General features: G+C 72.7%; 55 protein-coding genes (2 of these 55 only partly in view). 25 read left to right on the top strand and 30 right to left on the bottom strand.

Annotation, left to right across the window (positions count from 1 at the left end; translation table 11 throughout):
- Both tsaA and FH610_RS01260 read left to right on the top strand, forming a co-directional pair.
- Nucleotides 1-335: the 3' portion of a tRNA (N6-threonylcarbamoyladenosine(37)-N6)-methyltransferase TrmO gene (gene tsaA / locus FH610_RS01265; protein WP_139572277.1), read on the top strand. It extends 97 nt beyond the left edge of the window; 335 of the gene's 432 nt are visible here — the last part of the coding sequence; the start codon falls outside the window, past its left edge; it ends in the stop codon at nucleotides 333-335.
- Nucleotides 336-1281: 946 nt separating this feature from the next.
- Complete coding sequence (locus FH610_RS01260; RefSeq protein WP_139572276.1) at nucleotides 1282-2631, top strand: glycoside hydrolase family 30 protein; 1350 nt, start codon at nucleotides 1282-1284, stop codon at nucleotides 2629-2631.
- Between the two features lie 73 nt (nucleotides 2632-2704).
- Here FH610_RS01260 and FH610_RS01255 read toward each other — a convergent pair whose 3' ends face one another.
- A complete protein-coding gene (locus FH610_RS01255) occupies nucleotides 2705-3574 on the bottom strand; it encodes a universal stress protein (RefSeq protein WP_139572275.1) in 870 nt (289 codons plus the stop codon).
- Nucleotides 3575-3850: 276 nt separating this feature from the next.
- Between FH610_RS01255 and FH610_RS01250 the strand changes: the two genes are divergently transcribed.
- Complete coding sequence (locus tag FH610_RS01250; protein WP_139572274.1) at nucleotides 3851-4537, top strand: CBS domain-containing protein; 687 nt, start codon at nucleotides 3851-3853, stop codon at nucleotides 4535-4537.
- Nucleotides 4538-4718: 181 nt separating this feature from the next.
- Here the strand turns inward: FH610_RS01250 and arfA are convergent, their stop codons facing one another.
- Entirely contained in the window at nucleotides 4719-6227 is a 1509-nt protein-coding gene (arfA, locus tag FH610_RS01245; protein WP_139572273.1) for an arabinosylfuranosidase ArfA, read from the bottom strand.
- Between the two features lie 234 nt (nucleotides 6228-6461).
- On the opposite strand from arfA, the gene FH610_RS01240 reads away from it, so the two are divergent.
- A complete protein-coding gene (locus FH610_RS01240; protein ID WP_139572272.1) occupies nucleotides 6462-7259 on the top strand; it encodes a glycerophosphodiester phosphodiesterase in 798 nt (265 codons plus the stop codon).
- Nucleotides 7260-7325: 66 nt separating this feature from the next.
- Nucleotides 7326-8126 (top strand): hypothetical protein, encoded by an 801-nt coding sequence (locus FH610_RS01235; protein ID WP_205825446.1) that lies wholly within the window; start codon nucleotides 7326-7328, stop codon nucleotides 8124-8126.
- 15 nt (nucleotides 8127-8141) lie between these two features.
- On the opposite strand, the gene FH610_RS01230 is transcribed toward FH610_RS01235, so the two are convergent.
- The 3 genes from FH610_RS01230 to FH610_RS01220 all read right to left on the bottom strand — a co-directional run bounded on the left by FH610_RS01230 (nucleotide 8142) and on the right by FH610_RS01220 (nucleotide 12396).
- A complete protein-coding gene (locus tag FH610_RS01230; RefSeq protein WP_205825445.1) occupies nucleotides 8142-11033 on the bottom strand; it encodes a family 43 glycosylhydrolase in 2892 nt (963 codons plus the stop codon).
- 157 nt (nucleotides 11034-11190) lie between these two features.
- The gene (locus tag FH610_RS01225; protein WP_139572270.1) at nucleotides 11191-11820 is read right to left on the bottom strand and encodes an MBL fold metallo-hydrolase; all 630 of its coding nucleotides are present in this window, start codon (nucleotides 11818-11820) and stop codon (nucleotides 11191-11193) included.
- Nucleotides 11821-11889: 69 nt separating this feature from the next.
- Nucleotides 11890-12396 carry a CBS domain-containing protein gene (locus FH610_RS01220; protein WP_139572269.1) on the bottom strand — a complete coding sequence of 169 codons (507 nt, stop codon included), beginning with the start codon at nucleotides 12394-12396 and terminating at the stop codon, nucleotides 11890-11892.
- Between the two features lie 196 nt (nucleotides 12397-12592).
- On the opposite strand from FH610_RS01220, the gene FH610_RS01215 reads away from it, so the two are divergent.
- A complete protein-coding gene (locus tag FH610_RS01215) occupies nucleotides 12593-13153 on the top strand; it encodes a CBS domain-containing protein (RefSeq protein WP_161627877.1) in 561 nt (186 codons plus the stop codon).
- 1 nt (nucleotide 13154) lies between these two features.
- Here FH610_RS01215 and FH610_RS01210 read toward each other — a convergent pair whose 3' ends face one another.
- Together FH610_RS01210 and FH610_RS01205 are read right to left on the bottom strand one after the other, a co-directional pair.
- On the bottom strand, nucleotides 13155-14087 hold the full coding sequence (locus tag FH610_RS01210; protein ID WP_240808679.1) for a universal stress protein: 933 nt from the start codon (nucleotides 14085-14087) through the stop codon (nucleotides 13155-13157).
- Nucleotides 14088-14109: 22 nt separating this feature from the next.
- Complete coding sequence (locus FH610_RS01205) at nucleotides 14110-15792, bottom strand: GAF domain-containing sensor histidine kinase (RefSeq protein WP_139572267.1); 1683 nt, start codon at nucleotides 15790-15792, stop codon at nucleotides 14110-14112.
- A 176-nt stretch (nucleotides 15793-15968) separates the two neighbouring features.
- Here FH610_RS01205 and FH610_RS01200 point away from each other — a divergent pair, with 176 nt between their 5' ends.
- Nucleotides 15969-16460: an OsmC family protein gene (locus tag FH610_RS01200; protein WP_161627876.1), complete on the top strand. Its 492-nt coding sequence runs from the start codon at nucleotides 15969-15971 to the stop codon at nucleotides 16458-16460.
- Here the strand turns inward: FH610_RS01200 and FH610_RS01195 are convergent.
- The 6 genes from FH610_RS01195 to FH610_RS01170 form a co-directional block, all read right to left on the bottom strand.
- Nucleotides 16351-16818 (bottom strand): hydrogenase maturation protease, encoded by a 468-nt coding sequence (locus FH610_RS01195; RefSeq protein WP_139572265.1) that lies wholly within the window; start codon nucleotides 16816-16818, stop codon nucleotides 16351-16353. The two genes, FH610_RS01200 and FH610_RS01195, sit on opposite strands and share 110 nt — an antisense overlap.
- Nucleotides 16811-18112, bottom strand: a complete 1302-nt coding sequence (locus FH610_RS01190) for a Ni/Fe hydrogenase subunit alpha (RefSeq protein WP_139572264.1) — start codon at nucleotides 18110-18112, stop codon at nucleotides 16811-16813. The genes FH610_RS01195 and FH610_RS01190 overlap by 8 nt, the downstream gene beginning before the upstream one ends.
- Nucleotides 18109-18897 (bottom strand): NADH-quinone oxidoreductase subunit B family protein, encoded by a 789-nt coding sequence (locus FH610_RS01185; RefSeq protein WP_139572263.1) that lies wholly within the window; start codon nucleotides 18895-18897, stop codon nucleotides 18109-18111. Before FH610_RS01185 ends, FH610_RS01190 begins: the two co-directional genes overlap by 4 nt.
- A 14-nt stretch (nucleotides 18898-18911) precedes the next feature.
- Nucleotides 18912-19733: an FAD/NAD(P)-binding protein gene (locus tag FH610_RS01180; RefSeq protein WP_240808678.1), complete on the bottom strand. Its 822-nt coding sequence runs from the start codon at nucleotides 19731-19733 to the stop codon at nucleotides 18912-18914.
- Nucleotides 19730-20800 carry a 4Fe-4S dicluster domain-containing protein gene (locus FH610_RS01175; protein ID WP_139572262.1) on the bottom strand — a complete coding sequence of 357 codons (1071 nt, stop codon included), beginning with the start codon at nucleotides 20798-20800 and terminating at the stop codon, nucleotides 19730-19732. The genes FH610_RS01180 and FH610_RS01175 overlap by 4 nt, the downstream gene beginning before the upstream one ends.
- 103 nt (nucleotides 20801-20903) lie before the next feature.
- Complete coding sequence (locus tag FH610_RS01170) at nucleotides 20904-21707, bottom strand: SAM-dependent methyltransferase (RefSeq protein ID WP_161627875.1); 804 nt, start codon at nucleotides 21705-21707, stop codon at nucleotides 20904-20906.
- A gap of 163 nt (nucleotides 21708-21870) precedes the next feature.
- Here FH610_RS01170 and FH610_RS01165 point away from each other — a divergent pair, with 163 nt between their 5' ends.
- Nucleotides 21871-22299 (top strand): cellulose binding domain-containing protein, encoded by a 429-nt coding sequence (locus FH610_RS01165; protein WP_139572260.1) that lies wholly within the window; start codon nucleotides 21871-21873, stop codon nucleotides 22297-22299.
- A 24-nt stretch (nucleotides 22300-22323) separates the two neighbouring features.
- On the opposite strand, the gene FH610_RS01160 is transcribed toward FH610_RS01165, so the two are convergent.
- On the bottom strand, nucleotides 22324-23088 hold the full coding sequence (locus tag FH610_RS01160) for an IclR family transcriptional regulator (RefSeq protein ID WP_139572259.1): 765 nt from the start codon (nucleotides 23086-23088) through the stop codon (nucleotides 22324-22326).
- Between the two features lie 69 nt (nucleotides 23089-23157).
- On the opposite strand from FH610_RS01160, the gene pobA reads away from it, so the two are divergent.
- The 8 genes from pobA to FH610_RS01120 are packed head-to-tail and all read left to right on the top strand — an operon-like array spanning nucleotide 23158 to nucleotide 30103.
- Nucleotides 23158-24348 carry a 4-hydroxybenzoate 3-monooxygenase gene (pobA, locus tag FH610_RS01155; protein WP_139572258.1) on the top strand — a complete coding sequence of 397 codons (1191 nt, stop codon included), beginning with the start codon at nucleotides 23158-23160 and terminating at the stop codon, nucleotides 24346-24348.
- A complete protein-coding gene (gene pcaH / locus FH610_RS01150) occupies nucleotides 24345-25013 on the top strand; it encodes a protocatechuate 3,4-dioxygenase subunit beta (protein ID WP_310739233.1) in 669 nt (222 codons plus the stop codon). The genes pobA and pcaH overlap by 4 nt, the downstream gene beginning before the upstream one ends.
- Nucleotides 25010-25519 carry a peptidase associated/transthyretin-like domain-containing protein gene (locus FH610_RS01145; RefSeq protein ID WP_139572257.1) on the top strand — a complete coding sequence of 170 codons (510 nt, stop codon included), beginning with the start codon at nucleotides 25010-25012 and terminating at the stop codon, nucleotides 25517-25519. The genes pcaH and FH610_RS01145 overlap by 4 nt, the downstream gene beginning before the upstream one ends.
- Nucleotides 25509-26702 carry a 3-carboxy-cis,cis-muconate cycloisomerase gene (gene pcaB, locus FH610_RS01140; RefSeq protein ID WP_139572256.1) on the top strand — a complete coding sequence of 398 codons (1194 nt, stop codon included), beginning with the start codon at nucleotides 25509-25511 and terminating at the stop codon, nucleotides 26700-26702. Before FH610_RS01145 ends, pcaB begins: the two co-directional genes overlap by 11 nt.
- Complete coding sequence (gene pcaD, locus FH610_RS01135) at nucleotides 26699-27454, top strand: 3-oxoadipate enol-lactonase (protein ID WP_139572255.1); 756 nt, start codon at nucleotides 26699-26701, stop codon at nucleotides 27452-27454. Before pcaB ends, pcaD begins: the two co-directional genes overlap by 4 nt.
- Nucleotides 27451-27831 carry a 4-carboxymuconolactone decarboxylase gene (pcaC, locus tag FH610_RS45435; RefSeq protein ID WP_139572254.1) on the top strand — a complete coding sequence of 127 codons (381 nt, stop codon included), beginning with the start codon at nucleotides 27451-27453 and terminating at the stop codon, nucleotides 27829-27831. The genes pcaD and pcaC overlap by 4 nt, the downstream gene beginning before the upstream one ends.
- The gene (locus FH610_RS01125) at nucleotides 27828-28748 is read left to right on the top strand and encodes a carbohydrate kinase family protein (protein WP_139572253.1); all 921 of its coding nucleotides are present in this window, start codon (nucleotides 27828-27830) and stop codon (nucleotides 28746-28748) included. The genes pcaC and FH610_RS01125 overlap by 4 nt, the downstream gene beginning before the upstream one ends.
- Nucleotides 28745-30103: an MBL fold metallo-hydrolase gene (locus tag FH610_RS01120; protein WP_139572252.1), complete on the top strand. Its 1359-nt coding sequence runs from the start codon at nucleotides 28745-28747 to the stop codon at nucleotides 30101-30103. The genes FH610_RS01125 and FH610_RS01120 overlap by 4 nt, the downstream gene beginning before the upstream one ends.
- 1 nt (nucleotide 30104) lies before the next feature.
- Here FH610_RS01120 and FH610_RS01115 read toward each other — a convergent pair whose 3' ends face one another.
- Together FH610_RS01115 and polX are read right to left on the bottom strand one after the other, a co-directional pair.
- On the bottom strand, nucleotides 30105-31226 hold the full coding sequence (locus tag FH610_RS01115) for a class I tRNA ligase family protein (protein WP_139572251.1): 1122 nt from the start codon (nucleotides 31224-31226) through the stop codon (nucleotides 30105-30107).
- A gap of 10 nt (nucleotides 31227-31236) precedes the next feature.
- Nucleotides 31237-32955: a DNA polymerase/3'-5' exonuclease PolX gene (gene polX / locus FH610_RS01110; protein WP_139572250.1), complete on the bottom strand. Its 1719-nt coding sequence runs from the start codon at nucleotides 32953-32955 to the stop codon at nucleotides 31237-31239.
- Nucleotides 32956-33195: 240 nt separating this feature from the next.
- Between polX and FH610_RS01105 the strand changes: the two genes are divergently transcribed.
- Together FH610_RS01105 and FH610_RS01100 are read left to right on the top strand one after the other, a co-directional pair.
- On the top strand, nucleotides 33196-34392 hold the full coding sequence (locus tag FH610_RS01105) for a sensor histidine kinase (protein WP_205825443.1): 1197 nt from the start codon (nucleotides 33196-33198) through the stop codon (nucleotides 34390-34392).
- Nucleotides 34389-34994 carry a response regulator transcription factor gene (locus FH610_RS01100; protein WP_139572249.1) on the top strand — a complete coding sequence of 202 codons (606 nt, stop codon included), beginning with the start codon at nucleotides 34389-34391 and terminating at the stop codon, nucleotides 34992-34994. Before FH610_RS01105 ends, FH610_RS01100 begins: the two co-directional genes overlap by 4 nt.
- A gap of 12 nt (nucleotides 34995-35006) precedes the next feature.
- On the opposite strand, the gene FH610_RS01095 is transcribed toward FH610_RS01100, so the two are convergent.
- The 3 genes from FH610_RS01095 to FH610_RS01085 form a co-directional block, all read right to left on the bottom strand.
- Nucleotides 35007-36014, bottom strand: coding sequence for an acetamidase/formamidase family protein (locus tag FH610_RS01095; protein WP_139572248.1), 1008 nt, complete (start codon nucleotides 36012-36014; stop codon nucleotides 35007-35009).
- Nucleotides 36011-37411 carry an APC family permease gene (locus tag FH610_RS01090; RefSeq protein WP_139572247.1) on the bottom strand — a complete coding sequence of 467 codons (1401 nt, stop codon included), beginning with the start codon at nucleotides 37409-37411 and terminating at the stop codon, nucleotides 36011-36013. Before FH610_RS01090 ends, FH610_RS01095 begins: the two co-directional genes overlap by 4 nt.
- Before the next feature lie 80 nt (nucleotides 37412-37491).
- A complete protein-coding gene (locus tag FH610_RS01085; RefSeq protein WP_139572246.1) occupies nucleotides 37492-38598 on the bottom strand; it encodes a substrate-binding domain-containing protein in 1107 nt (368 codons plus the stop codon).
- On the opposite strand from FH610_RS01085, the gene FH610_RS01080 reads away from it, so the two are divergent.
- The 3 genes from FH610_RS01080 to FH610_RS01070 all read left to right on the top strand — a co-directional run bounded on the left by FH610_RS01080 (nucleotide 38599) and on the right by FH610_RS01070 (nucleotide 41223).
- Nucleotides 38599-39051, top strand: a complete 453-nt coding sequence (locus FH610_RS01080; protein ID WP_240808677.1) for a MarR family winged helix-turn-helix transcriptional regulator — start codon at nucleotides 38599-38601, stop codon at nucleotides 39049-39051. It abuts the gene before it with no gap.
- 87 nt (nucleotides 39052-39138) lie between these two features.
- The gene (locus FH610_RS01075; RefSeq protein ID WP_240808676.1) at nucleotides 39139-39945 is read left to right on the top strand and encodes a TetR/AcrR family transcriptional regulator; all 807 of its coding nucleotides are present in this window, start codon (nucleotides 39139-39141) and stop codon (nucleotides 39943-39945) included.
- A gap of 15 nt (nucleotides 39946-39960) precedes the next feature.
- A complete protein-coding gene (locus FH610_RS01070) occupies nucleotides 39961-41223 on the top strand; it encodes a cytochrome P450 family protein (protein ID WP_139572244.1) in 1263 nt (420 codons plus the stop codon).
- A gap of 39 nt (nucleotides 41224-41262) precedes the next feature.
- Here the strand turns inward: FH610_RS01070 and FH610_RS01065 are convergent, their stop codons facing one another.
- Nucleotides 41263-42225 carry an ankyrin repeat domain-containing protein gene (locus FH610_RS01065; RefSeq protein WP_139572243.1) on the bottom strand — a complete coding sequence of 321 codons (963 nt, stop codon included), beginning with the start codon at nucleotides 42223-42225 and terminating at the stop codon, nucleotides 41263-41265.
- 205 nt (nucleotides 42226-42430) lie between these two features.
- Between FH610_RS01065 and FH610_RS01060 the strand changes: the two genes are divergently transcribed.
- On the top strand, nucleotides 42431-43180 hold the full coding sequence (locus FH610_RS01060; protein WP_139572242.1) for a nucleotidyltransferase family protein: 750 nt from the start codon (nucleotides 42431-42433) through the stop codon (nucleotides 43178-43180).
- A gap of 39 nt (nucleotides 43181-43219) precedes the next feature.
- Here FH610_RS01060 and FH610_RS01055 read toward each other — a convergent pair whose 3' ends face one another.
- The 4 genes from FH610_RS01055 to FH610_RS01040 form a co-directional block, all read right to left on the bottom strand.
- Nucleotides 43220-44818: a peptide chain release factor 3 gene (locus tag FH610_RS01055; protein ID WP_139572241.1), complete on the bottom strand. Its 1599-nt coding sequence runs from the start codon at nucleotides 44816-44818 to the stop codon at nucleotides 43220-43222.
- A gap of 157 nt (nucleotides 44819-44975) precedes the next feature.
- Nucleotides 44976-46133, bottom strand: coding sequence for an acetyl-CoA C-acetyltransferase (locus FH610_RS01050; RefSeq protein WP_139572240.1), 1158 nt, complete (start codon nucleotides 46131-46133; stop codon nucleotides 44976-44978).
- Between the two features lie 11 nt (nucleotides 46134-46144).
- Nucleotides 46145-46765 (bottom strand): TetR/AcrR family transcriptional regulator, encoded by a 621-nt coding sequence (locus FH610_RS01045; RefSeq protein ID WP_139572239.1) that lies wholly within the window; start codon nucleotides 46763-46765, stop codon nucleotides 46145-46147.
- Nucleotides 46766-46781: 16 nt separating this feature from the next.
- On the bottom strand, nucleotides 46782-47555 hold the full coding sequence (locus tag FH610_RS01040) for an SDR family oxidoreductase (RefSeq protein WP_139572238.1): 774 nt from the start codon (nucleotides 47553-47555) through the stop codon (nucleotides 46782-46784).
- 73 nt (nucleotides 47556-47628) lie between these two features.
- Between FH610_RS01040 and FH610_RS01035 the strand changes: the two genes are divergently transcribed.
- Genes FH610_RS01035 through FH610_RS01025 form a run of 3 tightly spaced genes read left to right on the top strand, consistent with a single transcriptional unit; the run spans nucleotide 47629 to nucleotide 50583 of the window.
- Nucleotides 47629-48468 (top strand): enoyl-CoA hydratase, encoded by an 840-nt coding sequence (locus FH610_RS01035; protein WP_139572237.1) that lies wholly within the window; start codon nucleotides 47629-47631, stop codon nucleotides 48466-48468.
- Nucleotides 48458-49588 (top strand): acyl-CoA dehydrogenase family protein, encoded by a 1131-nt coding sequence (locus FH610_RS01030; protein WP_139572236.1) that lies wholly within the window; start codon nucleotides 48458-48460, stop codon nucleotides 49586-49588. Before FH610_RS01035 ends, FH610_RS01030 begins: the two co-directional genes overlap by 11 nt.
- Nucleotides 49585-50583 carry an acyl-CoA dehydrogenase family protein gene (locus tag FH610_RS01025; RefSeq protein ID WP_139572235.1) on the top strand — a complete coding sequence of 333 codons (999 nt, stop codon included), beginning with the start codon at nucleotides 49585-49587 and terminating at the stop codon, nucleotides 50581-50583. The genes FH610_RS01030 and FH610_RS01025 overlap by 4 nt, the downstream gene beginning before the upstream one ends.
- On the opposite strand, the gene FH610_RS01020 is transcribed toward FH610_RS01025, so the two are convergent.
- The 6 genes in view from FH610_RS01020 to FH610_RS00995 are tightly spaced (at most 19 nt apart) and all read right to left on the bottom strand, a layout consistent with a single transcriptional unit that may run on beyond the window.
- Entirely contained in the window at nucleotides 50569-51384 is an 816-nt protein-coding gene (locus FH610_RS01020) for an MBL fold metallo-hydrolase (protein WP_139572234.1), read from the bottom strand. The genes FH610_RS01025 and FH610_RS01020 overlap by 15 nt on opposite strands.
- Nucleotides 51381-51968 carry a TetR/AcrR family transcriptional regulator gene (locus FH610_RS01015; protein WP_139572233.1) on the bottom strand — a complete coding sequence of 196 codons (588 nt, stop codon included), beginning with the start codon at nucleotides 51966-51968 and terminating at the stop codon, nucleotides 51381-51383. The genes FH610_RS01020 and FH610_RS01015 overlap by 4 nt, the downstream gene beginning before the upstream one ends.
- 19 nt (nucleotides 51969-51987) lie before the next feature.
- Entirely contained in the window at nucleotides 51988-53058 is a 1071-nt protein-coding gene (locus FH610_RS01010) for an NAD(P)H-dependent flavin oxidoreductase (RefSeq protein WP_139572232.1), read from the bottom strand.
- Nucleotides 53055-53807: a CoA-transferase subunit beta gene (locus FH610_RS01005; RefSeq protein ID WP_139572231.1), complete on the bottom strand. Its 753-nt coding sequence runs from the start codon at nucleotides 53805-53807 to the stop codon at nucleotides 53055-53057. Before FH610_RS01005 ends, FH610_RS01010 begins: the two co-directional genes overlap by 4 nt.
- On the bottom strand, nucleotides 53804-54667 hold the full coding sequence (locus FH610_RS01000) for a CoA transferase subunit A (protein WP_139572230.1): 864 nt from the start codon (nucleotides 54665-54667) through the stop codon (nucleotides 53804-53806). Before FH610_RS01000 ends, FH610_RS01005 begins: the two co-directional genes overlap by 4 nt.
- Nucleotides 54667-54936: the 3' end of an enoyl-CoA hydratase family protein gene (locus FH610_RS00995; RefSeq protein ID WP_139572736.1), read on the bottom strand. The gene runs 480 nt beyond the window's last position; 270 of the gene's 750 nt are visible here — the last part of the coding sequence; the start codon falls outside the window, past its right edge; its stop codon occupies nucleotides 54667-54669. The genes FH610_RS01000 and FH610_RS00995 overlap by 1 nt, the downstream gene beginning before the upstream one ends.

The raw sequence follows: 54936 nt of genomic DNA, 5'->3' as shown, positions 1-54936 counted from the left end.
GGCGCGAGGGAGCGCCGGACGCCTGGCTGGAGGTCGACCCGGCCGTCGCGGAGGCCCTCGACGGGGTGACGGCGGGCGACGAGGTGCTCGTCCTCACCTGGTTCCACCAGGCCGATCGCGAAACGCTGCGGGTGCACCCGCGTGGAGAGACGAGCAACCCGTTGACGGGCGTGTTCGCCACGCGCTCTCCGGACCGCCCCAACCCGATCGGCCTGCACCGGGCCACGGTCCTGGAGGCCGACCCGGTCCGCGGCCTGCGTGTGCACCCGTTGGAGGCCATCGACGGCACTCCTGTCATCGACATCAAGCCGGTGCTGGACGCGGTCGAGCGGTGACGACCACCCGAGCTCCTTTACGTTGTAGATTTCGTTGACGCTCTGAGGTTGACGCTCTGAGCCCGCGTGTCACGGGGTCCCCCTAGATCCGCAGCCGCCGGGCTCTGGTGGGGTTGTGGTAAGCGAAGGCCCAGCGGGAATGCGTTCGGCGTTTCCGAAAAGGGCGGGTGTGCGACTCGGCGCGAAGCTCACAGGCGATCGGATCATGCGGAATTCGACGACGCGGGATTTCGCGCCGGGTGGCGGAGGACGGCCGCATGAGCCGGCGAACACGCCGGAACAACCCCCTGACCGCCCGCCGCCCGGCTTCACCCACCGGGCCCGCGGGTGAACTATTACCGGTAATCGATCAGAAACTTTCGGACTCGGACTGATATTTCGGCCCGGATTTTAGGCCCGCCGCTAACAGCCGTCAAGAGCGTCCGCACAGCTGCCGGGACCGCGCACCCCCGAGAGGGGTCCCCATGACGACAAGGCGTTTGCCCAGGCAGAGCCGCCACCAATCCGGCCCTTACATGGCCGGGGACGGCCGATGGCGAGCGGAGCGCCCATGAAGGCATCCGTCGCCAGGGCCGACGGACACAGCGCGCACCCTGCGGCCGAGGAGCGGGTTCCCACCCCTCGGACCGGAGGAGCGGCCTGAAATTTTCGCCAATCCGGCCCGACGTATTGAGCGGGACTATCCGGCGTGCTATCACTATGGTGTTCACATTCAGTGCGATTTCCGGGCCCTGCCAAACTTCGGGGTTCGCCGGCAATCTCAGGTATGCGCACAATTCCTCCACCCCCAATCATCGGCCGCAATTGTTAACGCTATCAATGATTGGCCGCACCGAGAGAGACTCGCACGCGAAGCCCTGTCGCGAACCGCCGGCCTTGCCGAAAGGTCCCGAGATGCCTGTTCTGGCACCAAAAGCTCCCCTGACAACCGAACACCGGAGTAGCCATGCGTAGACATCTGATCTTGGCCTCACTGCTCGTCGTTCCACTGATCTGGCAGGCGCAGCCGGCGGCCGCGTCAGGGGTCGCCATCGACATCGACAACAGCGCCAAGTACCAGAAGATCGACGGGTTCGGCGTCTCCACCGCGTTCCGTCGCAATGAGCTGATCAAGGCCCTGCCGGAGGACAAGCAGCGGGAGATCCTCGACCTGTGGTTCAGCCGCGAGAAGGGTGCCGGGCTCAGCGTCCTCCGGCTCGGCATCGGAGCGAGGCCGGCGGGCGTCCCGTACGACCAGATGGTCTCGATCCAGCCGGAAGACCCGGGCGGCCCGGCCGCACCGCCCAAGTACGTCTGGGACGGCGACGACAACAGCCAGGTCTGGATGGCGAAGGCGGCCCGGAGATACGGGGTCGAGCGCTTCTTCGCCGACGCCTGGAGCGCCCCCGGCTACATGAAGGACAACGGCGACGCGAGGAACGGCGGCACGCTGCTGCCGGAGTGGCAGCAAGCCTACGCGAACTACCTCGTGCAGTACGCGAAGTTCTACGAGCAGGAAGGGATCAAGATCACCGACTTGGGCTTCACGAACGAGCCCGACTGGACGGCCCCCTACGAGTCCATGCGCTTCACTCCTGAGCAGGCCGCCCAGTTCGTCAAGGTGCTCGGCCCGGTGGCCACGGCCGCACACGTGAATCTGGTCTGCTGCGACTCGTTCGGCTGGAACCAGGCCAAGGCGTACACGGAGGCGATCGAGGCCGACCCCGAGGCGAGGCGCTGGGTGAAGGTCCACACCGGGCACTCCTACGCCAGCCCCCCGACCTCCCCGCTGCCGACGGACCGGAACACCTGGATGTCGGAGTGGGGCCCCAGCGGCAACACCTGGGACGAGAAATGGGACGACGGCAGCGGCCAGGACGGCATGACGGTCGCGCAGGCCGTCAACGACGCGCTCACGCTCGGCAACGCCTCCGCCTACATCTACTGGCTGGGGGTCTCGAGCGGCTCCACCAGGGCGTTCATCAGCGTTGACACCACGAACAAGACCTACAGGGTGTCGAAGCGGCTGTGGGCGATGGCCGCCTACAGCCGGTTCATCAGGCCTGGCGCGGTGCGGATCGGGGCGACGGCCTCGGACCCCGCGCTGAAGGTCTCCGCGTTCCGCAACGCCGACGGCTCCCGCGTCATCGAGATCCTCAACACGGGCACGGGCCCCGTCACCTGGGACACGATCAAGGGGCATGGCCGGGCGAGGGCGTACGTGACCGACGAGAACAACGCGGTGGTCCCCGTCGCCCTGCGCGGCAAGAGCGTGACGATCGCGCCGCGCGCCCTGACCACGATCGTCCTCGGCTGACTCGTCCCGCATCGCTGCACGAGGGCCGCTCCTGCGCTCCGGCGCCGGTGGGGCCCTCGGCCGGTCCGGGCCTTCAGCGCTCTCCGTCACGGGGCGGTACGACCGCGACGGGGCAGTGCGCGCGGTGCAGCACGGCGTGACTGACCGAGCCGATCAACGCGCCGCGCACGCCGCCCAGTCCACGGGAACCGACGACCACGAGGTCGGCGACGAGCGAGGCCTCGGCCAGCGCCGGGACCGGGTGGCCGCAGACCGCCGACTCGACGAGCGGGACGTCCGGGTGCTTGTCGCGCCACGGCGCGAGCCGCAGCCGCGCCGCCCGGCACTCGTTGTCGAATATCTCCTGGAGTGCCGTTCCGTATCCGACCGCGAAGGGCGAGAACATCGGCATCTCCCAGGCGTACACCGCGTGCACCCGCCCGTGCCGCGCCCGGGCCTCCTCGAAGGCGAACTGCAGAGCCGCCTCCGAATGAGGTGATCCGTCGAAGCCGACGACGACCTCGTGGTACTCGTCCCGGTGCGGTTTGCGCACCACCACGACAGGGACCTCCGCGTGACCGGCCAGGCCGAGGCCGACGGAGCCCAGGACCAGGCCGGAGAAGCCGCCCATCCCCCGGCTGCCGACCACCAGGGCGTCGGCACCGGCCGAACCGGTGCGCAGGGTCTCGACGACCGTCCCCTCGACGAGCTCCGTGGTCGTCTCCAGGCCGGGGGCGATCTCGCGGGCGCGGGCGGCGGCCGCCGCGAGCACGCCCTCGCAGAACTCGCTGTAGGACTGGGCGAAGCCTTCGACGGCGTGGAACGGGTATTCGTGCGCCCACGGCTCTCGCACGTGGACGATCCTCAGGGCGGCCCCCCGGCGCCGCGCGTCGTCCGCCGCCCACTCCAGCGCCGCCGTCGCTGGATTCGATCCGTCGACGGCGACGACGATCTGTCCGGCCATGTACTTCTCCTCCTGTGCTCAAGCGGTACGCGGGCGCGAGGGGGTTGGTGCTCCCGGCCACCATCGCACCGTGTCCGCTGCCCGTGGCGCAGCAGACGAAAGTCCTCAAGCGGAGGGACTTCCGCCCGCCCGGCGCGCCCGGGCCCGGCGCGAAGGCCGGAACGGCGGCGGGGACCTTCGGCCCTGCCCGTGGGCCCGGCCCGGGGATGGGATGGAAGTCGCGGGCCGCTCCCCCGAACAGAAAGGCGGCGCCCCGCGACCGGAAGGGAGGCCGCCATGCACATGAAGGTGCAGGACGTCATGACCACGGACGTCGCGTCCGTCCACGCCGGCACGCCGTTCAGGGACATCGCCGAAGTGCTGATCGCCCGCGCCGTGGGCGCCGTTCCCGTCGTGGACGGGGACGGCCGCGTGATCGGCGTCGTCTCCGAGACCGATCTACTGCGCAAGGAGGAGTTCAGGGAGCAGTACTACCGCGAGGGCTACCGGCCGCCGCTGCGCGCGCGGCTGCGCGCCCGCCTCGGCCAGGAGGCCGGGGCGCGGACCAAGGCGGCCGGTGAGACGGCCGCCGACCTGATGACCTCCCCCGCCGTCACGGTCACCGCCGGCACGACCACGGTCGCGGCCGCCCGCCTGATGGACGAGCACGGGGTCAAGCGGCTGCCCGTCGTGGACGCCGAGGGCCGGCTGCGGGGCATCGTCAGCCGCCACGACCTGCTCAAGACGTTCGTACGCGCGGACGGCGACATCGAGCGCGAGGTGCGCGTGGAGATCCTCGGCCGGAGCCTGTGGGCCGACACCTCCAGGGTGGGCGTCCACGTCCACCACGGCGTGGTGACGCTCACCGGCCAGATGGACCGGCACAGCGCCGCGCGGATCGCCGTGCGCATGACGCGCAGGGTCAGCGGCGTCGTCGACGTCGTGGACGAACTGCGGTGGACGGAGGACGACGCCCCCACGTAGAGCCGGGCGAATTGATCACGAAAAGCGCGGATCGCGTCGAGGTTCCTCGGGGCGAGGAGGTGACCGGCGGCCTGGACAGAGAAGCCGGGGCAGGGGTGCGCGGCCCCTGCCCCGGCTCGATGACCCACCCGTAGACGCGCTGCCGCAGGACGGCGGCCAACGAGTGCAGGGCGGTCGCCGGTCAGGCCCTCGACAGCCTGATCACGTTCCAGGAGACCGGCGGCAGCACGATCCGGAGCGGATCGCTCCGGTGGTCCGTGTTGGGCCGAGGCGCCACCCGATCGGGGTCGTCGGCGGTGTTGCGGGCGTAGACGTCCTCATGGGTGAGCGTCGTCGCCTCGGCGATCCGCACAGCGCCTCCACCTGCGCCCAGCGGACCCGCGTCGAGCGCCAGTTCCAGCGGCTCGGTCGTCGACCTGTTCACCACGAACAGCGTCATGCCCGCCTCGTCCTGGGTGGCGACCGCGTGGAGCACGGGCACCTCGCCGAACTCGGCCGTCTCGTACGTCGGGCAGACGGGCTCGACCCGTACGACGTCGCCCCTGGCGTGCCGTGCGGCCTGCGCGAACGGGTGGAAGGTCGTCTGCCGCCAGGCCCGGCCGCCCGGCTCGGTCATGATGGGCGCGATCACGTTCACGAGCTGGGCCATGCAGGCCGCCGCGACCCGGTCGCTGTGCCGCAGCAGCGTGATGAGCAGGCTGCCGAAGGCCACGGCGTCGGCGAGGTGGTAGTGGTCCTCCAGGAGCGGCGGCGCGACCGGCCAGTCCTGCCGGGGCGCCGCCGCCTGGACGCGGCTCATGTACCAGACGTTCCACTCGTCGAAGGAGAGGGAGATCTTCTTGCGGGAGCCGAGCCTGGCCCCCACCTGGTCGGCCGTGGAGACGACCGTGGAGATGAAGTGCTCCATGTCGTTGGCGCAGGCCAGGAAACCGCCGAGGTCGCCGTCCTTCTCCTCGTAGTAGGCGTGGCAGGAGACGTGGTCGACCAGGTCGTAGGTCTCCTCGAGGACGGTCGCCTCCCAGGTGCCGAAGGTCGGCATGGAGGAGCCGGAGCTGCCGCAGGCCACCAGCTCGAGACCGGGGTCGACCATGCGCATGGCCCGGGCGGTCTCGGCGGCGAGCCTGCCGTACTCGCGGGCGGTCTTGTGCCCGATCTGCCAGGGGCCGTCCATCTCGTTGCCCAGGCACCACATGCGGATGTCGTGCGGCTCCTTGGCGCCGTTGGCGATCCGCAGGTCCGACAGCGCGGTGCCGGACGGGATGTTGCAGTATTCGAGCAGGTCCACGGCCTCCTGCACGCCGCGGGTGCCGAGGTTGACCGCCATCATCGGCTCCAGGCCGGCCACGCGGGTCCACCGGACGAACTCGTCGACCCCGATCTCGTTGGTCTCGGTGCTGTGCCAGGCGAGGTCGAGCCGCCGGGGGCGCCGCTCGCGCGGGCCGACGCCGTCCTCCCAGCGGTAGCCGGAGACGAAGTTGCCGCCGGGGTAGCGCACGGTGGTCACGCCGAGCTCGCGGGTGAGCGCGAGTACGTCGCCGCGGAACCCCTCCTCGTCCGCCGTGGGGTGGCCTGGCTCGTAGATACCGGTGTAGACGCAGCGGCCGAGGTGCTCGACGAACGTGCCGAACGTGCGGCGCCGTACGGGGGCCACCCGGTGGGCGGGATCGATGGTCAGCTGTGCCTGGAGCACGAAGATCTCCTTCAGCGGGCAGGGGGCTCGCGAGCTGATTGTTAGCGTTCGCATTGTCTATGGTCAAGGTCTCGTTTCGGAAGACTCGACTATTGACACGTCTGCTGTTATCGCTAACAGCTCCCTCGCGCTCGGATCGCACCGATGACCGCCGTCCGGCCGTTTCTTGATCTCCCGATGACCATGCCAATACGATGCCGCGCTGACGACACAGGCGATCTCGGGGGTTGGACGATGAGGATCACGACTGCTCTGTGTGCGGCGGCCGTCCTCACCGCGGGCGCGACGGTGGGCGCCACGCCTGCCACGGCGTCCGGGGCGAGCGCGCTGCCGCGCTGCCCGCTGGTGTTCGGGCACGGGGGTTACCCCGAGGGTGCGAACGGCTGGGCGAAGGACCAGATGCGCCAGCCCAACAACATGCGGGGGCTCCACGACCAGAAGTCCTGGGGAGCCGACGGCGTCGAGGCCGACGTCCAGCTCACCAAGGAGGGGACCAAGGCTGTGATGTGGCACAACAGCACCACTCACGGGCTGACCGGCACACAGCAGAAACTCACCGGCATCTGGTGGACGTACGGCGCGGGGAACCTGGCCGGCCGCCGCATCATCCGGGGGCCTTACCAGGGCGAGCGGGTCTACTCGCTGCGGCAGTGGCTCGACCGGGCGCGCTCCCTGGGACTGGTCGCGCTCCTGGAGATCAAGCCCGAGACCAAGCCCGTCCTGACGAACCCCAAGTTCGCGGCGCAGGGATGGAAGGAGATCTCCGACCCGATCAGGGAACGCCAGGCGAAGCAGCGGATCATGGTCTACTCCAACGACCCCTGGGTCCAGAGCGAGCTGGCCAAGCGTCACCCCACCCTGCTGAAGGGGTCCGCCGGCCGGTGGACCGACAGCGTCCACTGGACCGAGCCGGTTCCCTCGTGGAAGGGCAACGTGTCCCAGTGGCAGGCCGTGCTCACCCAGTCCCCGGGCAGCGTCATGACGAACTACCCCAGGGAATACCGGGCCTGGCTGCGGGGCAAGTGCCGATAGGGAATGTCTGACATCCCGCCGGGCATGCTCTCAGTCAAGGAACCTCTCGTGGCGGGAGTGCGCATCGTGACTGGCGGTGTAACGAACGGCCGGGCGGGCCGCGCCCGATGGGCGCCCGCCGTGCTGGCCGCGCTCGGCCTGCTGGCGGGCGCGTGCGGAACCGGCCCGGGAACCCTCCAGCAGAGCGGTGCGGGAACCGTCCAGCGGAGCAGCCCGGTGGCCACCACCCCCACCCCCTCCGCGGGTTCCCTCGTGGCGGGCCGCTACCAGCCGCTGTGGCCGTTCGCCGACGAGGAACAGGTGCGGGACTGGCAGGAGAGCTACCACTCGGGCGGTCACCAGCCCTGGCACCTGGACGCGGAACGGACCGCGCTCTCCTTCACCCAGGGATTCCTGGGCTTCACAGGCGTCGACCAGGTGGTCAAGCGTACGGTGACCGGCGGGGACGCCCGCGTCTCGGTCGGCATCCGCGGCGAGGGCCGCGGACGGCCCGGCATCGCCGCCGTCATCCACCTGGTCAGGTTCGGCACCGGGCCGGACGCGCCGTGGGAGGTGGTGGGCACCGACGACACCACCTTCTCCCTCACCACCCCCAGGTATGGCGCTCTCGTGTCCTCACCCGTCACGGTGGGCGGCAGGATCACCGGAGTGGACGAGAGCATCCGGGTGCACGTGCGCGCGACCGGGAGCGCCCGGCCCCTCGGCGAGCGCTGCTGCGTCTCGGCCGGAGGGGACGACGTCCCCTGGTCCGCCACCGTGACCTTCCGCGCGGCCCCGGGCCGGACGCTCACCCTCGTCGCCAGCACCGGCGGCCACGTGGCGGAGGTCGAGCGCTTCACCGTCACCGGGGTCCGGGTCGCGCAGTAGGCTCACGCGCCAGGCCTACGTGGCGTGGACGACGACGCTGCCGTGGGCCTCGTCACCGGCTCCGTTCTGGTAGATCACGTCGCCGGTCCTCTCGTCCCAGATCCGGACGGCGAAGCGGTCCACACCGTCCCCGTCGCGGGTGTCGCCGTCGCGGGCGACGACCTCGAAGCCGTACCGCCCGGCGCCGCCGACCGTCCCGATGCCGCGGTAGCGGACCTCCCCGCCCGAGACCACGAGCCAGTCGTACGCCGTGGACTGGAAGCTCAGGCGCCCGGCCTGGAACGAGAAGGACGTGTTCCCGATCGGGACCGCGTCGTCCTTCCCAGCCGCGTTCTTCGCGTACTTGGCCACGAACCCGAAGGTGGCCATGCCGGTCAGCGCGGGGTTGGCGCGGTAGGCGCCGGAGGGCGAGTCGATCCAGCCGCCGCCGGTGACGAAGCCGGCGTCCCGGTCGTACACGACCACCGGACGGCCGGTCGCCGTGGCGGTCGCGCCGTCGTCGTCGGCGACGGTGACAGCGGGCTCGCGGACGCCCGGCTTCGCGTAGGTGTGCCGGGCCGTGCAGGTCCCGCCGGCGACCGCGCCGGACGAGGTGGTCCCGTCCTTCCAGTCCACCGTGCAGGTGAGTTCGTCGTTCGCGCCCCGGTCGCCGGCCGGGGCCGAGAGGGTCACGCGCGTGCCGGCCTCGACCGGGCCGGCGGGCGTGACGACGTCCCCGGCCTCGGGGGCGGCGTTGGCGACGGTCACCTTCGCGGTGTCGCGGCTGCGGCCGGAGGTCAGCGTGACGGTGTAGGTCCCGTCGTCGCCGCAGGTGACGGCGGTCTCGGCGGCGCCGGGATCCGAGAAGGAGCAGGTCGCGCCGGAGTCGACGCCCTCGCCGGGCTCGTAGCTCCACTTGGCCGCGCCGCTGGCCGACCCGGCCAGCCGGATCGCTGAGCCCTCGCTGCCCTTGGCGTCCGGCCCGGCGTTCGCGACCGACACCGGGCCGACGCTCTCCAGCGTCGGCACGACCTTCTTGATCAGGCCGTTCTCGTCGAACTCCATCCGGTCGATCGTGGTCTCCCGGTGGGTGCCGTCGCCGCCGGGGACGGCGAAGCGGTGATAGGCGATGTACCAGTCGTCGGTGCCGGGCACCCGTACGATGGAGTGGTGGCCGGTGCCCTTGATCCCGAGGGACGGGTCCTTCTGCAGGATCACGCCCTGCTTGGTCCACGGGCCGAGCGGCGAGGCGCCGGTGGCGTACGCGACCTGGTAGTTCTCGTCGCGCGTGTCGTTCTCCGACCACATGAAGTAGTAGATCCCGCCGCGCTTGAAGACGAACGAGCCCTCGTTGTAGCCGCTCGGCTTGTACGTCCTCACCTTGGCGGGGTCGAACGACACCATGTCGTCGTTCAGCGGCACCTGGTAGGAGTTGCCGTTGCCCCAGTAGAGGTACGCCCGGCCGTCGTCGTCGACGAACACGTCCGAGTCGATCATCTGGCCGCTGTAGGTCCCGGCCGCCACCAGCGGCTTGCCCAGGGCGTCCCTGAACGGCCCGGTCGGCGAGTCGGACACGGCGACGCCGAGGTGCTTGCCGGTGTTGCCGGTGGCCATGCCGCCGCTGAAGTAGAAGTAGTACGTGCCGTTCCGCTCGGCGATCGTCGGCGCCCAGGCGCTGTTGTCGGCCCAGCTCACGTCGGGCCCGAGGTCGAGGACGACGCCGTGGTCGGTCCAGTGGACCAGGTCCTTGGACGAGAACGCGTGGAACTGCGTGCCGCTCCAGCCGGCGAAGCCGTCGGTGGTCGGATACATGTAGAACGTGTCGCCGAACACGGTGATGTTCGGGTCGGCGTACAGGCCGGGGATCACGGGGCTCTTCATCACCCGTGCCTCGACCGTCCACGTCCGCCGGGCGCCGTCGGAGCCGGTGACGGTGTAGGTGACCGGCTCGGACAGATCGCGCACGGTGCCGGAGGCCGGGCTGATGCTCGCCCCCGGGACCAGCGTGAACGCGGGCGCGAGCCGGGTGAGGTCGGTGCCCTCCCTCACCGGCAGGACGATCCTGCCGTTCGTGCCGTCCACGATCGCCGGGACCTTGAGCTCGGGCAGCGTGGCCGCGCCGACGGCGGCCGTATTGCCGGAGACCTGGAGCACCTCGGTCGCCGACAGCGCGTGGTCGTAGATCCGGAAGTCGTCCACCTCACCGGCGAAGTAGGGGTCGGCCGAGTAGAGCGACTTCCCGATGTATCCCGTGTAGTCCTTGGTCGCGTCGTACAGGTCGGAGGGCTTGACCGGGACATCGGTCGCGCGCGCCACCGCGGTGCCGTCGAGGTACATGACGGCCGTCCTGCTGTCGCCGTCGACGGTCACCGCGACGTGCTTCCAGGCGCCGCCCGGCAGGGCCGGCCCCCCGGACAGCTTCGACTCGGCCTGCCAGCCGCCGGTCGTCATCGCCGAGTAGAGGATCTTGCTGCCGTTGTAGGGCGAGGTGAACAGGTATCTGGTGCTGTCCGGGCCGAGGCCGTACAGCCACTGGTTCACCGTCGTGGAGGCGTTCCATTTCACGTACGTGGCGACGGTGACGCCGCTGCGGCCCTTCAGCACACCGTTCGGGATCTTCACGTACGGCGCGGTCGTGGAGGAGGACGACCCTCCGGCCATCTTGAACGAGCCGCCCTCGACGCCCTGGCCGAAGGCGGGCGTCCGCTCGTAGCCGCCGTCGTTGCCGTGGCCCGAGGCGTCGTGGACGACGGTGCCGCCCGTCTCGTCGAACGTGTACCGCAGCAGCAGACCGGCCGGATCCGCCGCGCCGGCCGCGTGCGCCGGGGTCACGAGCGGGCCCGCCACCAGGGACAGCGCGGCGACGGCCGCGAGGGCGAGGCGGGGGGAGCGAGGGAGGCGTCGTGGGGGGGTGGTGCGGCTGTGCATCGTCTCTCCCGCCGGCGGCTCGGGACCACCGGGCCTTGTTAACGTTAACATCACGAGACCCACGCCGCCCCCCGTACGTGTCGGGGGCGGGTGAATCGGTCTCGTGAGTGTCAACCGCGGGGCGGCTGATCGTCAAGACCCGCGTGAGGCCCGGGTGTCAGTGGCCCCGGCGGATCCACTCGTCGAGGTGCGGCAGCTCCGCGCCGATCGTCGTGCTGTCGCCGTGGCCGGTGTGGACGACCGTCTCGGGCGGCAGGACCAGCAGGCGGTCGCGGATCGAGTCGATGATCACGCCGAAGTCGGAGAACGAGCGCCCGGTCGCACCGGGACCGCCCTGGAACAGGGTGTCGCCGGTGAAGACGACGCCCAGGTCGGGCGCGTGGAAGCAGCAGGCGCCGGGAGCGTGCCCGGGAGTGTGGAGCACTTCGAGGCGGGTTCCGGCGACCTCGATGACCTGCCCGTCGGACAGCGTGCCGCCGGGCTCGCGATCGGGGTGGGTGAGCCGCCAGACCGGCAGGTCGGCCGGGTGCAGCAGGACGGGCGCCCCGGTGGCCTCCGACAGGTCCGGCGCGACCCGCACATGGTCGTCGTGGGCGTGGGTGGCGAGGATGGCCAGGACGCGCCGGCCCGCGATCACGTCCGTGATCGCCTTGACGTCGTGGGGCGCGTCGAACACCACGCACTCGGCGTCGTCGCCGAGCACCCATACGTTGTTGTCGACGTCGAAGGTCTGGCCGTCCAGGCTGAAGGTGCCCGACGTGACGGCATGGTCGATACGGGCACTCACTTGATGATCACCACCGTGCGGAACATGCCCTTATTCTGCACACGGTTTCCCAGGAGTCACGACCGGGGGTCACGGCCCCTGCCGCTGGTCCTCGGCCGTCCGCGAGGGCTTGGGCGGCAGCACCGGCTCCAGGCGGAACATCCCGGCCGACACCTCCTCGTGCGGGGGCGCGGCCCCCCGCCTGCCCGCGACCGCCACGAGCACGTCGGTCACGGTGACGAGACCCTGCAGGGTGCCGGAGGCCCCGATGACCGGGACGACGTCCACCCCCGACTCCAGCATGACGGCGGCCACGGCGGGGAGCGACGCGTCCGGCGGCACGTGCGGGCATCTGCGCCCGCTCAGCAGCTGGCGCACCTGGCTGCTCGACTGCTCCGCCGGCCCGCCCGACCAGTGGGCCGCGATGTCCTCCCGCGTGAGCACGCCGATGATGCGGGAATTTGAATCCACCACGGGCAGGTGATGCATCGACCCGCGGCGCATGAGTTCCCAAGCCATGAGGGGCGACTCGTCCGGCTTCACGGTCACGAGCACCCTGCTCATCACGTCGGCGGCGGTCATGGCTTCTACCGTCATCGTTCCTCCCCGCGGGCGGCGCGCCCTGGATCGGGCCACCTCTATCCGACCACCCGGGCGCGAGCCCCGCACGGGCCCAAAGACCCGACCGCCGGGGACCTCCGACACCTGCCCGTACGGCCCCGGCGGCGGTGGAATGGCGGCGTTGGAATCACCGTGCGGTGACCACGACGGCGACAGACGGGGGAGGTGGGCCATGCTGGCCGGTGAGGTCATGAGCAGCCCGGCGATCACCTTGCGCCGCGACGACTCCGTGCGGCGGGCGATCCGGGTGCTGTACGACCACGACATCACGGCCGCCCCCGTGCTCGGGGAGCACGGCGAACTGGTCGGGATGGTCAGCGAGATCGACCTGCTGTGCGGCGCGTTCGCGCCGGGCGTCTCGGCGCCCCGCGCCGTGGGGGACGTCATGTCGCGCCAGGTGAGCACGGTCGAGGACACCACGGACGCGCGGGTGCTGACGGACCTCATGATCGCGAAGAGGGTCAAGAGCGTGCCGGTGCTGCGCGACGAGCGGGTCGTCGGGATGGTCAGCCGCCGCGACCTCATGGCGCTGCTGGCCAGGTCGGACGACGAGCTACGCGAGGCCGTCCTGGCCGCTCTGCGCGAGCGCTACCCCTCCGAGACGTCCTGGGAGGTGCTCGTGCGCGACGGCGAGATCGACCTGCACGGTCCCGAGGGCCAGGGCCCCGGGCACGTGGCCGACCTGCTGGAGCGGACCGTCCCGGGGGTGCGGCCGGCCCGCCTCCTCCGGTGACTCACCGCCCTGCCGCCGCCTCTCGCAACCGGGCTCCTCTCACCACGGCGACCGGGCAGTGCGCGTGGGCGAGCACGGCGCGGCTCACCGAGCCGAGCACGGCCGCGGTGAAGGCGTTGCGTCCGTGGGAGCCGACGACGAGCAGGACGGCCCGGGACGACGCCTCGATGAGCGCGGAGACCGGATGGGCGCGGATCATGTCCAGCTCGGTCTTGACCTCGGCGTACCCGCCCTGCCACGGCTGCAGCTCGCCGCGCGCGTAGTCCTCCGCGGCCCGCCGCATGTCGTCCAGGTCCGTGGCGATCACGGGCCCGTACGGCACCGGCGGCTCCCAGGCGCAGACGATCCGCACCCGGTGGCCGCGCAGCCGCGCCTCATCGAACGCGTACGCCAGGGCGGGCCCGGACGCCTCCGAGCAGTCGAACCCCACCACGATCTCGGCCAGCGCCTCCGGGGGCGCCGGCCGTACGACGACGACCGGCACGGCCACGTGCCCGGCGACCTGGTTGCCCACCGACCCGAGCAGCATGCCGGGGAAGCCGCCCGCGCCGTGGCTGCCGAGCACCACTTCGGCGGCGCGGGCGGCCTGGTCCCGCAGGACGCGGCCGGGACGTCCCTCGGCCAGTTCCGTCGTCACGTCGAGGCCGGGCCGCCGGTCGCGGGCTACCCGCTCGGCGTGGTCGAGGAGCTGCCGCCCGGAGGGTGCCAGCCTGTCGTAGCTGTCGGGGATGGGATAGCGCGGGACGTCGTACGGCAGGCGCTCGACGGCGTGGACCACCCGCAGGGGCAGGCCCCGCAGGCCGGCGTGGTCGGCCGCCCACTCCACCGCCCGGATCGCCCCGGCGGACCCGTCGGTGCCGACGACGACCGGATCGACGACGGGATCGACGACCGGATCACTGAACGGCTCGGTCATGGCGCGATGCCTCCTCACGGCGTCTCCTCACGGCGTCTCCTCATGGCGTCGACGGCAGCGGGACGCTCCAGCACAGGCGTGTTCCCCCCGCGGCGCGGGCCTCGGCGGCGCACGACCCGCCCAGGCTCTCGGCGCGCTCGCTCAGGTTGCGCAGGCCGCTGCGGCGTCCCCGCGCCGGGATGCCGACCCCGTCGTCCTCCACGAGCAGGGTCAGCCGGTCCTTGTCCAGGCGCACGGTGACGGTGGCGCGGGTGGCGTGGGCGTGCCGCACCACGTTGGAGATCGCCTCCCGCGCCACGGCCAGCAGGTGCTCCCCGACCGGGGCGGGCACGCGGGTGTCGAGCTGCCCGTCCATGCACAGGGCCGGCAGGAAGCCGAGGGGCCCCCGCGCGCCCTCGACCAGCTCGACGAGCCGGGCGCGCAGCCCGGGGGCGCCGGCCGGGGCCCGCAGGGCGAAGATGGTGGAGCGGATCTGCCGGATCGTGCCGTCGAGCTCGTCGATGGCGGTCCGCAGCCGCGCGGCCGCCTCCGGGTGATCCACCAGCCGCGCGGCGCCGGTCAGCGTCATCGCGACCGCGAACAGCCGCTGGATGACCACGTCGTGCAGGTCCTTGGCGATGCGGTCGCGGTCCTCCAGCAGGCCGAGCCGCTCGGCGTCCCTGCGTGCCTCGTCCAGTTCGATCGCGACGGCCGCGTGCCCGGCGAAGGAGTGGACCATGCACACCTCCGCGCGGCTGAACGGGACGCGGCCGGGCCGTCTGCCCAGCGACAGCACTCCGCGCACCGCTCCCGGGCCCCCCAACGGCACGGCGCACGCCGCTCCCGTCCCCCCGACCGCCGCGAGGAGGTCGGTGTCACCCAGGTCGGTGTCATTCAGGTCGGTGACCACGCGGGGCTCCGCGCAGACGAACGCCTGCCCGGCCAGCGAGCCCTCGACGGGCAGGCGGCGCCCCCGGGCCGGGCCGGGCACGCCGTCCGCGATCGCGACCCGCAGCGTCCGGCCGCCGTCCTCCGGCAGCAGGATCGCCACCGCGTCGGCGCCGGCCATCCGCCGGGCACGGCGGGCGATCAGCGTCAGCACCCGCGGCGTCTCGGCGCCGGACAGCAGGCTCCTCGTGATCTCCGCCGACGCCTGCAGCCAGGTCTCCCTGCGGCGGGTGTCCTCGTACAGGCGAGCGTTCTCGATCGCCACCCCGGCGGCGCTGGCGAGGGCCACGACGATCGCCTCGTCGTCCTCGTCGAACTCCCCTCCCCCGCGCTTCTCCGTCAGATAGAGGTTGCCGAACACCCGACCCCGGACCCGTACGGGCACGCCGAGGAAGCCCGCCATCGGGGGATGGCCGGGCGGGAAGCCGTACGACTCGGGATGGTCGCAGATTCGGGGCAGCCGCAGGGGCCGGGGTTCCTTGATCAGCAGCCCGAGCAGGCCCAGACCGTGGGGCCAGTGCTCGATCCCGGCGATCTCCTCCTCGCTCAGCCCCGCCGGGACGAAGCGGGCGAGGGTGTTGTCCTCCCCGATCACGCCGAGCGCGCCGTATCTGGCGTCGACCAGCGTGGCGGCGGTCTCGACGATCCGGTGCAGCACGGTCTCCAGATCGAGATCCCCGCCCACCGAGACGACCGCCTCCAGCAACGCGTGGACCCGGTCGCGCGTCGACAGGACCGCCTGCAGCCTCGTGTGCAGTTCGGCCAGCAACCCGTCCAGGTGCGTCTGCGGGATCATGGTCCGCTCCCCCGTCGGCGCCACGCATGCCCCCCAGTTGGAGTGTCGCAAACCAGGGCACTCCGGGCTCCTGTTCTTTGCGATGTCGCAACCGGCTTCTTACGCTCCGTATGCGCCCACCCGCCACCGGCCACGGACATACTCGGATAGAGCCGAATCGGACGCGGGGGTGCGCCATGAGTGAGCCGCGTGACGGCGTCATCCGGGTCGCCTGGCACGGAGCCGACCGGTTCGACGTCCGGATCCGGCGCCACGTGGTCCGCGCCGACCAGCCCGCGGACGTCGGCGGGAGCGACACCGGCCCCACTCCGGCCGAGCTGTTCGTGGGCAGCGTGGCCGCGGGTGTCGCCTGCTGCGCCGAACGCTACCTGCGCCAGCGCCAGCTGCCCGCCGGGGTGGGCGTGACCGCGCGCTACGGCCTGGGCGTCTGCCCCGGGCGGATCGACTCGATCGAGCTGTCGGTGGAGGCTCCCGGCCTGCCCGCGGGGCTGCGTGCCTCGCTCCTGTCGGTCCTGGAGCACTGCGCCGTGTGCACCACGCTGCGGGTGCCGCCGCGGGTCACGTTCGAGGTCCGCCAGGCCGTTCCCGAGACAGCCGTTCCCGCAGTTCATCGGCCGTACGGCGGACCGCGGCCAGGACCGGCGCGGTCATCGGGGCCCCAGGGGTGAAGTCGCCGCCCTCGATGCCGGCGACGACCAGCTCGTCCGGCAGGCGACCGAGGGCGCGTCCCAGCTCGACGGCGTCGGCCAGTCCGAGAGAGTGAGACCCGGCCCGCACAGGCGGGTGCACGGGCATCTGCAGGGGCATGTGTACGGTGCCGGGCGGAGCACCGGAGGAGACCGCGTCGACCACGATCGCGAGCGCCGCGCCCGACCACGCCTCGATCAGCGCCGCCGGGTCTCCGGAGTTCTCCACCACCGCGACGGACGACGGCAGCGTGCCCCTCAGCAGCCGGGCGACCTCCAGGCCCGCCGCGTCGTCGCCGCGCAGATCGCTCCCGAGGCCGATGACCACGCTTTCACCCACGGTTCACCCGGAAGTCGAGGAAGTGGGCCGAGCAGGAGATGCAGGGGTCGTGGTTGCGTATCGCCTTCTCGCAGAGACCGGCCAGTTCGTCCTCGGGCAGGGTGAGGCGCGGGGCCAGCAGGTCGCGCAGGTCCGCCTCGATGCGCGCCTGGTTCTGCGCGGTGGGCGGCACGATGTCGGCCTCGGCGACCAGTCCGCCGTCGTCGAGCCGGTAGCGGTGGTAGAGCGTGCCGCGCGGGGCCTCCGACGCGCCGTGGCCGACGCCCGGCCGGGGCTCGACCGGCACGCACGGGCGCTCCGGCTCGGCGTACCCGTCGAGGAGGCGCAGCGCCTCGTCGCACGCGTGCAGGATCTCCACGGCCCGCACCACGATGCCGCGGTAGGGGTTGCGGCAGACGCGGCCGAGTCCTGCGGCGGCGGCCGCCTCCCGGGCGAGCGGGGACAGCCGCGCCGAGTTGAGCGCGTAGCGGGCCAGGGGGCCGGTGAGGTAGCCGGTCGCGCCGTCGAGCCGGGCGTGCAGCGCCGTGGAGTGCGGCACCTGTTCCTCGATCACGTGGTCCGGCCACCGCGCCACCTCGAAGCCGGAGACCGGGCCGTATCCGTCGCCGGTGACGACCGTGCCGGACAGGATGGCGTACTCGCCGGGGTGGCGCAGCGCGAGGAACCGGTAGTCGTGCTCGACGTCGGGGAAGTCGAACCCGGCGACCCAGGCGACGGTGGCGAGGGCGTGGTCGCGGGCGCGGCGCAGACGCTCGGCAGCGGGGGCGAGCTCGCGCCGGGCGGGCACCCGATAGAAGCCGCCCACTTTGACGTTGACGGGGTGGATGGGCCGCCCGCCGATCGCGGTGATCAGCTCGTTGCCCGCCTTCTTCAGTTCGAGCCCGCGCTCCACCAGGTCGCGGCGGTCGGCGGCCATCGCGACGCCGCTGTCGTAGCCGAGGAAGTCGGGCGCGTGCAGCAGGTAGACGTGCAGCGCGTGCGACTCGATCCACTCGCCGTAGTACAGCAGCAGCCGCAGGTCGCGCAGCGGCCCGGTGACCTCGGCCCCGCAGGCCGCCTCGATCGCCTGGCAGGCGCTCATCTGGTACGCGACGGGACAGATGCCGCAGATGCGGGCGGTGATGTCGGGCGGCTCGGTGTGGCCCCGGCCCCGCAGCATCGCCTCGAAGAACCGGGGCGGCTCGTAGATCCGCAGCTCCAGGCCGGTGATCCGGCCGTCGCGGGCGTGCACCACCAGCGCGCCCTCGCCCTCGACCCGGGTCAGCGCCCCGATCCGCACCGTCTTGTGCGTCACTCCTCCTCCCCGGACTCCTGCGCCTCCTCCGCCGCCCTCCGGAACGGCTCGGTGGTGGCGTGGTAGGTCCGATAGATCCGCACCAGCTCGGGGGTGCTCATCCCGAGGCCGCGCATCCAGTGGTTCAGCGAGGCGTGATTGGGGCTCTCCATCGGCCCGAAGCAGCCGTAGCAGCCCCGGTTGAACGTCGGGCACAGCGCCCCGCAGCCCGCCTGGGTGACCGGCCCCAGGCAGGGGGTGCCGTGCGCGACCATCACGCAGGCGTTGCCCCTGGCCTTGCACTCCACGCACACGCTGTGCGCGGGCACGACCGGCCGCCGCCCGGCGAGGAACGCCGAGATCACTTCGAGCAGCTGGTGCCTGTCCGGCGGGCAGCCGCGCAGCTCGAAGTCGACCGGCACGTGTGCGGCGACGGGGGTCGAGCGGTCCAGGGTGGCGATGTAGTCGGGCCGGGCGTAGACGACCGCGGCGAACTCCTTGACGTCGGCGAAGTCGCGCAGCGCCTGGATGCCCCCGGCGGTGGCGCACGCGCCGATCGTGACCAGGCGCTTCGACACGCGCCGCACGTGCCTGATCCGCTCCAGGTCCTCGGGCGTGGTGATCGACCCCTCCACGAGCGACAGGTCGTACGGGCCGGGCCCGGGGGCGCTGGACGCCTCCAGGAAGTAGGCGATCTCCACCCGGGCCGCCACGGAGAGCAGCTCGTCCTCACAGTCGAGGAACGTGAGCTGGCACCCGTCGCACGAGGCGAACTTCCACACGGCCAGCCGAGGCGCCCTGTCCACCACCGCGCCCCCCCTCACAGCTCCGGGACGGCGAGCATCGGCGCCACGCGGTCGTACCGCAGCACCGGCCCGTCCTCGCAGACGAACAGCGGGCCGAACTGGCAGTGGCCGCAGCGGGCCACCGCGCACTTCATGTTCCGCTCCAGCGACAGCTCCACCCGGCCGGGGGCGACGCCGCGCCGTACCAGCTCCGCCGCCGTGTCCCGCATCATGGCCTCGGGCCCGCACACGAAGGCGTACGTGCGGCGCGGCTCGAAGACGATCCGGTCGATCAGCCGGGTGACCAGCCCGACCGGCCCGCGCCAGGCGTGGTCGGGGTGGTCCACGATCACCCTGACGTCGGCGCCCTGCCGGGTCCAGCGGGCCAGGTCCCCCGGATACAGGAGCAAGTCGGGAGCCCGGCTGCCGACGATCACACTGATCCGGCCGCACCGGTCCCCCAGCAGCGCCCGCACGAGCGGCCGCAGCGGGGCCAGGCCCAGCCCGCCCGCGGCCACCACCACGTCGAGGCCCGCCGCCGCGCGCAACCCCCAGCCCTGGCCGTACGGCCCGCGCACGCCGACGACGTCGCCGGGCCGCTTGCCGCACAGGGCGGCGCTCACCGCGCCCACGGCCCTGATCGTCTGCGTGTAACCGCCGGAGCGGGCCCGCCCGCTGATCGAGACCGCGATCTCCCCCACGCCGGGGGCGTACAGCATGGTGAACTGGCCGGGGTGGAACGGCGGGCACTCTCCGCGCAGCGGCTCCAGCGTGAGGGTCACGGTGTCGACCCGGTCGGGACGGCGGGACCGCACGCGGTAGAGCGCCGGCGTCATCGGGTGCGGGCCCCCGATCATGGCAGGTTCGCCAGCTCCTCGGTGACGTCGATGCCGACGGGACACCAGGTGATGCAGCGCCCGCAGCCGACGCAGCCGGACATGCCGAACTGGTCGATCCAGGTCGAGAACTTGTGGGTGAGCCACTGACGGTAGCGGCCGGCGTTCGAGCCGCGCACGGGTGTCCCGTTGACCTCGGAGAAGTCCAGCGTGAAGCAGGAGTCCCAGCGCTCGATCCGCTCGGCCGTGCCGTCGGTGAACGACGTGGCGTCCTCGACCGTGGTGCAGAAGCAGGTGGGGCAGACCATCGTGCAGTTGGTGCAGGTGAGGCAGCGCGCGCCGACCTGCGTCCAGCGCGGCGAGTCGTGCGCCGACAGCCGTTCCTGGATGCCCTCGGTCTCCACGTGGCGGCCCATGTGCTCGGCTGCGTCGCGGGACACCTCGGCGGAGGCCGCCAGGTCTTCGGCCGAGGCGGGCCGGCGCGGCAGCGCCGCGACGATCTGCTCGCCCCTCTCGCTGCCGGTCTCCACCACGAACCGATGCGGCGCGGCCAGCTCGGTGAGGGCGAGGTCGAAGCCGGTGGTGGCCCGGGGGCCTGTGTGCATGGAGACGCAGAAGCACGTACCGCCGGGCACGGCGCAGTTGACCGCGACCAGCAGCAGGGCCCGCCGCCGCCGCAGGTAGGCCGGATCGGGGTGCCTGCCACCGAGGAAGACCCGGTCCTGCACGGCGATCGCGGCCAGGTCGCAGGCCCGCACGCCGAGCAGGGCGACCCGCGGGGCGTCCTCCTCCGCCTCCTCGATCTGTTCGCCGCGCATCCGGAACAGCGTCTGCCGGGGCGGCTGGGTGTAGCTCTTGGCGGAGTCGGGGCTCGCCGCGAAGGAGAAGACCATCTCGCCGGCGCCTTCGGCCAGGCGGTAGCGCCCGGGCTCCTGGACGTCGGTCCAGCCCCTGGCGAGCCGGTCGGCCGACGCGATCTCCTCGAAGCGGATGACGCGCTCGCGCACCACCGGGCCCACGACGGCGTAACCCCGGGACCGCAGCTCGTCGACCAGGGGTTCGAGAGAATCGATCACAACGGCGTCCACGGCGTCCCCCTCCGCCCGTTCGCCCCTCCCCGCTTACAGTACGGCCGCCCGCGGGCCGATCAGCAGGGACGAAAGTCCCACAGGGGAGGATTCAGGGGAAAACTCAGCGGAGCCGGCCGACGCCGCCGAGGACGTAGCCGCCCTTGCTGTGCTCGATGAAGTCGCTGTCGTTGCGCCAGTCGGCCACGTCGACCAGCCCCGGCTCGACCAGCTCGAATCCCGTGAAGAACCGGGCGATGTGCTCGGGCGTGCGGTCGCGCAGCGCGGCCGTGGACTTCTCGTACACCGCTCGGGTCTCGGTGATCGTGTCCTCGCTCAGGCGGCCCTGGGTGCCGTGGGAGATGACGAGGTAGCTGCCGGGGGCCATGCGCTCGCGGAAGTAGGAGACCACGCGCTCGGCGGCGTCGTCGTCCACGAAGTGCAGCACGGCGACGAACAGCACGGCCACCGGCTTGCTGAAGTCGATCAGCTCCTTGGTGATCGGGCTTTCGACGATCGTGTCCGGGTCGCGCATGTCGGCGTGCACCACGCCCGTACGGCCGCCGCCGGTGAGCAGCGCCCGGCCGTGCGCGGCGACGATGGGGTCGTTGTCGACGTAGACGACGGTCGCCTCGGGATCGACCTCGTGGGCGACCTCGTGGACGTTGCCCTGCGTGGGGATACCGGTGCCGAGGTCGAGGAACTGCCGGATGCCCGACTCGCTGAGGAAGCGGACGGCGCGGCCGAGGAACTCCCGGTTCTGCCTGATCACCAGGCGGCCGTCGGAGCCGACCAGTTCGAGCAGTTTCTCGGCGGCGGCCCTGTCGACCGCGAAGTTGTCCTTGCCGCCCAGCCACCAGTCGTAGATCCGCGCCACACTCGGCGTGGAGAAGTCGATGGCCTTCAGCGCTTCCTCGTCCCGGCTCACGCGCGATCCTCTCGTCTCCCTTTTCGTGAACGATCTTAGGGGCATGAAACTTTCACCCACATGCCGGGACTACGGACCGCGCCCGGCCCGGGCCCATGACATCCGTCCGCGGCCATGGTGACATTCCTGAGGCGACGTTCACCGAATCGGCAGAGGAGAGGGAATGGCACGGCTCTTTTTTTCGGGCAGGTATGAAACCGGTTTCAGACGCGGGCGGGCCATCGTGATCGCCGCGGCCGCGCTGGCCGGCACCGCGGCGATCGCCGCGCCCGCGAACGCGGCCTCGGCGTCCTGCGCGGTCGTCTTCGACACCGGCTCGCACTACGTGACGGGGTTCACGGTGCCCGGACGCGTGGTCAACACCGGCACGACCGCCTTCACCGGCTGGCGGATCTCCTGGACGTTCACCGGCGACGAGAAGCTCTTCTCGCTGCTGACCACCAAGTGGACCCAGACCGGGCAGAGCGTCACCGCCGGCAACGTGTCCTGGAACGGCACCGTCAATCCGGGAGGCGCCGTCACGATCACCGCGGTCGGCAGCTCGACGAACGGCGTGTTCGGGGTGACCGGCCTGACCTGCACACCCCTGTAGCCGGCGACTGTAACCGGCGACCCGTCACGCCCGGGCGACGGCGGCCCGGTAGTCGCCGGCGATGCGGGCCGCGACGGCCAGCAGCGGATCGACCAGGCGGGGCAGCTCGCGCACCCGCCTGGAGGAGACGACGATGCCGACGGCCGCGACGGGCCGGTCCCCGACCAGCACCGGCGCGGCCGCCGAGCAGGAGCCGAGCGTCATCTCCTCGTGCGTCGTCGCGTACCCCTGGGCGCGCACCTGGGCCAGCTCGCGGGCCAGCCGGCCCGGCTCGGTGATGGTGTGCGGGGTCGGCCGCTCCAGCGGCCGGGACAGATAGGAGCCGACGAACCAGCCCGGCTCGAAGGCCAGCAGCGCCTTTCCGACGCCGGTCGGGTGCATGGGCAGGCGCGAGCCGGTCCGCGACACGATCGGCACGGCCCGCTTGCCGTACACCTTGTCCACGTAGAGCACCTCGACCCCGTCGCGCACCGCCAGGTGGACGTTCTCCCCGGTGCCGCCGAACAGCTCCTGCAGCCAGGGGTGCGCCACCTCCTGCAGCGGGTCGGGGGCGAGCTGTCCCAGCTCCCACAGGCGGCGGCCGATCTGGTAGCGCCCGTCGGCGCCGCGGCGCAGGGCGCGCCACTCCTCCAGCTCCGCGACGAGCCGGTGGACGGTGCTCAGCGCCATGCCGGTCCGTCCGGCGATCTCCGTGAGCGTGAGCCGCGAGTGGTGGGCGTCGAAGGCGCCGAGGATGTCCAGCACCCGGGAGGTCACGGAACGCCCCAGGTCGCGTGCGCCGCCGGCCATGTGACCCCTTCTTCCACTCAGTAGAAGCAAAGCCTACGCGGGACGGCGGATGCTCCCGATGCTTGACCCATGCGAACTCAGGTCGGGATCATCGGGGCCGGACCGGCCGGCCTGCTGCTCTCCCATCTGCTCCATCTGCGCGGGATCGAGTCCGTGGTGCTCGAACGCCGCAGCAGGGAGTACGTAGAGCGGCGGGTGCGGGCGGGGGTGCTCGAACAGGGCACGGTGGACACACTCGTCGAGGCGGGCGTGGGCGAGCGAATGCAGCGGGAGGGCCTGCCGCACCACGGCATCGAGCTGCGGTACGGCGGAGCGGGCCACCGCATCGCCTTCGAGCGACTGGTGCCCGGCCGCTGCATAACCGTGTACGGCCAGCAGGAGGTCGTCAAGGACCTGATCGCGGCACGGCTGGCGGCCGGGGGCGACGTCCGCTTCGAGGTGAACGACGTGGCGGTGCACGACGCGGCGACCGACCGGCCGTACCTCACCTTCACCGAGGCGGACGGCACGGAGGGGCGGCTGGACTGCGACGTGATCGCGGGGTGCGACGGCTTCCACGGCGTGTCCCGGCCCTCGATTCCCGAGGGCGTGCTGACCGAGTATCGCCGCGACTACCCCTTCGCCTGGCTCGGCATCCTCGCGAAAGTGAAGCCGTCGTCGGAAGAGCTGATCTACGCGCGGACCGAGCGCGGCTTCGCGCTGCACAGCATGCGCTCCCCGGAGATCAGCCGGTTCTACCTCCAGGTGGCGCCCGACGAGGATCTCGCCGCCTGGCCCGACGAGCGGATCTGGGCCGAGCTGCGGGCCCGGCTGGAGACCGTGCCCGGCTTCACCCTCGCGACCGGCGACATCGTCGAAAGAGGGATCACGCCGATGCGCGGCTTCGTGGCCGAGCCCATGCAGTACGGCAGGCTGTTCCTGGCCGGGGACGCGGCCCACATCGTGCCGCCGACCGGCGCGAAGGGGCTCAACCTGGCGGTGGCCGACGTGCGGGTGCTGACCGAGGCGCTGGCGCGCTTGTTCGCCGACGGCTCGACGGAGGCGCTGGACGGCTACTCGCGGGCCTGCCTGCCCCGGGTGTGGCGGGCCCAGCACTTCTCGTGGTGGATGACGACGCTGCTGCACACCTTCGAGTCCGACGACGCCTACGCCCGGCGGCTGCAGACCTCCTACCTCGACTACGTGACGTCCTCGGAGGCGGCAGGGACGACGCTGGCGGAGAACTACGTGGGCCTGCCCTACCAGGAGGAGACATCGTGACGCACCCGCCCTACCTGCACCCGGACTACGCCAGCACGGTCCTGCGGGCGCCGTCCCGGCCGCCGTTGGAGATGAAGGAGGATCCGGAGGCCGCCGAGCTGACCGGCCCGGTCTTCGGCCGCGACGAGGTGGACCCGCTCGACGCCGACCTGACCGCCGGCCACGCGGGCGAGCCGCTCGGCGAGCGCATCATCGTCACCGGGCGGATCCTCGACGCGTCGGGCCGGCCGGTGCCGGACACGCTGGTGGAGATCTGGCAGGCGAACTCCGCCGGCCGGTACGCCCACCAGCGCGACCAGCACCCGGCGCCGCTCGACCCCAACTTCACCGGCGCGGGCCGGTGCCTGACCGACGACGAGGGCCGCTACCGGTTCGTGACGATCAAGCCGGGGGCATATCCCTGGCGCAACCACCCGAACGCCTGGCGGCCCGCGCACATCCACTTCTCGATCTTCGGCACGGCGTTCACCCAGCGCCTGGTGACGCAGATGTACTTCCCCGGCGACCCGCTGTTCGCCTTCGACCCGATCTTCCGGTCCATCCCCGATCCGGCCGCCCGCGAGCGGCTCGTCTCCACGTTCGACCTGGAGATCACCGAGCCGGAGTGGGCGCTCGGCTACCGGTGGGACGTGGTGCTCGGCCGTACCCCGATGGAGGACGCGTGACCACCCCTTCGCAGACCGTCGGCCCGTTCTTCGGGTTCGCCCTGCCGTACGCGGCCGACTGGGAGCTCGTCCCCGAGGGCCATCCGGGAGCCGTGACGATCACCGGCCGGGTGTTCGACGGGGCCGGCGAGCCGGTGCCCGACGCCCTGCTGGAGCTGTGGACCGGGGAACCCGGCGATCGGGGCGCCCTGGGCCGCGGCGGGACCGGGATCTCCGGGGGCACTGGGGTCTCCGGCTTCGGGCGATGCGGCACCGCGCCCGACGGCTCCTACCGGTTCCGGCTCGCGCCGCCGTCCCGGCCCTACGCCGCGCTGCTGGTCTTCGCGCGGGGCCTGCTCAAGCCGGTCCGGACCCGCGTCTACCTCGCCGACACGCCCGACCCGCTGCTCGACTCCCTCGACCCGGCCCGCCGCGCCACGTTGCTCGCCCACGCCGAGGGGCAGGACGTCTACCGGTTCGACGTACGGCTGCAGGGCGAGCAGGAGACGGTCTTCCTTGAGTTCTGACGGAGGTGCTGATCGCGGGCTGTTGTCCCCCGTGTGGGCGGGCACGGAGGTGGCGGCGGTCACGGCCGACGACGCCTGGCTGCGGGCGATGCTGGAGGCGGAGGTCTGCCTCGCGCGGGCGCAGGCCCGCCTCGGCGTCGTCCCTGAGCGGGCCGCCGCCGCGATCGCCGAGGCGGCCGGGGCCTTGAGGGGGGAGGACCGCTACGACGCCGCCGGCCTCGCCCGCCGCGCCAGGGACGCGGGCAACCCCGTCGTGCCGCTGGTCGAGGATCTGCGGGCCGCCGCAGGCGAGGCGGGATCCTGGGTGCATCACGGCGCCACCAGTCAGGACATCCTCGACACGGCGGCGATGCTGGTGGCCGCGCGGGCCCGCGAGACGATCCTGCACGACCTCGACCGGGTGCTCGCCGCGCTGGCCCGGCTGGCCGGCGAGCACCGGGACACCCCGATGGCGGGCCGCACGCTCGGGCAGCAGGCGGTGCCCACCACGTTCGGGCTGAAGGCCGCCGGGTGGCTGGCCGGCTGCCGGGACGCGCGCGACCGCCTGGCGGCGGTGCGGCTGCCGGTCCAGCTCGGCGGCGCGGCCGGCACCATGGCCGGATACGGCGAGCGGGCCCTCGACCTGCTGCCGCTGTTCGCGGCCGAGACCGGGCTGGCCGAGCCGGTGCTGCCCTGGCACGCGCTGCGCACGCCCGTGACCGACCTGGCCTGCGCGCTCGCCGCCGTGACAGGCGCGCTGGGCAAGCTCGCCACCGACGTGATCCTGCTGGCGCAGAGCGAGGTGGGCGAGGTCGCCGAGCCCGCCGCGCCAGGCCGGGGCGGCTCGTCGGCGATGGCGCACAAGCGCAACCCGGTGCTCGCCACGATGATCAGGTCGGCGGCGCTGCAGGCGCCCGCGCTCGCGCAGATCCTGCTCGCCTCGCGGGTCGCCGAGCACGAGCGGCCCGCGGGGAGCTGGCACGCCGAGTGGCAGCCGCTGCGCGAGTGCCTGCGCCTGGCCGGCGGCGCGGCCGAGACGGCCGCCGAGCTGGCCGAGGGGCTGGAAGTGTTCCCCGAGCGCATGCGGCACAATCTCGATCATCTGCTCGCCGTGCTGGCCGAGCATGGGGAGGACCCGGGCATCGGGGCGGCGCCCGCCCTCGTCGACCGAGCTCTGCAGCACCACCAGGGAAAGGCACCATGATCCTGCACCATCGTCTCGACGGGCCGCCGGACGCCCCGGTCGTCGTGCTCGGGCCCTCGCTGGGCACGACGCTCGACCTGTGGGAGCCGCAGCTTCCCGCGCTCACCCGCACCTGGCGGGTGCTCCGCTACGACCTGCCCGGCCACGGCGGGTCGCCGTCCGCATCCGGCTTCACGGTGGACGACCTCGCCGCCGGGGTGCTGGCCCTGCTCGACCGGCACGGCCTGGACGCGGTCGCGTACGGCGGGGTGTCGCTGGGCGGGGCCGTCGGGACCACGCTGGCGCTGCGCGCGCAGGACCGGGTCGCGAGCCTGGCCCTGTGCTGCACCTCGGCCCGCTTCGGCACGGCGGAGAGCTGGCGCGAACGTGCCGCTCTGGTCCGCGCGGAGGGCACGAAACCCCTGACCGAGGCGACGAGGAGACGGTGGTTCACGGCGGGCTTCCCCGACGCCGAGCGCTACCTGGACATGCTCCGCGACGCCGACCCCGAGGGGTACGCCTCGTGCTGCGAGGCCCTGGCGGTCTTCGACGTCCGCGACCGGCTCGGCGAGGTCCGCGCGCCCGCTCTGGTGATCGCCGGAGCAGAGGACCCGGCGACCCCGCCCTCGGACGCCGAGGTCCTGGCCCGGGGCATCCCGGACGCCGAGCTGCTGGTCGTGCCGGGGGCCGCCCACCTGGCCACCGCCGAACGCCCGGACGTCGTGAACGAGGCGGTCACGCGGCATCTGACCACCCGCTGGAGGACGGCATGAGCCACGAGGACGGCATGCGGGTGCGCCGCGAGGTGCTGGGCGACGCGCACGTGGACCGGGCGCAGGCGCGGACCACCGAGTTCACCGCGGACTTCCAGGACCTGATCACCCGGTACGCCTGGGGGGAGATCTGGACCCGGCCGGGGCTGGACCGCCGCACCCGCAGCTGCATCACGCTCACCGCCCTGGTGGCGCGCGGGCATCTGGAGGAACTGGCCATGCACGTGCGGGCCGCGCGGCGCAACGGGCTCACGATCGACGAGATCAAGGAGGTGCTGCTGCAGACCGCGATCTACTGCGGGGTGCCCGCCGCCAACGCCGCGTTCGCCGTCGCCCAGCGGGTGCTGGCGGAGGACCCGGGCGAGGACGCCGCATGACGTTCCTCGTGGTCGGCGAGAGCCTGGTCGACCTGATCGGCACGCCGGGATCGTGGACCTTCACCGCCGTGCCGGGCGGCAGCCCGCTCAACGTCGCGGTGGCGCTGGCCGCGCTGGGCAGGCCCGTACGGTTCGCCGGGGAGACCGGGGACGACTTCTTCGGCTGCCTGCTGCGCGACCACCTGACCCGCCACGGGATCGGGACCGGCGACCTCGCCCCGGCGGCGGCGACCGGCCTGGCCTTCGCCCGGGTCGGCGCGGACGGCTCGGCCTCCTACGACTTCCGTTTCGACTGGCGCTTCTGCGCCCCGGTCGCGCTCGACGGGGTGACCTGCCTGCACACCGGCTCCCTGGCCGTGCTCGCAGGACCGGGCGCCGCGCACGTGCGGGACGTGATGCGGGCCGCCGCCGAGGCGGGCATCACGGTGTCCTACGACCCGAACATCCGGCCGTCCCTCATCGGCGACCGGGCGCGCGCCCTGGCCCACGTCGAGGAGTGCGTACGGCTCGCGCGCCTGGTCAAGGTGAGCGCCGAGGACCTCGACTGGCTCTACCCGAGCGAGCCCTTCCTCGACGTGGCGCGGCGATGGGCCGGCCTGGGCCCGGGTCTCGTGGTGGTCACCCGGGGCGGCGACGGCGCCGCGGCGGTGCTGGACGACGAGGTGATCACCTGCCCGGCCCCGGCGGTCGAGGTGGTGGACACGGTCGGCGCGGGCGACACCTTCACCGCCGCCTACCTCGACGCGCTCGACGGCGCCCGTCTGAGCGCCGATCGCGTGGCGGAGGCGCTGCGGCGCGGCTGCGCCGCGGCCGCGATCGTCTGCACCCGCGCCGGCGCGGTCCCGCCGACCCGGGAGGAGGTGAAGTCCTTCTCCCTGGGTACGGGTGCCTCACGAGCCGAGGAGGGACCTGAATGATCGAAATCATCCCAGTCGAGACCCCCTCCCTGGGCGACCGCAGCTACCTCGTCGCCGACGGGGAGGTCGCCTTCGTGGTGGACCCGCAGCGGGACATCGACCGGGTGCTCCGCCTGGCCGAGCGGCGCGGTGTCGAGATCCGCCACGTCTTCGAGACCCACGTGCACAACGACTACGTGACCGGCGGGCCCGCCCTGGCCTCGGCCACCGGCGCGGACTACCACGTCAACGCGGCCGACCCCGTGGCGTTCGACCGGAGCCCGGTCGAGGACGGGGACGTGGTCGAGGCCGGCCCGCGAACGCGCCTGCGCGCCGTCGCCACCCCCGGCCACACCTTCACCCACCTGTCGTACGTGCTGGAGTCCCCGGACCGGCCGCCCGCCGTCTTCACCGGAGGCTCGCTGCTGCACGGCACGACCGGGCGGCCCGACCTGCTCGGCCCCGAGCACACCGGCACGCTGGTGCGCGCCCAGTACGCCTCGGCGCACCGGCTGGCCCGCGAACTTCCCGCCGAGACCGGCGTCTTCCCCACCCACGGGTTCGGCAGCTTCTGCTCGGCCACCCAGTCGGAGGTCACCGAGTCGACGATCGGCAGGGAGCGGCGGGTCAACCCGGTCCTGACCCGGGGCGAGGACGAGTACGTGGAGTCGCTGCTGGCGGGCCTGGACGTCTACCCGGCGTACTACGCCCACATGGCCCCGCTCAACCAGGCCGGGCCGGACGCGCCCGACCTGTCCGCGCCGCGCCACGCGGACGCCGCCGAGCTGCGCCGCCGCCTCCGGGCGGGCGAGTGGGTGGTGGACCTGCGGTCCCGTACGGCGTTCGCGGAGGGTTACCTGGCGGGGACGCTCAACTTCGGGCTGGACGGGAACCTCGCCGTCTATCTGGGCTGGCTGATTCCCTGGAGCTCGTCGGGAACACCGCGAACGCCCGTGACCCTGCTCGGCGAGACGCCCGGGGACATCGCGCGGGCCCAGCGCGAGCTGGCGCGGATCGGCATCGACCGCCCGGCCGCGGCCGCCACCGGAGGGCCCGCCGAATGGACCGGCGACGACAAGCCCGCGTCCATGCCGACGGCGACGTTCGCCGACCTGGCCGCCGTGCGCCGCCGCCGCCCGATCGTGGTCCTCGACGTGCGCCGCGAGGTGGAGTGGCGCGAGTCGCACGTCCCCGGCGCGATCCACATCCCGCTGCACGAGCTGCCCGCGCGGCTGGACGAGGTGCCCGGCGGCGAGGTGTGGACGCACTGCGCGAGCGGCTACCGGGCGTCCATCGCCGCCTCGATCCTGGCCGCCGCCGGGCGGGACGTGGTGGCCGTGCACGACGAGTACGACGCCCGGGCCGCCGCCGCGTGAATCACCCCAGCGCGAGCACCGCGATGACCGTGCGGGCGGCCTGCCCGCCCTCCTCCTCGGCGATCGCCAGGGCGGTCGCGACGTCCAGGTCGTCCAGCAGCGCGCGCACCGCCGCCCGCTCCCCCGCCGCCGAGGCCGCGGGCCGCCCGGCCGCGGTTCGGTAGGCAGCACGGTGCAACCGCTCCAGCCGGGCCGCGGCCTCCTCCAGGCCGCCGGGGTGGTAGTCCCAGTCGGCCGCCCACGGGTGGTCGAGCAGCAGCAGGCGCACGGCGCCGACCGGGTGGTGCCGCAGCAGGTCGGTGGTGAAGACGAGGTTGCCCGCCGACTTGGCCATCTTGGCGCCGTCCACGCGGACCACCCCCACATGCAGCCAGGCGCGGGCGAACGGCCGCACCCCGGTCACCGCCTCGGCCATCGCGGCCTCGTAGGCGTGGTGCGGGAAACGCAGATCGGCGCCGCCCGCGTGCAGGTCGAGGGCCGGCCCGTACGTCGTCATCGCCATGGCGGCGCACTCGGCGTGCCAGCCCGGCCGTCCCTCGCCCCACTCGCTCGGCCAGCCCGGCTCTCCCTTCGCCGACGGCCGCCAGATCGCGACGTCCGCCGGGTCGTCCCTGCGCGGGTCGGCCCCGCCGGAAACGGGGTCGTCTCCGAACTCGGCCAGCAGGCGGGCCGCCTCCTCGGCGTCGATCCCCGCCCGCTCGCGCACGCCCGAGCCCCGGAAGTACACCGCGCCGTCCCGCTCGTACGCGTGGCCCAGCTCCAGCAGGGCGCGGGCGAGCGCGACGACCTGCGGCACATAGGTGTGCGCCCGCGGCTCGTACGTCACCGGGTGCACGTGCAACGCGGCCATGTCCCGGTCGAAGTAGAACTGCTGCACGGCGGCGAAGCTGTCGTAGGGGCTGCCGGCCCGGCGCGCCGCCGAGGTCAGCACGTCGTCCACGTCGGTGACGTTGCGGCACACCTCGACGGGCACGCCGGCGTGCCGCAGCACCCGCGCCGCCACGTCGGCCCACACGAACGTCCTGGCGTGGCCGAGATGGGTCGTGTCGTAGGGCGTGATCCCGCACACGTACATCCGGGCGCGGCCCACCACGGGCAGCGGCCGCCGGCCGATCGTCAGCATGTAACCCCCTTCATCCCGGGCGGAGGAACTCCCGCAGCCGATCCAGTGGCCACGTGTTGACTACCCGGTCGGGGGTGAGCCAGCCGCGCTGCGCGGTGCCGACGCCGTATCGCATGACGTCGAGGTGCGGCACGGCGTGCGCGTCGCTGTCGATCGAGAACAGCACGCCCCGGTCGGCGGCCCGCCGGACGAGGCCCGAGGGCAGGTCGAGCCGGTCGGGGAAGGAGTCGATCTCGAGCGCCGTCCCGGTGCGGACGCAGGCGTCGAACACCCTCGGCCAGTCGGCGTCCACCGGCTCCCGCCTGCCGATCACCCGCGCCGTCGGATGGCCGATGATCTTCACGTACGGGTTCTCGCAGGCCCGGATCAGCCGCCGGGTCATCTCTTCCGGCGACTGGGTGAAGTGCGAGTGCACCGAGGCCACGCACAGGTCGAACCCGGCCAGGAACTCCGGCGGCCAGTCGACCTCGCCCTCCGGGTCGATGTTGAGCTCGCATCCGTGCAGCAGCGTCATGCCGGGGTGCACGGCGCCGAGGCGGCGCAGCCGCTCGCGCTGGTCCAGCGCCTTCTCGTCGGTCATCCGCTGCATGTAGAGGTTGGGCGCGTGGTCGGTCACCGCGTAGTAGCCGTAGCCGCGCGCCGCGGCCGCCTCGACCATCTCCTCCAGCGGCGCGAGCCCGTCGGTCAGGTCGGTGTGGGTGTGCAGGTCGCCGCGGATGTCGGCCAGGGTCACCACCCGGGGCAGCCCCTCGCCCAGCGCGGCCTCGATCTCCCCGGTGTCCTCGCGCAGCGTCGGCTCGATCCACGGCAGGCCGAGCATGCCGTACACCTCCGCCTCGTCCGCCGAGGTGATCTTCTCGCCGGTCGCCACGTCGAACACGCCGTACTCCGACAGCTTCAGCTTCCGGTGCACGGCGATCTCCCGGGTGCGGATGTTGTGCGCCTTCGACCCGGTGAAGTACTGCAGCGCGGCCCCCCAAGAGTCCCTCGGCACCACCCGCAGGTCGACCTGAAGCCCCGCGGCCGTGCGGACCGAGCTCTTCGTCTCGCCGTGCGCGATCACCTCGGTGACGTACGGCAGCGTGGTGAAGGCCGCCATCAGAGCGGCCGAGTCGTCGGCCGTGGCCAGGACGTCGACGTCGCCGATCGTGTCCTTCATCCGCCGCAGCGACCCGGCGTACGCGCACCGCTCGCAGCCCGGCACGGCCGAGAGCGCGGGCACGACCTCCTCGGCGACCGCCATCGCGATCCCGATGTGCACCCGGCTGCCGGTCTTGCGCATCACCTCGATGCCGTGGAGCAGGTTCTCCTCGGTCTTCGCCCCGAACCCGTGCAGCCCCTCCAGGACCCCGGCACGGATGGCGTCCTCCAGCTTCTCGATCGAGTCGACGCCCCGCTCGTGATACAGGACCATGGCCTTCTTCGGCCCGAGCGTGGGGATCGTGGTCAGCAGGCGCACCCCGGCGGGGATCTTCGTCCGCAGCTCCTCCAGCTGGTGGATCGACCCGGTCCGCAGGTATTCGTCGATCTTCGCGGCGATCGAGGCGCCGACGTTCGGGATCGCCCGCAGGGCCGTCACGTCCATGCCGTCGATCTCCTGGCCGTACCCGCCGACCGACCGGGCCGCCTTCTCGTAGACCCGCACCTTGAACGCGTCGCCCCCGGTGATCGCGATCAGGTCGGCGTACTCCTGCAGCAGCCCGGCGACCTCCTCGTTGCAGCGTCTCATCTCACCTCGCACCCCCACGCCAGGTTGCGACGCGCCCCGGGACCCTCTCCAGGTGCCGAGGTCCCGGTTCGGTGTGACCGAAGACCCTGCACGTGGGCGGGCGACGACGGGTCCTTGAAGGTGCGGGCCCAGCACCTGATGCTGGTCGGAGAGGCGCACTAGCTCTGGGCCATTCGTACTGCCGGGAAGGCGACATCCCACCCTGCCCGCTCCGGCCGGAAGCCGACCATAATGGCGGCCATGGCGGAGGCGGCGGCGCGGATGGGGGCGGACGAGTGCGAGCCCGGGGCTGCCCGGCCGGGCCGTTTCCGGCCGCGGCTCCCCACACGGCTGCCGGTCCGGTTGCTCGTCCCCGCGCTCGGGCTGACCGTCCTCCTGCTGATCGCGCCGGCCACCGTCGCGGCGTCGGCGGATCCCGCCTGGCCCGCCTGCGTCCTGGTGGCCGCCGCGGGGGTGTCGTTCGCGGGAGCCGTGCTGACCGCCCGCCGGGGTCGTCCGGACGTACGGCCTCTGCCTGTGGCGTTCGTCGCGCTGCTCGCGGCGGTCACGGTCACGGCGCCCCTGGCCTACAGAACGGACGGGTGGCAGACGCTGTTCTCCCTGCTCGCCGTGGCCGTGGCTCTCGTGCTCCCGGTCCGCGCCGCGCCCCCGCTCGTCGCCGTCACGGCCGCGCTGGCCGCGATCATCCCGGTCCACGGGGGCTCGTTCGGCGAGGCGCTGTGGGGCGCGGCGCTGACCACCCTGCTCGCCGGGATCACGACGTACGGCTTCCGCAGGATGGCCGAGGTGATCGAGGAACTCGGCCGGACCAGGGAGAAGCTGGCCGTCGCCGCGGTCTCGGCCGAGCGCCTGCGCTTCTCGCGCGACCTGCACGACCTGCTCGGCCACACGCTCTCGATGGTGGTCGTCAAGGCCGAGGCCGTACGGCGGCTGGCCCCGCGCGACACGGACGCGGCCGTGCGGCACGCGGCGGACATCGAGGCCATCGGGCGGCAGGCACTGACCGAGGTGCGCGAGGCGGTCACCGGTTACCGGGACGCGAGCCTCGCCTTCGAACTGGACAGCGCCAGGGCGGCCCTGGCCGCGGCCGGCGTCGACTGCGTGGTGAAGGAGTCGGGGCCCGCGCTGTCGCGGGAGACCGACCTGCTGCTGAGCTGGGTCGTCCGGGAGGGAGTCACGAACGTCGTGCGGCATTCCGGCGCCCGGCGCTGCGTCATCACGCTGCGCCGCGACCGCGACCCGGTGCTGGTCGAGATCAGCGACGACGGGACCGGCGGCGCTGTGGGCGAGGAGGACGGCAGCGGCCTGCGCGGACTGCGCGAGCGCCTGGCCGTCGCGGGCGGGCGGCTGACCGCCGCCCGCCTGCCGCGCGGGTTCGTCCTCACCGCCGAGATCCCGCACGCGGGCGTGGACGACGACCGGGAGGACGGCCTGTGACCCGCGTGCTGATCGCCGAGGACCAGACGATGATGCGCGACGCGCTCACCGTGCTGCTCGACCTGGAGGACGACTTCGAGGTCGTCGCGCAGGTCGCGACGGCGGGCGAGATCGTTCCCGCCGCGCTGCGGGCCAAGCCCGACGTGGCTCTGCTCGACATCGAGATGCCCGGCGGCAGCGGGCTCGACGCGACCGCGGACCTGCGGGCCGCCCTCCCGGAGTGCGTGGTGGTCATCGTCACGACGTTCGGACGGCCCGGTTATCTGCGCCGGGCGCTGGACGCGGGCGCCCGGGGCTTCGTGGTCAAGGACCGGCCCGTGGGCGAGCTGGCCCAGGCGATCAGGCGCGTGCTCGCGGGCGAGGTCGTGGTCGACCCCGCCCTGGCCACGGCCGCCCTGAGCGCCGGGCCGAACCCGCTGACGCCGCGCGAGCGCGACGTGCTCGCCGCCGCCGCCGACGGCTCCACCGCCGCCGACATCTCACAGCGCCTCTACCTGTCGGAGAGCACCGTACGCAACCACCTGTCGGCGTGCATCACCAAGACCGGCACCCGCAACCGCATGGAGGCCGTCCGGGTCGCCCGCCACAACGGCTGGCTCTGAGCGGCGCGTTCCTCAACGGCTGAGGTACTCCTCGCCGAGGGCGCGCAGGCGGGCGTGCGCGGAGTCGTACACGTCCGGGTCGCCCAGGTACGCCTTCGGCAGCTTGGCCACCATCGTGTAGTTGGTGTCGCAGACGTTGCCGACCGGGGCCTCCCCGCCCTGGCTGACGAGCTGGTAGGCGTCAAGCTCGTCGAGCCCGGTGAGGGAGGCGGTCCAGGTGACCAGGTCGTGCTGGCTGATGCGGTAGGCGTCCTCCAGCGGCCGGGCCGAGCCGGTCGACATGATGTGGCGGTCGTCCTCGAGCCGGGGCCACGGCGTGACGACGCCCTTGATCAGCTCGACGGCCACGACGGTGTTCATCGCCGCCTCGACGGCGGTGCCGCAGACCTCGCCGTGGCCTTGGCGGCAGTGGCCGTCGCCGATCGCGAACAGCGCGCCGGGAACGTTGACGCCCAGGTAGACCGTGACCCCGGCGCGCAGCTCGGGGGTGTCCATGTTGCCGCCGTGGGCGTCCGGCGTGATGGTCATCCGCGCCTCGGCCGCGGCCGGGGCGACGCCCACGGTCCCGTGCATCGGGTCGAGCGGCATCTCGACGGCGAAGTCGCCCCGCCGGGCCCGGTAGCGCACGGTCCGCCGCTCGGCGTCCACCTCGTACATCCACACGGCCTCCTCCAGCGGAGGCTGCAGCGTCGCGGTGGTGTGCGTGCTCGTCAGCGCCCCGAAGTGCGGGAACGTCGTGGAGACCGCCCAGTCGCGGGCGGGCTCGATGGAGACGAAGTGGAGGGCCAGGGTGTCGCCGGGCTCGGCCCCCTCGACGTGGAACGGGCCGGTGACCGGATTCAGATAGGGGAACTCGCAGACCTGCGACGGCAGGTCGCCGGTGCCGCGCACCCGGCCGCCGAAACAGTCCTCGGTGTACAGCTCCAGCACCGCGCCGGGGGTGACGGACTCGACGGCCGGGCGGCCGCCGAAGGTGTACGACAGGTCGTCGGGACGGGGACGGTAGGACACGACGTTCACTCGTTGGCCTCCGGAGTGACGGCGGACAGGGTGGGGCGCCGGCCCATCAGGTAGGAGCCGACGAGGATCACGACGCCGATGGCCAGCCAGACGAAGCCGAGCACCTGGGCGGCGATGCTGGCGTTGATCACGACGTAGAGCAGGATCAGGAAGCCGATCGCGGGGGCCACGAGATGCCGCCACCAGTCACGGCTGCGGTTGCGGACCACGTAGTGGACGACGACCGACACGTGCAGGGCGAGGAACGCGGTCATCGCGCCGAAGTTGACCAGCGTGCCGAGCAGCGTGATGCCGTCGTCGCGCGCGCTCATGTACAGGCCGAGGACCAGGGACACCGCGGCCACCAGGAACGTGGCGTTGACCGGCACCTTGTGCTTGGGGTGCACCTTGCCGAGGAACGCCGGGAGCTGGCGGTCGCGGGCCATCGCGAACAGCAGGCGGGAGGTGGCCGCCTGGGCGACCAGGGAGTTCGCGAACCCCCATGCCACGGCGGTGGCGACCGCGGTCAGCACGCTCAGCCAGTGGCCTCCGGCGTACTCGGCGGTGTCGTAGAACGCGGTGCCGGCGGGGTCGCCCTTCGTGAGCAGGTCGGCGCGGTTGGGGGCGAGCAGCGCCGCCACCCAGGTCTGCACGACGAACAGCGCGCCGGCCAGGGCGAGGGCGAAGACCATCGAGCGGCCGAGCCGGCGGGTGCTCTCGCGGCTCTCCTCGGCGAGCATCGAGATGCCGTCGAATCCGAGGAACGACAGCACCGCCACGGACACGGCGCCGAACGCCAGTGGCCAGGAGAACGTCGAGGAGTCGAACAGCGGGCTGAGCGCGGCGCCGTGGCCCTTGCCCTGGGCCAGAGCCACGATCCCGACGATCAGGAAGATCGCCAGCACGATCAGCTCGGCGACCAACATGATCTTGTTCATCCGGGCGGTCATCTCGATGCCGAGGTAGTTGACCACCGTGTTGAGCACGATGAAGCCGATCAGCCACACCCAGATCGGCACGCCGGGCACGAACGACGTCATGGCGGCGCTGGCCACCAGGTAGAGCAGGGCCGGGACGAGGACGTAGTCGAGCAGGATCACCCAGCCCGCGAGGAAGCCGACCGGGGCGGCGATGCCCCGGCCCGCGTACGTGTAGACCGAGCCCGCCATCGGGAACGCGCGGGCCATCTGGGCGTACGACAGGGCGGTGAACGCCATCGCGACCATGCCGATCACGTAGGCGAGCGCCACCATCCCGCCGGACGACTGGAAGACGCTGCCGAAGATGCCGAACGGCGCGATCGGCACCATGAAGATCAAACCATAGATGAGCAGGTCGGCGAAGCCGAGCGAGCGCCGCAGCTCCTGCTGATAACCGAAGCGCTCGACGCCGGGCGCCTCTGACTGTGGGGAGGACATGGATCCGCTCCTAAACGCACGGGGGCAGAGCCGTACGATAGGGGCATTCCTTGAAAACGAAAAGGTTTCTGGTGGAAGTTTTACATCGGGTACATCAGCGGCGCGACGACCTCGAAGTCCAGCCCGTCGGCCCGGGCGAGGTACACCCGCTGGCGCACCCGGCCCGCGGTCAGCGTGAGCGGGCCGCGCCCGGACACGACCGTCGTGCCGTCGGCGACCGCCTCGACGGCCGGCACCGCCAGTGTGCCCGCGCGCCGCGCCAGGGCGGCCAGCATGAGCACCCCCTCGTAGCAGCCGTGCCCGTGCCCGTTCAGCAGCGGCGCCTCCGGGCCGAACATCGCCGTGTACCGCTCGGCCAGACCGAGGTTGGCGTCGGTGGCGATGCCCCCGAAGTACCCCATCGCGGCGTAGAGCCCACCGGTCGTGTCACCCCCGGCGGCGAGCAGGCCGTGCTCCTCCAGCGCGCCGCACAGCCGCGCGCAGCCGAGGCCACTCGCGGCGAACGCCCGGTTGAACGCGATCAGGTCGCTGCCGATGAGGGTGAGCAGCACGGCGTCCGGCCGCACGGTGGCCAGCTGCTCCAGCAGCCGGTCCATCGCGGTCGTCCCGGGCGGGACGAGCCGCTCCCCCACGACCGTCGCGGACCGGGCACGCAGGTGCCCGCGGGCCGAGGCGTGCACCAGGCGAGGCCAGACGTAGTCGTTGCCCAGCAGGAACCAGCGCCGGGCCCGCCGGCGCTCCACCAGCCAGTCGATTCCCGGGCCGACCTGCAGCGAGGCGGGCTCGCCGAGGTAGTAGACGCCCGGACGGCGGGCGCCGCCCTCGTACGGCGGGGTGTAGACGAAGGGGACCGCGCCGCCCAGCGCCTGCTCGACCGCGACGCGCACGTCGCTGGCGTGGGTGCCGACCACCGCCTGGACGGCCCCGGAGCGCACCAGGCCCCGCACCTCCCCGGCGACCGCGGCCGGGCCGCGGCCCCCGTCCACGAGCACGAGCTCGACCGGCCTGCCCAGCACTCCCCCGGCTGCGTTGACCTCCCGGGCGGCGAGCACGGCACAGTTGATCGCCCCCGGCCCGAGCAGGCCGAGCACGCCGGAGACCGGCACCACCAGCGCGACGCGGAGCGTGTCCGCGGGCAGCAGATGAGCCTCGAGAGAGTCGATGACGACTGTGACAGGATCGGCCACGTGCACGAGTATCCCCTGACCGAACAGGTGACCGGCCTCGGGTCGTCACTCGCCTACCTGCTGAGCCGGGCCGAGCGCGGTGTCAACCGGGGGCTGGCCGCCGTGCTCGCCGCCGAGGACGTGACCGTCGAGCAGTGGCGCATCCTGCAGGCGCTCGCGGACGGGCGCGGGCACTCGATGGGCGATCTGGCCGAGGCCGCGCTGATGCCCCACCCCACGCTGACCAAGGCGGTGGACCGGCTGGTGGAACGCGCGGTGGTCTACCGGGGGCACGACCCGGCCGACCGCCGCAAGGTCGCGGTCTTCCTCGCCGACCGGGGCCGCGACCTGCTCGCCCGCCTGGAGGCGGGCATCGCCGAGCACCAGCGGGCGATCCTCACGGCGTACGGCCCGGCCCGCACCGAGCGGCTGATGCGCGACCTGGAGTCACTGCTGGCCTCCCTGGAGGACTGAGCCCGGGCGGGTGGTTCAGGTTCACCCCGGCGAACCCGGCGGGCTTCGGTCTTGCCCGGCCGCTTCTCGCGGCGTACGTTCGACTGTGTGACCGGAATCGTCATCTCGGTCACGACTGCGGCGGAGGGGGGCGCGGTGACGGACCTCGACTCCCGACCGGCGGGCCCGGCCTCCACCGGCGGGCGGGAGCGCGAGCGGCGGGCCGAGCGCATTCTCGACGCCGCCGGCGAGCTCCTGGTGGCCTGGGGATACCCGCGCATCACGGTCGAGGACGTGGCCCGGCGGGCGGGCGTCGGCAAGGGCACCGTCTACCTGCATTTCAGCACGAAGGAGTTGCTCTTCCTCGCGGTGTTGATACGGGCCAAGGCCCGCATCATCGAGCGTCTCGCAGCCGGCGTGCGCGCCGACCCCTCCGCGGTCCTGCTCAGCAGCGCGGCCAGGTCGGCGTACCTGTGGGTGCACGAGGAGCCGATCTTCCGGGCGACGCTCCTCGGCGACGACGACACCCTCGGCGCGCTGAGCAGGAGCGCCGCCGAGAACCTGCCCGACCTGCTCGACGTGCGCGACCGCGCGCTCCTGGCGCACGTCGAGGTGCTGCGCGAGCACGGCCTGGTCCGCACCGATCAGTCCTCGGCCCTCCAGGTCCACGCGTACGAGTCGATCCTGACCGGCTTCGTCACGATCGAGCCTCTGTCGCCGTCCACCGTGCCCGCCCTGGAGGACAACGCCGACATGATCGCTCATGTCATGCGCGCGGCCTTCGAGCTCCCGGCGCCGCCGGAGAGCGTCCGGGCGGCGGCGCCGCGAGTGAACGAGATCTACCAGCGCCTGCTGGACCGGCTGAACTCCGCTGTACCGACCGCACGGGAGATCCACCGGCACAAACGCACCTGACACGTGGAGGTAGGCATGAGCACTTCCAGCACGGCAGGACCCGTCAACCTGTTCGACGCGGACCTGGTGCGCGATCCGTTCGGGGGCTACTCCCACCTGCGGGAGCAGGCCCCGATGGTGCGCGGCTCCTTCCCCGGCCTGGACTCCCCGGTCTGGCTCGTCACGCGGTATGACGACGTCAAGACCGTGCTGAGCGACCGCCGGTTCGTCAACAACCCGGCCAACGTGCCGGGAGCGAACGTGCACAACATCCGCGAGCAGCTCATCGAGGCGCGGGGGATCCCCCGCGAGTACGCCGCGTACATCCTCGACAGCGTCCTCGACGCCGACGGCGACGACCACCTCCGGCTGCGCAGGCTGGTCTCGCGCGCCTTCACCGCCCGCCGGGTGGCGGAGCTGCGGCCCCGCGTCGAGCAGATCGCCGAGGACCTCCTCGACCGGCTGCCCGGCCACGCCGAGGACGGCGTCGCCGACCTGATCGAGCACTTCGCCTACCCCCTGCCGATCACCGTCATCTGCGAGCTGGTCGGCATCCCCGAGGAGGACCGCCCGCTGTGGCGGGAGTGGGGCAGGGGCCTGGTCTCGCTCGAACCGGGAGCGGTGGCCGAGCCGCTGCGGCACATGGTGACCTACATCCAGGAGCTCATCGCCCGCCGCCGGGCCGAGCCGGCCGGCGACCTGCTGACCGGCCTGATCCGCGCCCACGACGAGGACGGCGACCGGCTGACCGACACCGAGATGGTCACCATGGTCCTCACGCTCGTCCTCGCCGGGCACGAGACCACCGCCCACCTGATCGGCAACGGCACCACCGCCCTGCTGACCCACCCGGACCAGCTCGCCGCGCTGCGGGCCGACCCGGGACTGCTGCCACGCGCGGTGCACGAGCTGATGCGCTGGTGCGGGCCCGTCCAGGGCACCCGGATCCGGTACGCGGCCGAGGACGTCGAGATCGACGGCATGACCGTGCGCCGGGGCGAGCCGGTGATGGCGGTGCTGGTCTCCGCCAACTACGACCCCCGGCGCTTCGACGACCCCGGCCGTCTGAACATCGCCCGGGAGCCCGACGGCCACAAGGAGATCCACGTCGGCTTCGGCCACGGCCTCCACTACTGCCTGGGCGCGGCGCTGGCCCGGCAGGAGGGCGAGGTGGCCTTCGGCGCCCTGTTGCGCCGCTACCCCCGGCTCGAACTCGGCGTCGCGCCGGAGGAGCTCGACCGGCAGTTCCTCCCGTTCTCCTGGCGCCTCGCCCGCCTTCCCGTACGCCTGGGGACATGAAGGAGGACATCAGGCGAAAACCGGCGTGAGGGCGGCAGGTCATCCGGGCAGGATGACGAGGCGTTTGGGGGCTCGGAACAGCCAGTCCTCAGTCACCTCGACGCCAGTGACCAGGGTGGCGAGGGCCAGTCCGCGGGCGAGTCCGCGCGGTGAGCGGGGTGAGTGGTCGTAGAAGCGGCAGAGCCACTCCTCGGGAAGCATGTCGGCCTCGGGCCGCTGCAACGAGTGCAGGTAGCGGATCTCGGCGCCGTCCCGCCAGACCTCGATCGTGGTGTCCACGATCATGTTAGTGACGATGCTGACGGCCGGGCCCGGCGAGCTGAGCGGACCCCACAGTTCCTCGGCTCCGGGGTCGAAGCTGATGGCGCTGTAGACCACGACGCCGGCGCTTCCCGGCGGCCGGCCTAGCCAGAGTGCGGAAGCGCCGAGGGACGGGCCGACGTCCATGTACTCGTCCTCGTTCGCGAGCGGGCAGCCGGCGGGGTCCAGGCCGAGCCGGCGGATGGCCGAATCCTCGTCGATGCCCGCGACGAACGCGAAGCCGTCGCCCTCGCCGCAGTAGGTCTCCCAGGAGTCGTACGCGGTGACGAGGGCGTCGGCTTCCGCCTGCCGACGCAGCAGGCCGACGTCCGTAGCGGGAGCGCCGGGCAGGGCGGCGAACAGGTCGGCCAGCGGCCCGGTAAGCGCGATGTCTCCGGCGGAGCGGCCGGCGACGACCGGCCGCCAGGGGTCCGCGCCGGCCCGCAGCAGCGCGGCGACCGCGTCACTGTGTCCCCGGCAGACCGCGGTCCACAGCGGTGTCTCCCACACGCCGGACGACTCCACGTCGGCGCCGTGCGCGACCAGCACCTCGATCGCCTCCGCGACGCCCTCGTAGGCGGCCTCGTGCAGGTCATCGTCCAGCGCGCGCGGATAAGCCTGAGCGCCGGCGCCCTCAAGCCGGCGCCGGATGCTCTCGGGGTCGAGCCCCCGCGCGGCCAGATACTCGGTCCTTCTGCTCACAGCGTCCCCATTCACGCACAGCCGGATGAAGATCCGATCATGCCCGGAGTCCGTCAGGGCCACCAGTAGTGATACGCGGCTCGGCAGGTAAGATCAGGGCCGTGAAGTGACGACGTGGGTTTCCCGTCCGGACGAGGCCGTTGGAGCACTGCTCCGGTCTCGGTGCCGCGTGTCCTTCCACGTCTCACGAGAAACGGCATGTTCCATGACCGATCAGGCGTTCCTCGATCACGTCGCCGACCGCCTCGCCGCCCTGCCTGGGGTCCGGGCCGTCGCGCTCGGCGGCTCCCGCGCGCAGGGCACCCACACCCCCGGCAGCGACTGGGACTTCGCCCTCTACTACCGCGGCCCCTTCGACCCGGCCGACCTGAGCGCCGTCGGCTGGGAGGGCGAGGTCTCCGAGATCGGCGGCTGGGGTGGCGGCGTGTTCAACGGCGGCGCGTGGCTGACCGTCGACGGCCGCCGCGCCGACGTGCACTACCGGGACCTCGACGTCGTCGAGCAAGAGCTCTCCGAGGCCGAGCAGGGCCGCTTCCACTGGGAACCGCTGATGTTCCACCTCGCGGGCATCCCCAGTTATCTGGTGGTGGCCGAGCTGGCCGTCAACCGGGTCCTGCGCGGCGCCCTGCCGCGGCCCGGCTACCCGGAGCCGCTGCGAAGGTCGGCCCCGCCCATGTGGCGCGACCGGGCGGCCATGACCCTCCAGTACGCCGGGTCCGCCTACGCGGCCCGCGGCCTGGCCACCGAAGTCGCCGGCGCCCTCGCCACCGCCGCCATGCAGACGGCCCACGCGGTCCTCGCCGCCCGCGGCGAATGGATCACCAACGAGAAGCGGCTGCTGGAGCGGGCCGGTCTTCGCGGCGTCGACGCGATCGTGGCGGCACTGCGCCCGGACCCGCGGGCCCTCACCCGCGCCGTCGCCGAGGCGGAGGCCCTGTTCGCGGCAGCGGTGTGATCCGGCTCCGGCGCGTGCGGCCCCCGCGCGTACGGCGGATCAGCCGGTCGCGCCGGGGATGCCCTGTCCGGCGATCAGCGGTTCGAGGGTCAGGCCCTCGTGCTCACGCTGGATGGAGCGCATGCGCCACTGGTCGGCGAACACGGCGAGCAGGGCCTCGTCGCGGCTGCGGGTCAGCACCTCCGCGCCACGCTGACGCCGCAGCACCTCCGCGGACTCGGCGTCGGTGCGGAGGGCGAGGGTGTACTCCAGCCGGTCGAGGACGATCTCCGCGCCGAACTCGGTGGCCAGGCGGTGCTGCACGACCTCGAACTGCATGGGCCCGACCGCGGCGAGCACGGGGGCCTGGTCACCGCGCAGGTCGGAGCGGAGAACCTGGATCACGCCCTCGCCGTCGAGCTGGTCGATGCCGCGGCGGAACTGCTTGGCCTTGGCGGTGCTCCGGGACCGGGCCACGGCGAAGTGCTCGGGGGCGAAGCTGGGGATGGGCGGAAACTCCACCGGCTTCCCCTCGTAGAGGGTGTCCCCGGGCCGCAGCGCGGTGGCGTTCACCAGCCCGACCACGTCTCCCGGGTACGCCTCGTCGATGGTGGCGCGCTCCTGGCCGAACACCGACTGGGCGTACTTTGTGGCGAAGGGGCGGCCGGTGGCGGCGTGGGTGAGCACCATGCCGCGCTCGAACCGGCCGGAGCAGACCCGGACGAACGCGATGCGGTCGCGGTGGGCGGGGTCCATGTTGGCCTGCACCTTGAAGACCAGGCCGGAGAACGGCGCGTCCAACGGCCGGGCGGCGCCCTCGACGTCCGTCCGGGGCGCCGGGGCGGGGGCGAGGTCGACGAGCACGTCGAGCAGCCGGGCCACGCCGAAGTTGGACAGCGCCGCGCCGAACAGCACCGGCGTGGACTCGTGCGCCTCGAACGCCTTCTGGTCGTGCTCGGCGCCGATCGCGGCGAGCAGGTCGCTCTCCTCCCCCGCGCGGGTCCAGTCGGCCCCGAGCTCGGCGGCGGCCTGCTCGGGGGTCAGCTCGGTCTCCAGCGCCTTGGTGGCGCCGCCGGGCGTGCGGGTGTAGCGGACCGCGCGGCCCTCCATCCGGTCGACCACGCCGTGGAAGTTCCCCGCGGTGCCGATCGGCCAGGTGACCGGCGTGGGACGCAGGCCGGTGCGCTCCTCGATCTCGTCGAGCAGCTCCAGCGGCTCCCGGCCCGGCCGGTCCCACTTGTTGACGAACGTGATGACGGGGATGCGGCGGTGGCGGCAGACCTCGAACAGCTTCATGGTCTGCGGCTCCATGCCCTTGGCCGCGTCGAGCAGCATGACCGCGCAGTCGACCGCGGCCAGCACGCGGTAGGTGTCCTCGGAGAAGTCCGCGTGGCCGGGGGTGTCCACCAGGTTGAACACGTGGCCTCGGTAGTCGAAGCGCAGCGCGGCCGAGGTGATGGAGATGCCGCGGGCCCGCTCCATCTCCATCCAGTCGGACGTCACGCCCCGCCGGCCGGCCTTGCCGTGCACGGCTCCCGCCTGGGTGATCGCCGAGGCGTGCAGGGCGAGCGCCTCGGTCATCGTGGACTTTCCGGCGTCCGGGTGGCTGATCACCGCGAACGTGCGGCGGCGGGCCGCCTCACTCGTGGCGGTGCTCATCGCAGGATCCCCCTGTCGGCGCGGGTCGTCGTGATGCGGTCGTGCGTGCAGGCCATCCGTGCTCCCAAACAGCGTTAGGACGGTTGAGATTACCGCGCCGGACGCCGCGCCCCGGAATCGGCGGCGCCCGGCGCGGCACTCGCCGCACGCGATGGAGCTAGAGACGCTCGATCACGGTCACGTTGGCCTGGCCGCCGCCCTCGCACATCGTCTGCAGGCCATACCGGCCGCCGGTGCGCTCGAGCTCGTGCAGCAGAGTGGTCATCAGCCGGGCGCCGGTGGCGCCGAGCGGGTGGCCGAGCGCGATCGCGCCGCCGTTGGGGTTGACCCGGGCGTGATCCGCGCCGGTCTCCTTGAGCCAGGCCAGCACGACCGACGCGAACGCCTCGTTGATCTCGACGACGTCCATGTCGTCGATCGACATGCCGGTCTTCTTCAGCGCGTACGCCGTGGCGGGGATGGGCGCGGACAGCATGCGGATGGGGTCCTCTCCACGGGCCGACAGGTGGTGGATCCGGGCCCGGGGCCGCAGGCCGTGCGCCTTCACCGCGGCCTCCGAGGCGATCAGCAGGGCGGCCGCGCCGTCGGAGATCTGCGAGGCGACGGCGGCGGTCAGCCGCCCGCCCTCCTCCAGGGTCTTCAGGCCCGCCATCTTCTCCGGCGAGGTGTCCCTGCGGGGGCCCTCGTCGGCGGTGACGCCCTCGAGAGGGGCGACCTCCCTGTCGAACCGGCCCTCGTCGATCGCCCGGATCGCCCGCTGGTGCGACGCGAAGGCGAACGCCTCCATGTCCTCACGCGAGATGTCCCAGTCCCTGGCGATCATCTCGGCGCCGCGGAACTGCGACACGTCCTGCTTGCCGTACCTGTCCTGCCAGCCGCGCGAGCCGACGTACGGACCCTCGGTGAAGCCGAGGGAGTCGGCGGCGCCGCGCGAGGCGAAGGCGATCGGGATCTGCGACATGTTCTGCACGCCGCCGGCGACGACGAGGTCGCTGGTGCCGGACATCACCGCCTGCGCGGCGAAGTGGACGGCCTGCTGGGAGGAGCCGCACTGCCGGTCGACGGTCACGCCCGGCACCTCCTCGGGCAGCCCCGCGGCCAGCCAGCAGGTGCGGGCGATGTCGCCGGCCTGCGGGCCCACCGTGTCCAGGCAGCCGAAGACCACGTCCTCCACCGCGGCCGGGTCCACCCCCGAGCGCTTCATGAGCTCGGTCAGCACGTGCGCGCCCAGGTCGGCCGGGTGGACACCGGAAAGGCCTCCGCCGCGCCTGCCCACGGGGGTGCGCACCGCCTCGACGATGTATGCCTCCGCCATCGCAAAACTCCTCAGGGTGTTGTCAGGATCCCTTCCAGGACCATCGCTATGTACTGCCTGGCGATCTCTTCGGCCGGCAGCGGGCCGTCACCGCGATACCAGCTCGCGGCCAGCCACACGGTGTCGCGGATGAAGCGGTAGATGAGGCCGGTGTCGAGGTCGGCCCGGAAGACGCCGTCGGTGACTCCCCGGTCCAGCACCGACAGCCACATCTCGCGGAAGCGCCCCTGCGACTCGGTCAGGTAGGAGAAGCGCGGGTTCGTGGCGAGGTGCTTGGACTCGTTCTGGTAGATCACGACGGCCGGGCGGTGGCGGTGGATGGTGCGGAACGACTCCACGATCAGCGCCTCGAAGGTCTCCCGCGCGCCGAGGCCGGAGCCGGTCACCTTGTCGTACGCCGCCCACATCTCGGTGAGGAAGGCCGACAGGATCTCGTCGACCATCGACTCCTTGGAGTCGAAGTGGTAGTAGAGGCTGCCGCCGAGCATGTCGGCGGCCTCCGCAACCTCGCGGACCGTCGTGGCCGCGTAGCCCCGTGACGCGAACACCTCGGCCGCGGTGGCCAGCAGCTCGGCCCGCCGCTCGGCGCGGGCGGCCGCGGTGCTCTCTGCGTCTCTGCGTCGTGGGCTCATGGGAAAGTTCGACCTCTCAGGGGTGCTGGCTGGAGACCGAGACGACCTCTCCGGTCATGTAGGAGGAGTAGTCGCTCGCGAGGAAGACGATAACGTTGGCGACCTCCCATGGTTCCGCGTGGCGGCCGAAGGCCTCCTTCCTGGTCAGCTCGGCCAGCAGTTCCTCGGTCGTGACCTTCGCCAGGTGCGGGTGCATGGCCAGCGAGGGGGCGACGGCGTTGACCCGCACGCCGTACGGCGCCGCCTCGATCGCCGCGCACCTGGTCAGCGCCATGACCCCGGCCTTGGCCGCCGCGTAGTGCGCCTGGCCCTCCTGGGCCCGCCAGCCGATCACCGAGGCGTTGTTCACGATCACGCCCCGGCCCCGCGGCTGCATGCGCGTGAGCGCGGCGCGGGTGCAGCGCATGGTGCCGTTCAGCGTGACGTCGAGCACCCGGCTCCACTGCTCGTCGGCCATCTCGACGAGCCTCGCCGTGCCGCCCAGACCGGCGTTGTTCACGACCACGTCGACAGGCCCGAACCGCTCCTCCGCGGCCGTGAACAGGCTCTGCACCTGCTCCTCCGAGGTGACGTCGCAGGGCACGGCGGTCACCGTGTCCGCGCCGAACTCCTCCTGCAGGACGGCCAGGCTCTCGCCGAGGCGGCGCTCGTGGGCGTCACTGACGACGACCCGCGCCCCCTCCTCCAGCATGCGCCGGGCGCAGGCGCCTCCGATGCCGGTGCCGGCCGCGGCGGTCACCACGGCCACCCGGTCGCGCAGCAGACCGTGACCGGTCACGTAGGTCGGCATGCCCACCCTCTCCTCACCGTACGACTCGTGATTTACTCTATCAAATAGTTGTTAGAAAGAATGCGAGGGTCCCATGACAGTGGTGCGTTACGAGCGCCGCGGGCCCGTGGCGGTGGTCACCATGAGCCGCCCGGAGTACCGCAACGCGCAGAACTCGGCGATGACGTACGCCCTCGACGAGGCCTTCTACCGGGCGGCGGCCGACGACGAGGTCAAGGTGATCGTGCTGGCCGGCGAGGGCGAGCACTTCTCGGCAGGGCACGACATCGGCACGCCCGGCAGGGACGCCCACGTCTCCTTCGAGCGTAAGGCGGGCCTGTGGTGGGACCACGTCGGCAAGGAGGGCGCCGAGAGCCGCTTCGCCCGGGAGTCGGAGGTCTACCTGGGCATGTGCCGGCGGTGGCGGGAGATCCCCAAACCGACGATCGCCATGGTGCAGGGCGCGTGCATCGCGGGCGGGCTCATGCTCGCCTGGGTCTGCGACCTGATCGTCGCCTCCGACGACGCGTTCTTCGCCGACCCCGTCGTACGCATGGGCATCCCGGGCGTCGAGTACTTCGCCCACCCCTGGGCCATGCCGCCCAGGATCGCCAAGGAGTTCCTGTTCACCGGCGACCGCATGCCGGCCCGGCGCGCGTACGAGGTGGGGATGGTCAACCGGGTCGTGCCGCGCGACGACCTGGAGACCGAGACGTTCGCGCTGGCCGGGAAGATCGCCGCGATGCCGCGGATGGGCCTGGCGCTGACCAAGAAGGCGGTCAACCAGGCCGAGGACCTGCAGGGCATGCACGCCGGGATGGACTCGGTCTTCGGCCTGCACCACCTCGCCCACGCCCACAACGCCGAGACCTCGGCCGACTCCCTGGCCGGGATGGATCCCAAGAGCATGAAGGCGGCCGCCGATGGATCTTGACCTCTCGCCGGTGGAACCGTTCCGCGCCGAGGTGCGCGCCTGGCTCCGCGAGCACGTCCCCGCCGCTCCCCTGCCGTCCCTGGAGATCGAGGAGGGCTTCGCCGCGCACCGCGCCTGGGAGCGCGAGCTGCACGAAGCCCGCCTGTCGGTGGTGTCGTGGCCCGAGGAGTACGGCGGCCGGAACGCCTCGCCGCTGGAGTGGCTGGTCTTCGAGGAGGAGTACTACGCGGCCGGGGCGCCGGGGCGGGTCAGCCAGAACGGCATCAACCTGCTCGCGCCCACGCTGTTCCAGCACGGCACGCCCGAGCAGCTCGCCCGCGTCCTGCCGTCGATGGCCTCCGGCGAGGTGATCTGGGCCCAGGCGTGGTCGGAGCCGGGCGCGGGCAGCGACCTCGCGTCGCTGCGCGCGAGCGCGACCCGGACCGACGGCGGCTGGCTGCTGAACGGCCAGAAGACGTGGAGCTCGCGGGCCGCCTTCGCCGACTGGGGCTTCGGGCCGTTCCGCTCCGACCCGGAGGCCGAACGACACCGAGGGCTGACCTACCTCATGTTCCCCCTCGACGCCGAGGGGATCACCCGCAGGCCGATCGGCCGCATCGACGGCAAGCCGGCCTTCGCCGAGCTGTTCTTCGACGACGTGTTCGTCCCCGACCACGACGTGATCGGCGAGCCGGGCGCCGGGTGGAAGGTCGCGATGAGCACCACCGGCAACGAGCGCGGGCTCACGCTGCGCAGCCCCGGCCGCTTCCTGGCCGCCGCCGACCGCCTCGTGGAGCTGTGGCGCGAGCACGGCGACCCCGCCGACACCGCGCTGCGCGACCGGGTGGCCGACGCGTGGATCAAGGCGCGCGCCTACCGGCTCAAGGGCTTCGAGACGATCTCCCGCACGGAGGACGCGGGCGCCGAGTCGAGCGTCAACAAGATCTTCTGGTCGGAGCTGGACGTGGCGCTGCACGAGACGGCCCTCGACCTGCTCGGCCCGGACGGCGAGCTGGCGGGCGAGTGGCTGGAGGGATACGTCTTCTCCCTGGCCGGCCCGATCTACGCCGGGACCAACGAGATCCAGCGCAACGTGATCGCCGAGCGCGTGCTCGGCCTGCCGAAGGCGGGAAGCCGATGAGATTCGTCCTCGACGCCGAGCAGCGGCTGTTCGGCGAGACCCTCGGCAAGCTGCTCACCGAGGCGGCCGTGCCCGGCGTGGTCCGCGACTGGGCGGCCGGCCGGCGCGGGCGCGGCCTCACGCTGTGGCGCACGCTGGCCGAGGCCGGGGTGCTCGCGATCGCCGTGCCCCAGTCTGCGGGAGGGGCCGCCGGAGGCGCCGGGCCGCTGCCGGTCGAGCTGGTGACCGCGTTCCACGAGCTCGGCAGGCACGGCGTTCCCGGGCCGTACGCCGAGACCGTGGCCGCCGCCGTGCTGCTCGACCGGCTGGGCGAGGAGGCCCTGGCGAGCCGGTGGCTGCCGCCGATCGCCGAGGGCGCGGCCCTCGTCACGCTCGCGCTGCCCCCGGCCGTGCCGTACGCGCTGGACGCCGACGCCGCCGACCTGGCGTTGCTGGTGGACGGCGAGCGGCTGTGCGCCGCCGTCCCCGGCGAGGCCCGCGCGTCCCTCGACCCCGCCCGGCGGCTGTTCCCGGTCACGCCGGGCGAGGCGCTGGCCGAGGGACCGCACGTGGCGGCGGCCGCCGCCGACGCGTACGACATGGGCGTGCTCGCGTGCGCGGCGCAGCTCGTGGGGACCGGACGCCGCCTGCTGGAGGTGTCGGTGGACTACGCGAAGGCCCGGCGGCAGTTCGGCCGGCCGATCGGCGAGTTCCAGGCGGTCAAGCACCACCTGGCCGACGCCCTGGTCGGGCTGGAGTACGCCCGCCCGCTGGTGCACGGGGCCGCCCTGGCGTACGGCACGCCGGACTTCGCCCGCGACGTGTCGGCGGCCAAGGCCGCGGCGTCCGAGGCGGCGTACGCCGCGGCGAAGATCGCACTGCAGGTGCACGGCGCGATCGCCTATACGGATGAGTACGACCCCAGCCTGCTCATCCGCAGAGCCCGCGCCCTGCACACGGCGTGGGGCTCGCCCTCGGACCACCGGGCGCGGGTGATCGGCTCACTCGCCGGTTGACTGGTAGCGGCGCAGCTCCCAGGGGTCGTGGGCGGAGAAGACCTCCACCTCGCCCGCGTGGTCGCGGACGAGCGCGCGCAGCCGGTCGCGGTTGCGCAGCCGCAGCTCGGCGTCGACCTGCGCGCCGGTCTGCACCACGTCGAGCAGCGGGTGCGGTTCCGGTTCCCCCGCCCGCAGCTCGCCGTGGTAGAAGTACGCGTCGCCCGCGTGCAGCAGCCACCGGCCGTCGTCGCGCACGGCCACCGCCGCGTGTCCGGCGGTGTGCCCGCCGAGCGGCACCAGCAGGAACTCCGGCGGCAGCCCGTGCGCCTGCCGTACGCCGCCGAAGCCGAACCACTCCTCGCCCGGGCCGGACTCGTACGTCACCCAGCGCGGCCCGTGAGCCCAGTGCGCAGGCCGATAGCGCCGGCTGGGGGCCTCGGCCACGGCGGCGGCCAGTTCCTCCTCCAGGACGTGCACCCGGGCGTCCGGGAAGTCCGGCAGGCCGCCGGAGTGGTCGACGTCGAGGTGGGTCAGCAGGATGTGCCGCACGTCGGCGGGCGCGTAGCCGAGGCGCTCGACCTGGCGCACGGCGGTCTCGGCAGGGTCGAGCACCGGCTCGACCATCTCCGTCCAGTCCGCGGCGAGCGCGCTCGCCGGGTCGCGTACGTCGCCGAGCCCGAGCCCGGTCTCCACGAGCACCAGGCCGTCGCGCTCGGTCTCGGCGAGCAGGCAGTGGGCCACCGCGTGCGCGGGCGCCAGGCCGTCGTAGGTGGGCTCGATCTTCCGCATCGAGCCGCAGTTGAGGTGGTGGATCCTCATTCGGAGTCCTTCCGCCGGGCGGCGCCGGCGACCAGGCCGCCGATCCGTCGCGTGACCGAGTGGATGACGCCGGTGTCGCGACGCACGCGGGCGAGCAGGAGCGCTCCCTGCAGCGAGGACAGCACCAGGTCGGCGAGCGCCTCGGCCTCGTCCACCCCCTGCCCGTGCAGATAGCCGGCCAGGCCGCGCAGCCAGGAGGCGTACGCCGCGTCGCAGGCCGACCGGATGGGTTCGCTGCCGCCGGCGGCCTCCAGGGCGACCGTGGCCACCGGGCAGCCCTCCTCGAACCCCGACTCCTCCAGGTCGTGGGCGAGCAGGTCGCCGATCCGGACGACGGCCTCGGCGGGACCGGGGGCGGCTGCCACGGCGGCGGCGATCCGCTCGCCGAGCTCGCCGCCCGCGACCGCCACCGCCTCGGCGGCCAGCTGCTCCTTGCCCTCGGGGAAGTGGAAGTACAGCGAGCCCTTGGGCGCCCGGCTCTCCGCCAGCACCTGGTTGAGGCCGGTGGCGTTGTAGCCCTGCCGCTGGAAGAGCCCGGCGGCGGTGCGCAGGACGCGCTCGCGCGTGTCGTTCCTTCGCGTCATGCCGCCAGACTAGACCGGTCTACATAGTTTCGGCAAGCTTCCCGCCGAGAGCGCGGACGACCTCGGCGGCCTGGGTGACGATGGAGTCGATCAGCTCCTCACAGGTGGGCAGGTCGTCGATGAGCGCGACGACCTGGCCGGACGCCATCACGCCGAGGTCCGGGCGGCCGTCCACCATGGCCGCCTTGAGCAGCATCGGGGTGTTGGCCGCCATCAGCACCTGCGACCAGCTCAGCTCCTTGCCGTGCTTCATGGCCAGGCCGTCGCGGATCATGGCGGGCCACGACATGCCGGAGATCTTCTTGAAGCGGGCGGCGTTGCGCACCGCCCGCACCAGGCCCGACACCGTCCCCGACCGCTCCAGCCCGTCCACCAGTTCGGTGCGCAGCACCCGATGCGGCATGCCGTCCACCTGACGGGTGACGACGGTCTCCGACATGCCGAGATAGGTCCGCTTGACCGCCTCCGGGACCGAGCTGTCCGAGGTCAGCAGGAACCGCGTGCCCATCGCCACGCCCGCCGCGCCGTACGCCAGAGCGGCGGCGAGACCGCGCCCGTCGAAGAAGCCGCCCGCGGCGATCACCGGGATGTCGACGGCGTCCACGACCTGGGGCAACAGCAGCGTCGTGGCGACCGCGCCGGTGTGGCCGCCGCCCTCGCCGCCCTGCACCAGCACGGCGTCGGCGCCCCAGGCGGCGACCTTCTCCGCGTGCCGCCTGGCGCCGACGGACGGGATCACCACGATCCCGGCGTCCTTGAGCTTGGCGATCAGCTCCTGCCGCGGGGCCAGCGCGAACGAGGCCACCTTCACCCGGTTCCCGATCAGCAGGTCGACCCGCTCGCCCGCGTCGCCGGCGTCCGCGCGCAGGTTCACCCCGAACGGCGCGTCCGTACGCGAGCGCACCTCCTCGATGGCGGCGGCGAGCTGACCGGCGGTCATCGTGGCCGAGGCGAGGATGCCGAGGCCACCCGCGTTCGCCACCGCCGACACCAGCCGGGGGCCGGCCACCCAGCCCATGCCGGTCTGCACGACCGGGTGGCGGACGCCGGTCAGCCGCGTGAGCGGGGTGTCCAGCGTCGGTCCGATCATGCCTTCACCTCCCGATAGCGCAATCCCTTCGGGTCGAGCACCTCGCGGATGACGCGCAGCTCCTCGTCCGTGGGCTGACGGGTCTGCGGCACATCGCCGTCGACCGTCAGGTCGAACCCGGTGGCGGCCTTCACCTGCTCGACCTCGACGCCGGGATGCACCGAGACCAGCCGCATCGAGCCGTCGGGGGTGCCGAAGTCGAACACGGCGAGGTCGGTCACCACCCGCCGCAGGTCGTGGAAGCGGGCGGCCCGCGGGCCCAGCTCGGCCGCACGGTCGTGGCCCACACCGCTGACCACGTCCACCTTCGGGACGAACACCCGGGTGGACTGCTTGGGGATCCAGTAGCTGGTCGGGTTGCAGATCGTGTTGCCGGGGGCCCCGCGCACGCCGAGCAGCTGCGACTTCGGCTGAGGCCAGTCGCCGATGGCCGAGATGTTCGTGTTGCCGCGTTTGTCGATTTGAGAGGCGCCCATCATCACGTGCCTGCGCCCGTTCTGCACCAGCCACAGGTGCTCGCGGAACGGCAGCCAGCCCTCGACCGCCCCCGCGGGCGCGCCGAACGGCACCGCCTCTGCGGTCAGCAGCGCGCCGCCGTCCGTGGTCAGCAGGCCGGGCTCGAACGTGAGCCGGGCCAGCCGGGCGCCCAGGATCGAGCAGGTGCCCATGGCCGCCGCCAGGATCTCGCCGTCGCCGCGCCACGCCTCCGCGCAGGCCACGACGCAGATCTCCGCCCGGGTCGCGCTCATCGCCCCTCCTCACGCCACTGCTGCACGCTTTCCTGGTAGGCCGCCTCGTCGCCGGACAGGAACCGGTCCGCGAACACCGCCCACGCCTCCGGATCGGCCGCCGAGGCGGCGTAGTGCAGCTGGAACATCTCGTCCCGGCCCTGCCCCCCGTGGTTGGAGTGACAGTCTGTGAAGTGGCCGCCGCCGGGGGTCTCGACCACGCCGGTCACGTGCATGCGGCTGACCAGCAGCGTCTGCGGCGGTCCGCCCAGCTCGCCCGGCTCGACCATCCGGTCGCAGGACACAAAGCACCGCCCGGCCGCCTTGGCGAACAGGTCGTCCATGTACGGATCGGGGCCGAGGTAACGGCCGTTGCCCCGGGTGTCGGCCACGTCCATGTGCACGAGGGCCACGTCCATCGTGAGCGCGGGCACCGCGACGAGTTCCTCCCCGTCGTCGTACGGCGAGCGGACCGTCCGCAGGCCGGGGTTGACCCGCATCACGTCCGAGCCGAGCCCGGCCCGCGTCGGCAGGAACGGCAGCCGGTGCGCCGCCGCGAGCAGACCGAACATGAACATGCCCTCGTCATATTCGGTGAACTCGACGGCCCCGCGCTGCCGGGCGGCCCGGAAGTGCGGTTCTAGGGCGATCGAGTCGAGCGTCACGAACGGGGCGACGACCCGGCGCACCTTGCCCGCCGCACAGAGCAGGCCCACGTCCGGCCCGCCGTACGACACGATCGTCAGGTCCGTCAGCGCGGACCGGTAGATGGCCCGCACCAGCGCCATGGGCTTGCGCCGGGAGCCCCAGCCGCCGATGCCGATCGTCATTCCGCTCTCCAGCGAGCCGACGATATCCTCGATCGAGGTGACGACGCCCATCACCGGCCTCCTTCCGTGACGAAGGCGTCCCGGTGCCGGTCGCCGGCGCCCATGAGGTTGAGCTCGAACGTGAAGCCCTGCTCGAACCGGTAGCTGCGCTTGACGTCGACCGGGTCGATGCCGTTGAGCGACTCCTTGGCCCGCCGGATCACGTACGGGTCCTTTGCGGCGATCTGGGCCGCCACCTCGAGCGCCGCGTCGCGCAGCCGCTCACGCGGCACGACCTCGAGCACCGATCCGAACGCGTGCAATTCGGCGGCGGTGACGTT

Origin of the sequence: Microbispora catharanthi (assembly GCF_006334915.2) — a bacterium.
Taxonomy (GTDB): Bacteria; Actinomycetota; Actinomycetes; order Streptosporangiales; family Streptosporangiaceae; genus Microbispora; species Microbispora catharanthi.
The sequence above is the reverse complement of the archived record's forward strand: the minus strand, read 5'-3'. Positions and strand labels throughout refer to the sequence as shown.

What these genes read in the sequence shown, in the direction of transcription:
- FH610_RS01005 (WP_139572231.1), bottom strand. Translation starts at nt 53,807, where the DNA reads ATGAGCGCGACCCGGGCGGAGATCTGCGTCGTGGCCTGCGCGGAGGCG.
- FH610_RS01105 (WP_205825443.1), top strand. Translation starts at nt 33,196, where the DNA reads ATGGCGGAGGCGGCGGCGCGGATGGGGGCGGACGAGTGCGAGCCCGGG.
- pcaD (WP_139572255.1), top strand. Translation starts at nt 26,699, where the DNA reads ATGATCCTGCACCATCGTCTCGACGGGCCGCCGGACGCCCCGGTCGTC.
- FH610_RS01020 (WP_139572234.1), bottom strand. Translation starts at nt 51,384, where the DNA reads ATGAGGATCCACCACCTCAACTGCGGCTCGATGCGGAAGATCGAGCCC.
- FH610_RS01120 (WP_139572252.1), top strand. Translation starts at nt 28,745, where the DNA reads ATGATCGAAATCATCCCAGTCGAGACCCCCTCCCTGGGCGACCGCAGC.
- FH610_RS01200 (WP_161627876.1), top strand. Translation starts at nt 15,969, where the DNA reads ATGAGTGAGCCGCGTGACGGCGTCATCCGGGTCGCCTGGCACGGAGCC.
- FH610_RS01215 (WP_161627877.1), top strand. Translation starts at nt 12,593, where the DNA reads ATGCTGGCCGGTGAGGTCATGAGCAGCCCGGCGATCACCTTGCGCCGC.
- FH610_RS01000 (WP_139572230.1), bottom strand. Translation starts at nt 54,667, where the DNA reads ATGGGCGTCGTCACCTCGATCGAGGATATCGTCGGCTCGCTGGAGAGC.
- FH610_RS01050 (WP_139572240.1), bottom strand. Translation starts at nt 46,133, where the DNA reads ATGGCGGAGGCATACATCGTCGAGGCGGTGCGCACCCCCGTGGGCAGG.
- FH610_RS01220 (WP_139572269.1), bottom strand. Translation starts at nt 12,396, where the DNA reads ATGACGGTAGAAGCCATGACCGCCGCCGACGTGATGAGCAGGGTGCTC.
- FH610_RS01240 (WP_139572272.1), top strand. Translation starts at nt 6,462, where the DNA reads ATGAGGATCACGACTGCTCTGTGTGCGGCGGCCGTCCTCACCGCGGGC.
- FH610_RS01180 (WP_240808678.1), bottom strand. Translation starts at nt 19,733, where the DNA reads ATGATCGGGGGCCCGCACCCGATGACGCCGGCGCTCTACCGCGTGCGG.
- FH610_RS01205 (WP_139572267.1), bottom strand. Translation starts at nt 15,792, where the DNA reads ATGATCCCGCAGACGCACCTGGACGGGTTGCTGGCCGAACTGCACACG.
- FH610_RS01115 (WP_139572251.1), bottom strand. Translation starts at nt 31,226, where the DNA reads ATGCTGACGATCGGCCGGCGGCCGCTGCCCGTGGTGGGCCGCGCCCGG.
- FH610_RS01160 (WP_139572259.1), bottom strand. Translation starts at nt 23,088, where the DNA reads ATGGCCGGCGGCGCACGCGACCTGGGGCGTTCCGTGACCTCCCGGGTG.
- pobA (WP_139572258.1), top strand. Translation starts at nt 23,158, where the DNA reads ATGCGAACTCAGGTCGGGATCATCGGGGCCGGACCGGCCGGCCTGCTG.
- FH610_RS01165 (WP_139572260.1), top strand. Translation starts at nt 21,871, where the DNA reads ATGGCACGGCTCTTTTTTTCGGGCAGGTATGAAACCGGTTTCAGACGC.
- FH610_RS01015 (WP_139572233.1), bottom strand. Translation starts at nt 51,968, where the DNA reads ATGACGCGAAGGAACGACACGCGCGAGCGCGTCCTGCGCACCGCCGCC.
- pcaC (WP_139572254.1), top strand. Translation starts at nt 27,451, where the DNA reads ATGAGCCACGAGGACGGCATGCGGGTGCGCCGCGAGGTGCTGGGCGAC.
- FH610_RS01010 (WP_139572232.1), bottom strand. Translation starts at nt 53,058, where the DNA reads ATGATCGGACCGACGCTGGACACCCCGCTCACGCGGCTGACCGGCGTC.
- FH610_RS01255 (WP_139572275.1), bottom strand. Translation starts at nt 3,574, where the DNA reads ATGGCCGGACAGATCGTCGTCGCCGTCGACGGATCGAATCCAGCGACG.
- FH610_RS01060 (WP_139572242.1), top strand. Translation starts at nt 42,431, where the DNA reads ATGACCGATCAGGCGTTCCTCGATCACGTCGCCGACCGCCTCGCCGCC.
- FH610_RS01250 (WP_139572274.1), top strand. Translation starts at nt 3,851, where the DNA reads ATGCACATGAAGGTGCAGGACGTCATGACCACGGACGTCGCGTCCGTC.
- FH610_RS01090 (WP_139572247.1), bottom strand. Translation starts at nt 37,411, where the DNA reads ATGTCCTCCCCACAGTCAGAGGCGCCCGGCGTCGAGCGCTTCGGTTAT.
- FH610_RS01040 (WP_139572238.1), bottom strand. Translation starts at nt 47,555, where the DNA reads ATGCCGACCTACGTGACCGGTCACGGTCTGCTGCGCGACCGGGTGGCC.
- FH610_RS01230 (WP_205825445.1), bottom strand. Translation starts at nt 11,033, where the DNA reads ATGCACAGCCGCACCACCCCCCCACGACGCCTCCCTCGCTCCCCCCGC.
- polX (WP_139572250.1), bottom strand. Translation starts at nt 32,955, where the DNA reads ATGAGACGCTGCAACGAGGAGGTCGCCGGGCTGCTGCAGGAGTACGCC.
- FH610_RS01260 (WP_139572276.1), top strand. Translation starts at nt 1,282, where the DNA reads ATGCGTAGACATCTGATCTTGGCCTCACTGCTCGTCGTTCCACTGATC.
- FH610_RS01125 (WP_139572253.1), top strand. Translation starts at nt 27,828, where the DNA reads ATGACGTTCCTCGTGGTCGGCGAGAGCCTGGTCGACCTGATCGGCACG.
- FH610_RS01025 (WP_139572235.1), top strand. Translation starts at nt 49,585, where the DNA reads ATGAGATTCGTCCTCGACGCCGAGCAGCGGCTGTTCGGCGAGACCCTC.
- FH610_RS01035 (WP_139572237.1), top strand. Translation starts at nt 47,629, where the DNA reads ATGACAGTGGTGCGTTACGAGCGCCGCGGGCCCGTGGCGGTGGTCACC.
- FH610_RS01030 (WP_139572236.1), top strand. Translation starts at nt 48,458, where the DNA reads ATGGATCTTGACCTCTCGCCGGTGGAACCGTTCCGCGCCGAGGTGCGC.
- FH610_RS01070 (WP_139572244.1), top strand. Translation starts at nt 39,961, where the DNA reads ATGAGCACTTCCAGCACGGCAGGACCCGTCAACCTGTTCGACGCGGAC.
- FH610_RS01045 (WP_139572239.1), bottom strand. Translation starts at nt 46,765, where the DNA reads ATGAGCCCACGACGCAGAGACGCAGAGAGCACCGCGGCCGCCCGCGCC.
- FH610_RS01055 (WP_139572241.1), bottom strand. Translation starts at nt 44,818, where the DNA reads ATGAGCACCGCCACGAGTGAGGCGGCCCGCCGCCGCACGTTCGCGGTG.